Genomic DNA, 42,304 nt, shown 5'->3' with positions numbered 1-42,304 from the left:
ATGGCAGGGGTAGCTGGATTCGAACCAACGGATGCCGAGATCAAAACCCGGTGCCTTACCACTTGGCGATACCCCTATCTACACTTTAAACTGAACTAAAGGTGATTCTTGTAAACTGTTGACCAGGTAAGCTTTACATGGTGCATTTGCAAGAATATCTTCGATATTCAGATTTTCAGTGACTTCAATAAACACACAAGCACCTGTACCTGTAAGCTTTGCTTTTCCGAACTGGTCGAGATATTGCATTGCTTCATCGACTTCAGGATATAAGCTTCTTGCCAGTGGCTCAAAGTTATTTCCAAAATCAGATGGCGTTTCCTGATAGGCGCAAAATTTAGAGCTCTTCGTGTCTCTTGTCAATGCTTTTTGCGAAAAAAGCAGTTGAGTGCTGATAAAACAATCAGGTTTTAACACAATGAATTTTTTTTGATCTAAGTCTATGAATGTTAAGTGTTCACCAATGCCTTCAGCCCAGGCATTTTTACCATGCACAAATATCGGGACATCTGCACCTAGCTTGACCCCAAGCTCTGCCAGTTGTTCAACATTTAAACCGCACTGCCAGAGCTGGTTTATCACAATCAGGGTCGTCGCGGCATTGGAAGACCCTCCACCCAGACCTGCACCCATCGGAATGTTTTTTTCCAGACGGATCTTTAGCCCGCAAGGCGTTTTGGCATAAGGCTTCAACAACTGTATTGCCCGATAGATTAAATTCTGTTCCAGATCGACAGAGGCCAGACCTTCAATCTGAATCGCATCATCGGCACTTGGTTCAAGCTCCAGCCAGTCATACAGGTCAATCAGCTGAAAAATACTTTGTAGTTCATGATAGCCATTTTCACGGCGACCGGTAATATGTAAGAACAAATTCAGTTTAGCAGGCGAAGGAACACGAATTATCATGGGCTGGAATCAGGTCAATTAACGGTTTTCAATGATCATTGTAATACGGTTTTCCGCGCCATTTTCAAGTGACTGCTTTAAAATCAAGCGGTTTGGCATTCTGGCCTGCGCATTATAATTAAGATCGACTGTCCAGCCCTGTTCGATAATCTGGTTAATCCGTTGCGTGTCGTCTTTTTGTAATTTTGCAGAGGGAGTGGCAGGGCGGGCCTGTACCCAGTCCACTAAATAACTGATCGGTGCTTGCCAGCCGGTTGCACGTTGCAGTAATTCTTCGGCACTGGCTGCTTGAATCACACCGGTTTTTGCGCTGTTTAAAGTCACTTGCCCCGGGGTGCCAGAAATCTGGGTTTTACCCACGCCTAAGATACCGCTGAGCTCAATATCAAATTCTTCCTGCTGTTGTACCCAGGTAAAGAATGCACTGCCAGTCTGTTGAGGAGTGCGAACACCAATTTTACCTTGCAGCTGGAATTGATTGTCTGCCTGGACAGAAGGCGTCACTGGCTTTTGTGGATTGATCATCTGCTGACAGCCAGTCAAGAATAAGGCAGTTGCTGCAAAGGCACAGCAACCCAATTGGCTCAAATTGCGCATAAATAAATTAACTCGTTTGGGTTTGTGGTGCTAACAATAGCGAATTAAGTTGTTTCAATTCTGGGTCATTTGGATGATTTTGTTGTAATTGTTGTAACACTTGATGAAATTGTTGTAGATCACCTTTCATGTATAACGAACGAGCATAACGCACGCCAATCTTCACATTCGGGTTCAACTGATAAGCTTTGTATAACACGTCCGCAGCCGTGGCAAAGTCATTCTGTAAATAACAGATATAACCATAGGTATCCAGAATTGATGCCTGTTCGGGTGCATATTCCAATGCCTGTTCGACATAGCGACGTGCTTCTTCCAGACGGCGGTTCTGCATCGCCAGAGTATAGGCATAGGCATTCAGGTAGGTCGGACTGTTCGGTTCAATGCTGAGTAAAGTGGTGAGTAGTTCGTCCAGCTTGACACGATCCTGGTGCGGGTCCAGTAACAGGACTTGCGCGTAAACCAGTTCAGGGTCATCCGGCAGGTTTTTACTGGCTTCTTCCAGCAGGCGAATGGCAGCTTTTTTGTTCTGCATACGCGTCAAGATATCCGCCTGGGCCAGATAGAGAAAGCTGGCATGTTGCGGATAATTTACTCTTTCCTGGGTTAAGAAACGCAGTGCATCATGCAGTTTATCCTGCTGGGCGAAAATTGAGATTATATTGCGACGTGATACAGTATACAGACTGCCATCGACCAGACGGTAATAGGCTTTGGCCGTTTCGTAATGCTGTTTGCGTTCCGCATTGACAGCCAGATAGTAATAGGCTTCGTTCTGATACTGTGCAGAATAACGCAGTTCGACCAGATATTTTTCGGCCTTTTCGTATTCTTCCAGATCAATGCTGGTCAGTCCGGCAATAAACAGGGCTTCTTCAGCAGTCGGCCATTTTTTTAGAATATCCTGCAGTTTTTTCAGCGCCAAACTAGCTTCATTCAGCTTGACCAGATATTTGACTTCAGCCAGACGTACGTCCAGATTATTGCGGTGCTTGCGGCTGGATTTTGCATACCATTCCCGTGTGGCATTGGCGTCGCCTAACGCGCTCAGCAGGTTGGCCTTCATTAGAATATAACCAGTTGCCTTTGGACGTTTCTTCAAGGCACGGTTAATTGTGTTTAATGCCTGTTTCAGCTGGCCATTTTGTGCTTCCAGTCCGGCCACAAGGACGAGAATAGACGGATTGTCCCGAGCCTTGGTGGTGCTTAAAGCCTGAATCAGATAAGTACGATCCTCTGTTCCTTCGGGGGAAATTCCTGCCAGAATTTCTTCCAGATCGGCACTATCATCAATTTGCAGGATTTTTTCCAAGGTCTCTGCAGCCAGTTCATACTCATGCGCTTTTAAAGCAATATGCGATAAATAAAATAGGGCAGGGACATCTTGCGGCTCTTGTACCACCCAGTGTGTGGAAATGTCCAGGGCCGCCTGCAAGTCATTATGTTCTAGTGCGACATTTAACGCACGCTGTTTGACTGAAGTGGAGTTGCTCTTGATCGCCAGCACCGTATAGTTGTGCAAAGCAGTGGGAATGTCATGGGCAGCGATGGCAAACTCGGCCATCATACTTTGTTTTATCGCATCATAATTTTGATTTGCATGGTAAACTGCTTCCACTGCATAGAGATGCGCAGTCGAAGCCATGCTACCCACCAGTAGGAATGTGGTAGAATATTGCTTAATTGTAGGGCCGTTGATACGGCTGATTGTTTGACGCAATTTTTTCTTGATCCAAGTAATGCTTTTTATGACACCGATGTTGCACAATAGCATAAATTTAGTGAAATGATGACCTGATATGTCTTTCTTTGCATTGGGTGTCAACCATCAAACTGCCTCTGTAGAATTGCGGGAACAGGTGGCTTTTAACCCTGAAAAGTTAAGAGACATTCTTGCCGAACAAAGCCAGCACCCTGAACTGAATGACATGGTGGTGGTGTCTACATGTAACAGGACCGAAGTTTATGCCATGTCAGAAAACGCTGACATGGTGCTGAACTGGCTCGCCCAAAAAAATGGGGTGGATGTCAAGCAACTGCAGCAGCATGTCTATCGTTACGAAAATGCGCAGGCAGTAACTCACTTGATGCGTGTCGCCAGTGGTTTGGATTCACTGATGTTGGGTGAACCGCAAATTCTGGGACAGGTCAAAACCGCCCTCTCTTTGGCCAAAGACTCTCATACAGTTTCGCGTGATCTCAACCGGATTTTTGAATATGCCTTTTATGCCGCCAAACGCGTGCGTTCGGAAACGGCTGTCGGCAGCCATGCCGTCTCGATGGGATATGCGGTGGCGCAACTTGCTCTGCAAGTATTTAGTCACCCTGACAAGCTGACCATTATGATCGTGGCAGCCGGGGAAATGAACAGTCTGGTGGCCAAACACCTCGCAGAGATGGGGGTAGGCAAGATCATTATCTGTAACCGTACCCGCGAGCGTGCGGATATTCTGGCACAGGAAATTGCACATCGGGTTGAGGTCGAAATTATAGATTTTGATCAGCTTGCAGAAAATCTGCATCGTGCCGATGTCATTTCCAGTTGTACCGGCAGTTTGCATCAGGTGATCCATTTTGCCGATGTGAAGGCTGCACTGAAAAAACGCCGTTACCAGCAGATGCTGCTGGTCGATCTGGCCGTACCGCGTGATATTGATGCCAAAGTAGAAAGCCTGGACGGGGTTTATCTGTATGGGGTCGATGACCTGCAAAGTCTCATTGAGGAAAATCTGGCACAGCGGCGTCAGGCTGCGGTTGAAGCCGAGATCATGGTCAATCAGCTGGCTACAGAACTGATAACCCAGCAAAAGGTCAAACAGGCCGGGGCGACCATTCATGCTTACCGTGACCACGGGGAAACATTACGTCAGGAAGAATTGACACTGGCAATGCAACGAATTGCCAAGGGCGAAAAGGCGGAAACGGTACTGGCTGATTTTTCACATCGCTTAACCCAAAAACTGTTGCATCCAACTTCTATTGTGCTGCGTGAAGCGGCCAAAGCAGAAGATCCTGCCTATTTTGAGCTGTTGCAGGAAGAACTGGGCAATGTGGTTGCGAAACGTCGTAAATCCAGGCATTCATTTTAATCAGTATGATGAGAGGCTTGGTTCTTTGCTGATTGGCACTTCAACATAAAACCTAGCCTGATTATTTGAAAAAATTATAAATAATACTGTGATCTAGTCTGACTTCATTTGATTCAAAAGAATTAATAATTTGAAAAATCAGTCTTCTAACAGGGTCATCGAGCGTTTCCGATCAATCTCATAAATCTGCATTTTCAGGTTTTTCATTTCAGCAATGCTGCTAAATTTCTTGGATTTAATCTTGTTTTTTAAACACTGATATTGCAGCTTGGTTGAAAAATCAGCCGCGAGCTTATCGGCCTGTTCTGGCGATGAGGTGTAATCGCTGACATTGGCATGCTGCAAAATATGCTGCAGTTCATGATGATGGGCTGCACAGGCACCGAGCACATAATAGATCGACAGTTCTGGGTCATCCGGCAGGTCATCAAAAATCACATTCAGAATATTCAGAATTTTAAACAGCAGCTGATCTTCAGAGACCAGCGCGCGCAACGGTTCAAAATGAATATACAGATAAGGGTGATTCATCAAGATCGCAATTACATATTCTTCGGCATCAATTTTGGTACTAAAGCTTAAGGATGCATCCGTATTGACCTTGGGTTGCCATTTACGGTTAAAGCCCAGTTTTTCCCGGAAAAATTGCTGCAGCAGATAACGGAAGGAACCGTGTTTGGGCAGTAGCTCGGTCAGATTTTTTAGTTCACCCATAACCTGACTCTTGCCTTCAGGTGTGGTGATGTCCTGATTTTGGGTCAGATGGGCAAACACGAAGTCCGACATCAACGGCGCCTGTTCCAGCAAGCGTCTGAAGTTTTCTATCCCTTCACGACGGATCAATGAATCCGGGTCATGGTCAGCGGGCAAAACAAAGAATTTCAGCTCTCGGCCATCATTCAGCAGGGGCAGGGCAATATCCAGAGTACGGCGTGCTGCTTTTTGACCGGCAGCGTCCCCATCAAAGGCAATGGTCAGCCGGTTGCTCTGCTTGAACAGAATATTCAGATGATCCGTATTACTGGCTGTACCTAAAGTGGCTACTGCGCCATGAATGCCATATTGCTGGAGCGCAATGACATCCATATAGCCTTCGACCATCAGCCATTCTTGGGCTTTCTGTTTGCGGCCCTCATAGAGGCCGTACAGCAACTGGTTTTTATGGAAGACTTCAGAATCTGGCGAGTTGATATATTTCGGCTTGATCTCGTCATTCAGGGCACGGCCGCCAAAGCCGACTACGCGCCCCTTAGTATCACGGATCGGGAAAATAACCCGCTCACGCAGCAGGTCAAAATCACGGCCACTGTCGCTGGTGCGAATCAGACCTAAAAGTTTTAAGCCCTCAATATCCTGAGGAAAGGCCTTTTCCAGATGTTGCCAGTCTTCAGGCGCATAGCCTAAGCGCCAATAAGCAATGGTCTCTGCAGTCAGACCACGCTGCTTGAAGTATTGCTGAGCACTTGAGCTATTTGGGAGTTGGCGCTCATAGAACTGCGCGATATTTTCCAGCAGATCATAGAGATTACCATCTTGCTGAACTTCCGCCATGGGCAGATGTTCAAAAGAAGCAAAAGGGTCACCATAAAAATCCTGTTCGGCTGCCTGAAACTCTGCAAATGGGTCAAAACTCGCCGTAGATGCAGCAGTATTATTTTCTGTTGCTGCATTATTTTGTTGCGGCTGAGCTTGTGGAACAGCTTGAGCAGGCGCAATTTTAGGTTTGGCTGCTTCACGTTTATATTTTAATTTATTGGAATCGGTATTGTCTTTAGGCAGTTCGATTCCGGTCTGACTGGACAGGTCTTTCATCACTTCGACGAAATTACGACTGCCTATGTCCATCAAAAAACGGATGGCATTACCATTAGCCTGACAGCCAAAACAGTGAAAATACTGTTTATCGCGATAGACGTGAAAAGACGGTGATTTTTCCTGATGAAACGGACAGCAGCCCGAATAAGTACGGCCAGTTTTTTTTAGTTTCACGTATTGACCAATCACATCGACAATATCGGTGCGATCGAGAATCTGATCAATCGTATGTTGAGGAATGGCCATGGTCTGCTGAGCTTCTCGTGCTGCGTTATTTAGGGGTTAAATCATTGAAAATTAAGAGCCGGATGATTATTCCAATCCTATAAATGAATTACTTGGTATAACCTTTTTGCACAATTTGTTCAAGCATTGCTCAGAAAATGCAAAAGGGCAAGTATGATAACTTGCCCTTTGCAAAAATGCACCTGTAACAGTTGGCTTATTCAGCAGTCGGTTCAGCTTGCTCGGTTGTTGTATTTTTCGGACGGTCGAGTAAACCAAACGTCATACGATTGGTCAGGCTGCGTTTTTCTGCCTGTGATTCTGGAGACTGGGTAGAAGGATCCGTTACAGTCTTGGCTTCTTTACCAAAAATACCCAAGGTTGCGCGGTTAAAGAAGCTGCCTTCACTACGTGCTGCACGCAGGTTCACCGTACCATTGGCATTGACCAGGCCAGGATAGTTCAGTTTGAGTACTTCAATATATTGCTGTGAAGTGGCTTTATCGCCCAGTTTGTCATAGCCATAGGCAACTGTTGCCAAAGCTTCCGGAATCTGCGGAGTTTGAGGATAATGTTCGATTACCCACAAGCCACGCTCAACTGCTGCCAGATAAGCCTTACGCTTGATATTGAAACGTGCTGCATTCATTTCATGCTCAGCCAGTTCCTGACCGATAAACTTCATACGCTGTGCTGCATCCACTGCATACGTGCTAGATGGGTAACGGCGAATGAAATCGACAAAATTCTGGTAAGCCAATTTCAGGTAGCTGACATCACGGTGTGACTGTTTCAGTGAGGTATAACGCATCAGACCGTTATAATTCTGTTCCATGTTGGCGACACCACGTACATAGTAGGCGTAGTCGACATTTGGATGTTGAGGGTTCAGACGGATAAAACGCTCTGCCAGTGTAACTGCAGCTTCATATTCTTTTTGCTGGAATTTTACATACAACAGCTCAAGCTGGGCTTGTGGAGCGTACTGACTGGTCGGGAAATAAGTTTCCAGCGCTTCTAGCTGTTTTGCTGCATCGGTATATTGATTACGATCTAGCGCTTTCTGTGCTTTTTGAATATAAACCTGTTCGCTAGATTCCGGACCTTTATCCACGACGTCTTTTTTTGTTGGATTACTGCTACAGCCTACCATTGCCGATGCAATGCCTAATGTCACAGCAAGCATTGTCATTTTATAATGTGGTAGCGACATAAAAATTCCTCTGTTAATACGGGCAATGAGCTACAATTGCACTATTAAACCACTTTTGTCTGAATGAGCAAATGAGTCAAGCACAATCTTCCAATTCTAATATCCCTGATACTGATTTCAATTTACTTGAAGATTCTGAGGATGCAGATAACCATACTTCAGAAGCAACTGCAACACGTTTATCGTTGCAATTTCAACTGGATGAAACTTATATCGGGCAACGAATCGACCAGATTGCAGCGATGGTCTGGAGCGATTTTTCCCGAGAAAAATTAAAGCAATGGATCAAAGAAGGTAATTTATTGGTGAATGGCCAACCGGTCAAGCCTAAATTTAAAAGTGATGGTTTCGAAATCCTGACCTTAAATGTCGAGCTTGAAGCGCAAACGCGCAGCCTGCCGGAAGACATTCCACTGGATATCATCTATGAAGACGAAGATATTATCGTCATCAACAAACCAGTCGGTATGGTGGTACATCCGGGTGCCGGCAATACCTCGGGCACCTTGGTGAATGCTTTATTACACCACTATCCAAAATCTTCTGAGCTGGCGCGAGCAGGTCTGGTACATCGTATCGATAAAGATACCAGCGGTTTATTGGTGGTTGCTAAAAATCTGGAAGCACAGTTTGCCTTAAGCAAACAGCTTGAGAAGAAATCGGTGTATCGTCTCTATGATCTGGTGGTTTACGGCAACATTATTGCTGGCGGCACCATTGATGAGCCGATCAAACGCCATCCGGTGGATCGTGTAAAAATGGCAGTTCTGCCAGGCGGCAAGGATGCAGTAACCCATTACAATGTTAAAGAGCGGTTCCAGCACTTCACCCGTGTTCAGGCACGTCTGGAAACCGGACGTACCCATCAGATTCGTGTGCATTTTAGCTATATCGGCTATGGCCTGGTGGGTGATCAGGTATATATGCCGCGTGTCCGTATGCCTGCAGGCGCATCGCAATTGCTAGATGATACTTTACGTGGCTTTAAGCGTCAGGCTTTACATGCCGTGCAACTGGGACTGAAACATCCGCGTACCAAAGAAGAAATGACCTTTGAAGCACCGTGGCCGGAAGACTTTGCCAATCTGGTGGAAGTGCTGCGTACCGAAAACAAAGCCTATTAATCTTTTTATTTAGCTCGCGTCAAAGCAAGGAATCGAGATGCAATTTGTACCAGGACTTCCACCAGGTGTGTATGTGGGTCAGACCCGTGTTTATCATGCGAAAGTGCAGCCATCTACACAGCCTGAACTTGCAGGTTTTAATCTGGCCTTGCATGTGCAGGATGATGCGCAACGGGTACAACAGCATCGTATGGCTTTACTGCAGGATTTCGCTGCCTTTGGCGTAGATAAAATTACCTGGATGACCCAGACGCATAGCACCATCTGTCATACGATTAATGAGCAGATGCCTTTTGAGGCACTGGTAGGAGATGGTCTGGTGACGCAGCGTAAACAGCATGCTCTGATGATGATGACTGCAGACTGTTTGCCAGTTGTATTAGGCAATGCGGAAGGTATGGAAGTTGCGAACTTGCATGCCGGCTGGCGGGGACTCGCAGGAGGTATTATCGAAAATACCCTTGCAGCCATGCAGACTCCGCCGACTTGGGCGTGGCTCGGTGCAGCCATTAGTCAACCTTGTTTTGAAATTGGTGCTGAAGTAAAAGCAGCTTTTTGTGAGAAATATCCTGAACTGGACAGTGCGTTTCAGCCCGGTGGACAGGCTGGTAAATATTATGCTGACCTGTATGCGATTGCGCGTTATATCTTGCAGCAACACGGCATAAATACCGTATTGGGTGGGGATCAGTGTTCTTATCGTCAGGCGGATGAATATTTCTCTTATCGCCGCGAAGCTAAAACCGGGCGTATGGCGACATTCGTGTTTATGACATGAAAATGTTAAACTTAACTGAATTTTTTGGCTTTTGAGTGTTATGTCCCTATCTTCCAAATCTGTTGCGATTGTTTATCACAGTCCTTATGGACACACGGCTAAAGTGGCAAATTTTATTGCCGATGGTGCACGGGAAACCGGTGTTCAGGTACATATGATGAATGTCGAACATATAGACTGGGAGGTGCTGGACGCTGCCGATGCGATTATCTTTGGCTGTCCAACCTATATGGGTAGCCTGACAGCTGCCATGAAGCTGTTTATGGAACAGTCTTCCAAGCGCTGGCTGGCACGTAGCTGGCAGGGTAAGCTGGCAGCAGCCTTTACCAATGGTGGCGGACTCAGTGGCGACAAGTTGGCAGTATTGCAGCAGATCAACCTGTTCGCCATGCAGCATGGCATGTTGTGGAGTGGCTTGCCATTAATGCCGACAGGACGTGCCGTCACGGATCTGAACCGGATGTCGAGCTTTTTGGGTTTAATGACCCAGTCGGATAATGCGCCAGTAGAGTTGACCCCGCCTGAAGGTGATTTAAAAACTGCATTCTGGTTTGGTGAGTATATTGCCCTGACGCTTGCGCGACTAAATAGTCATACTTAAAATCATAAAAAAAACCTCCAAATGCGGAGGTTTTTTTATATGCAACTTTTAATCCATTATTTATGGAAAATTCGCGCTTTATCACGTTGCCAGTCACGGTCTTTTTCAGTGGCACGTTTGTCATGGAGCTGCTTACCTTTGACCAGGGCAATTTCCAGCTTGGCATGCGGGCCTTTCCAGTAACAGGCCAGTGGCACGCAGGAATAACCTTTCTGGTTAATCGCGCCCATCAGCTTTTCAATTTCACGGCGATTCAACAACAGTTTTCGGGTACGGGTCGCTTCAGGCACCACGTGTGTTGAAGCACTCAGCAAAGGCTGAACTTGCGCACCAAACAGGAAAGCTTCACCATTTTTAAAGGTAATATAGCTTTCTACAATGGTCATACGACCGGCACGCATTGATTTGACTTCCCAGCCTTTTAATGAAAGCCCCGCTTCAAATTTCTCTTCAATAAAATAATCGTGGCGGGCACGTTTATTCAGTGCAATGGTACCGCCATTATTTTTTTTTACTACAATAGATGCTTTCGCCATAATCTGATACTTCCAAACGTGCTGCTATTGTACCGCAACTAGAAATAAGGTGAAGTTTTTTAAATTAATGAGGATTATTCACCAAAAAAACAAGTTTTTGCTAAAATAAGATTCTACATAACAAACAGAGTACAAATGGATGTCTAAAACTCGTGTGATTTATCCGGGGACTTTTGATCCAATTACCAATGGACATATTGATTTGGTAACCCGCGCAGCGCGAATGTTTGATGAGGTCGTTGTGGCGATTGCCATCGGTCATCATAAAAATCCGGTATTTAGTCTGGAAGAGCGAGTTGAGCTGGCCCAAGAGTCATTGAGTCATTTGGACAATGTTGAATTTGTAGGTTTTGATGGTTTGCTGGTCAATTTCTTTCGTGAACAAAAAGCGACGGCTGTACTGCGTGGTTTGCGTGCAGTGTCCGATTTCGAGTATGAATTTCAGCTGGCCAATATGAACCGTCAGCTTGACTCCCACTTTGAAGCGGTATTTTTAACTCCTTCAGAGCAATATTCTTTTATTTCATCCACTTTGGTGCGTGAAATTGCTCGATTAAGAGGTGATGTGACCAAGTTTGTACCACCAAACGTGGTTGCTGCCTTCGAGCGTAAACTTCAACAAGGTTGGTAGCGTGTCTTTATATATCACCGATGAATGTATTAATTGTGATGTCTGTGAACCTGTATGCCCGAATGAGGCCATTTATATGGGTGAACTCATTTATGAGATTCATCCAGATTTATGTACAGAGTGCGTCGGACATCATGATCAACCGCAGTGTCAGCTGTTCTGTCCGGTGGATTGTATTCCACTGGATCCGAACCATGCGGAAACGCAGGAACAGCTGCAAGCCAAGTATGAAAAACTGACTGCTCAAAAAACATCAAGCAATTAGTTGCGATATTTGGTACTATGCCGCTCGAAGTGAGCCAGACGATCGCTGCTGTGGAGATCTCCGTGATTGAAGCAGGGGAGGAAAGTCCGGGCTTCATAGGGCAAGGTGCCAGGTAACGCCTGGGCGGTGCAAACCGACGGCAAGTGCAGCAGAGAGAAGACCGCCTTCATTATGTTTTCGAGCAATCGGAATCGGAGGTAAGGGTGAAAGGGTGCGGTAAGAGCGCACCGCATGGCTGGTAACAGTTCATGGCGAGGTAAACCCCACCGGAAGCAAGACCAAATAGGAATCCATTAGGCATGGCCCATGCTGGATTCGGGTAGGTCGCTTGAGCGCATGAGTGATTGTGCGCCTAGAGGAATGATCGTTCACGACAGAACCCGGCTTATCGGCTCACTTCAACAAATTTTGATCAAACAGCACAATATGGGGTTGACGCTCTTTAAAGAAAATCCCATAATGCGCGCACAGTTTAAGGCTATGTAGCTCAGTTGGTTAGAGCACCGCACTCATAATGCGGGGGTCACAGGTTCAAGTCCCGTCATAGCCACCATATTCTGAAAAAACCCACTCCGATTGAGTGGGTTTTTTTATGTCTGATATTTGATGATGATGTTGGTGGAAAATCTGAAAAGCACTACAATAGTTAAAATAAAACAAATAACAAGAATATGTATGATGATTAAAAATTTAATACTATCAACTCTGATTTTCTTTATTGCTTTACCTGTTTTTGCTGCAGATTCAATTAAGTCACTTCCTTTTAAAGAAAAAAATATTTCCAAAGCAGAAATAAGATCAATTTGTCAAAAAGTAAAATTTAGTTGTGATGAGAGTGATGCAAAACTTTGGGTAGTTAAAATTGCTGAAGCTGAAAAATATTATTTAATTGATGAAAATTTACAAATTATTCAGCTTTCAAAAAATCTTGGAAAATATCAAATCATTGATTATTGGGATCTAACCACGTATCAACAGGTTTATGCGCTTAAAGAGGATAAGAGTGGTATAGAATTTATATATCCTGCCTTATACCCACTCAATCGGCATAGTTATGCTATTGCCTTAATTCATGGCTGGGTTTCAAATGATGCAGGTGAACAGAATGCACAGTTTATTCAATTACTTCCAAAAGGAAAGACAAAACTGGTCTTCGAGCATTTACCTTTTTACGAATACCAGAATCGACTTTCCTGCTACAAAGATATGAAAGATAAAAAGAATAATTATTGTGATGATCAGAAGGAGACCGTACTTAAGATCAGCTATAGAGATGTAGGATTGGCTTATTATGAATGGCGTTTAAGTTATTTGAATATAAACTGGCTTAAGAATAATAAAATCGACGAATATAAACAGCGGAGTTTGGCGTTAATCCCTTTTATTCAAGCGCAGTAAAGGCATGTAGCAGTGATCTAAAATCATCCGTTTGCAACTGCTCACGCATTTTTAAAAACTGCTTTTCATCTAAGTCATAGAGCTTTATTAATCATAGTGTCAGCCCAAAAGGGAGAATTGTTAGCTATTTTCAAAGTTAACTTTATTTTTCTTTTGACTGATCCGGTTCATTTTTCGAACTGGCTAAAGTACTATTTAAAATTGCACTATAGATAGGCGTTGCACCTAACGTTTGTGCCATAAATGTTGCTGCCAGACAGGTAATAATCAGCGGTAGAATGAGCACAAAACTTCCCGTCATTTCCATAACAACCATGATACCTGTTAGTGGGGCGCGAATTGTGGCAGCAAAAAGACCAGCCATCCCCAGCACTGCACAGTTCAGTAATTCAATATCATATTGAGGAAAAACGGGCTGTGCGATCATGCCAAACAACACCCCTATAATTGCACCTAAAGCAATTGTCGGTGCGAAAATACCGCCAGGCGCACCTGAACCGAAACATAAAATAGTGGCAATAAAACGTAAACACAGAAGAATCAAAAGCGGATAGAACATGGTCATACCATCTACAAGATTTGGCAAAATAGCGAAACCACCCCCTGTCATTTCAGGTTTTAGTAAGCTTAAAACCCCAAAAGTACCTGCAAGCACAGCACCTGTTAAAGGAAAGAAATATTGTTTCTTTTGATAAAACAAACCCAGAATACGACGTAAAGTTAAAATAAGAGAATTGGATAAAGAACCAATCAAGCCAAGAAACAGACCTAAAAAAATATAAATCCAGACAGATTTTAAGGGGGCTGCCAAAAAAGTCCCCATATCTAAAATGGGATTAGACCCCATAATAAACTGATAGACCATGCAAGAAGTAATACAGCCAACAAAAACAGCTTTAATAGAGGCCTTGGTATAAGTAAATTCAGGCCGCATCTCTTCAATAACAAACAAGATGCCACTCAGCGGTGCATTAAATGCAGCAGTAATACCTGCACCTGCACCAGTCGCAATGAGAGTATGGAGAGACTCATTATTTTTAACTTTACATAGGTCGGCAGTCATTTTTCCGAGATTGGCACCTATTTGCACAGTAGGTCCTTCACGTCCTAAGACCATTCCGCTACCTAATGCGCCTAAACCACCAAAAAATTTAACAGGAATGACACGCCACCAGCGTACTGGGCGTAAATTGAGTAGTGCTCCTTCGACTTCGGGAATTCCTGATCCTCCTGTTTCAGGGGCAAACCTTTGTACAAGATAATAGGCAAACGCACCCATAGCAGCAGTGATGCAGAAAATTAAAAAATAGCTTAAATAGGGTGAGGCATGCTCAACATGCTGTGAGAACTGTTCACGGTAGCTAACGGTATAATTAATGCAAATATGAAAAAGGGAGCCAAGTAAACCTGTTGCAGCGCCCACAATGCTGGCGAGTATAAGAATGATAAAAGGTGAGCGTTTTTGCCAGCTTTCTATCTTATGGGTTGCAGTACTGGCGAGTACTTTGGCTGTTTGCATACGCTATCCTGCACTTGGCTTTTCTAATTATAATTGAACACTTTGGCGGTATTTTTACACACTCTGTATCAAAACTTTCTAGTTATCGATATTGGACTGAGCAGTATTTAAGGTCTCTATGTTAAATAAAGTGCCAGTTGCTGAATGTCATCTGTTTGTAATTGTTCACGGATTTTTAAAAACTGCTTTTCATCAATGTCATAGATTTTTAAAGAAAGCAGTTTGTGTATATCTTCCTGTGGAAAGCGGTATTTGATAATCTTTGCAGGTACACCACCCACTACTGCATATGCGGGTACATCTTTGGTCACGACTGCACCCGTAGCTACCACAGCACCCTCACCGAGGGTTACGCCTTGCATAATCATGGCACGCGAACCAATCCAGCAACCATCACCAATGATCGTGTCACCCGCAAGCTCAAAACCCCGTGTATCGAACGGAAATGCTGAAATCCAGTCGGTACGATGCAATTGATTGCCCCCCATCATAATCACACATTCCGCACCAAAGCAGACAAAATTGCCAATAAAGAGCTGATCAATAGGTTTTTCTGCTGTGGCGGGTTTGTCGTGCAAATAGCGCACGACACAACGTTCAAAGCCTTGATCCCAATAAGCTGAATAATAAGAGTAATTGCCTTTGATGTGGATGTTGGGGTTTTTCACAGTTTTGGAGATGAATTCGAACTCACACCAATGATTGACAGGGGAATTGATTAACTTTTCAGACATGGAAAAACGATGTTAATGGGGTAGTGGGATTATACAGCAGTTAAACCCCTCTTTTGTAAAGAGGGGTTTGGGGAGATTGAAAATATAAATATACTGCGATAAAGAGAAGTTAAGTAATTTTTATGTTCTGCGGAGAAATAATAAGAGGCTGAACATTATAAAAAAAGTGTAAGTTAATATTGTTAATTTTTCATCTGTCTGTATTAGAAACTTAGCAATCAATGTTATGGGTATTGATGCGAAGAAGGCAATAATTGCATACCCAATTAATATAAAAATCCAGTGGAGTAGACCATCTTTAGATGTGGGTTTCTCGCTACATTGCTGCCTTTCTTGCCATGAGAGATAAGAGTATATATAAAAAAATAATGATCCAATTACAAAAATAAATCCGATAATTAAATTAATGAAATCATTAGAATCACCTCTGTATCCTCTAGCGAAGACTTGAGTACTGAATAAGATAGTTGAGATGCTGACGAAGATGATTTTGATCATTTTATTTTTTAGTAATATTGCTGATTATATTTTATACTATAAATTGCAAAAAACCCCTCAATCGAGGGGCTTTAAATTAAACAGCTTTAAATTTTAAAGATATTCAACTTTCACAATTTCGTATTCAACTTCACCGTTTGGTGTATTGATTTTCACATCGTCGCCTTCGTTTTTACCTAAAAGACCACGTGCAATCGGCGAGTTTACAGAGATCTTGTTAATCTTAAAGTCTGCTTCGTCATCGCCTACAATTTTGTAGGTTTTCTGTTCTTCAGTATCCAGATTTTCAATCGTGACTGTTACACCAAAAACCACACGACCATTCTGTTCCAGTTCTTTGACATCGATCACCTGAGCTGCACCCAGTTTGCCTTCGATGTCCTGAATACGGCCTTCACAGAAACCTTGCTGTTCACGTGCTGCATGGTATTCTGCATTTTCTTTTAAGTCGCCGTGTTCACGAGCTTCCGCAATCGAAGCGGTGATACGTGGGCGATCAACTGTTTTCAGTTGGTGTAATTCTTTCTCTAAGGCAATTTTGCCTTCAGGTGTCATAGGATAACGTTGCATGTTGTCCCTCAAAAGTCAGTTGAAAGATATAAAATCTATAAATAAAAAAAAGCCCGCCACCAAGAAGGTAGCGGGACTTCTTGGAAGCGAATTAACCTTTAGTTAGGTCTTGCAAACGATATACATCCATTGGCAATTTAATTGCTAAAGCTTGGCATACAGCGTCCGCACCATTCAATGTAGTTGTGTTATACACTTTACCTTGAAGCGCTGAACGACGGATCGAGAATGAGTCTTCTTGTGCCTTTTTGCCTTCAGTCGTGTTAATCACAAGGTGGATTTCGCCGTTTTTGATACGGTCCACAATGTTAGGACGACCTTCAGTTACTTTATTGACACGTTCGCATTCCAGACCAGCTTCGCTAATCACTTTAAATGTACCATCAGTCGCAAGAATCTTGAAGCCTAGGTCAATTAATTGTTTCGCAATGCCAGCAGCACGTGGTTTATCTGAGTCACGTACAGAGATAAATGCGTGTTTTACTTCGCCTTCAGTTGGAAGACCTGGTAAACGCTCGTTTGCACCTAAAACAGCTTTATAGAACGCTTCACCAAATGTTTTACCAACGCCCATCACTTCGCCAGTCGATTTCATCTCAGGGCCAAGGATTGGGTCAACACCAGGGAATTTGTTGAACGGGAACACGGCTTCTTTGACAGAGAAGTGCTCAGGAATAATCTCTGATGTAAAGCCTTGCGACTCAAGAGATTGACCTGCCATACAACGTGCAGCCACTTTTGCAAGCGATTCACCGATACATTTAGATACGAATGGAACTGTACGTGATGCACGTGGGTTCACTTCCAGGATGTAAACGTCATCGCCTTTCACTGCAAACTGTACGTTCATCAAACCGATTACGCCTAGCTCTTTCGCCATAGCAACGGTTTGACGACGCATTTCGTCCTGTACTTCTTTAGATAAAGAGTAAGGAGGAATAGAACATGCTGAGTCACCTGAGTGAATACCCGCTTGTTCGATGTGCTGCATGATACCACCGATCACCACGTCTTTACCGTCAGATACGCAGTCTACGTCAACTTCGATTGCGTCATCCAGGAAGCGGTCAAGAAGAACAGGCGCTTCGTTAGATGCTTGAACCGCATCACGTAAGTAGCGTTTTAATTCTTCATCGTTGTACACGATTTCCATCGCGCGACCACCAAGGACGTAAGAAGGACGTACTACAAGCGGGTAGCCAACTTTAGACGCTTCAGCCATACCTTCTTCAGCAGATTTTACGATGCTGTTGTTTGGTTGACGAAGTTGCAGACGTTGAATCATTTGCTGGAAACGTTCACGGTCTTCTGCGCGGTCAATCGCGTCAGGTGATGTACCAATGATTGGTGCACCAGCTTCTTCTAAAGCACGCGCCAATTTCAATGGTGTTTGACCACCGTACTGTACGATAATGCCTTTAGGCTTCTCGATACGTACGATTTCAAGTACATCTTCCAACGTAATTGGTTCGAAGTACAAACGATCTGAAGTGTCATAATCTGTAGACACCGTTTCAGGGTTACAGTTCACCATAATGGTTTCATAACCATCTTCACGCATTGCAAGCGCCGCGTGTACACAGCAGTAATCGAATTCGATCCCTTGACCAATACGGTTAGGACCGCCACCAATCACCATGATCTTGTCACGGGTTGAAGGGTTGGCTTCACACTCTTCATCGTAAGTTGAATACATGTACGCTGTATCAGATTCGAATTCTGCAGCACATGTATCGACACGTTTGTAAACTGGCGTTACGCCCAGATTCCAACGGTGTTTACGGAATTGTTTTTGTGAAATACCCATTAAGTCCGCAATGCGAAGATCTGATAAACCTTTACGTTTAAAGCTACGGATATTCTCCGCATTTAAATCACCAAAACCTAAAGTTTTGATCTGGTTTTCAGTTTTAATGATGTCTTCGATTTGAATCAAGAACCAGCGGTCAATGTTCGTTGCAGCAAATACTTCGTCTAAAGTAAAGCCGTGACGGAATGCGTCGCCCACATACCAGATACGCTCTGGACCTGGTACTTTAAGTTCTTGCAAGATTTTGTCGCGCGCGCCTTCAGCACCCACTTCAATTTTTTCGTCAAAACCAGAAGCACCCACTTCAAGACCACGAAGGGCTTTTTGTACAGATTCCTGGAAGTTACGACCAATCGCCATGACTTCACCGACAGATTTCATCTGTGTAGTTAAAGTCGCATCAGCTTGTGGGAATTTCTCGAAGTTAAAACGAGGAATCTTGGTTACAACGTAGTCGATTGCAGGTTCGAATGATGCAGGTGTTGTACCGCCAGTGATGTCATTTTTCAGCTCATCAAGCGTGTAACCTACAGCCAGTTTTGCAGCGATTTTCGCAATCGGGAAACCAGTTGCTTTCGATGCAAGCGCAGATGAACGAGAAACACGCGGGTTCATCTCGATCACAACCATACGGCCATCTTTCGGGTTAATACCGAACTGAACGTTCGAACCACCTGTTTCAACACCAATTTCACGAAGTACAGCTAAAGAAGCGTTACGTAGTAACTGGAATTCTTTATCTGTAAGCGTTTGAGCAGGAGCAACAGTGATTGAGTCACCTGTATGCACGCCCATTGGGTCAAAGTTTTCAATGGTACATACAATGATACAGTTGTCGTTTTTGTCACGAACAACTTCCATTTCGTATTCTTTCCAGCCAATTAATGATTCATCGATCAATAACTGTTTGGTTGGAGAAAGATCGAAACCGCGTTCACAGATTTCAATGAATTCTTCTTTGTTGTATGCAATACCGCCGCCTGAACCACCCATGGTGAATGATGGACGGATAATCACAGGGAAGCCGAAGCGTGCTTGAATTTCTAAAGCTTCTTCCATTGACTCGGCAATGTCAGCTTTCGGACATTCAAGACCGATTTTACGCATTGCCTGGTCAAACAGTTTACGGTCTTCAGCTTTTTCGATTGCTTCTTTGGTCGCACCGATCAATTCAACATTATATTTTTCTAAAATGCCGTGCTCATCAAGGGCAAGGGCACAGTTCAATGCTGTTTGACCACCCATAGTAGGAAGAACTGCGTCTGGACGTTCTTTCTCAATGATCGCTGCAACAGTTTGCCAGGTAATCGGTTCGATATACGTTGCATCTGCCATTGCAGGGTCGGTCATAATGGTTGCTGGGTTAGAGTTCACCAAAATAACACGGTAGCCTTCTTCACGAAGAGCTTTACACGCTTGCGCGCCTGAATAGTCAAACTCACACGCCTGACCAATCACAATAGGACCAGCACCAAGAATTAAGATGCTTTTAATGTCTGTACGTTTAGCCATGATGCTTCCTTAATTACTTCTTAGATGCTTCGATAAGTTCGATGAAATGATCGAACAATGGTGCGCAGTCATGTGGACCAGGGCTTGCTTCAGGGTGACCCTGGAAGCTGAACGCAGGCTTGTCTGTACGATGAATCCCTTGAAGGGTTTGGTCGAACAGCGATTTGTGCGTCGCTTTAAGGTTTGCAGGCAATGTATCTGCATCCACTGCAAAGCCATGGTTTTGTGAAGTAATCATCACTGTACCAGTTTCGATGTTCTGTACAGGATGGTTGGCACCGTGGTGACCGTGAGGCATTTTCACAGTCTGAGCACCGCTTGCAAGCGCAAGAATTTGATGACCCAGGCAGATACCAAATACAGGTACGTTGCGGGCATCTTCTACAATTGTTTTTACAGCTTCAATTGCGTAGTCACATGCAGCCGGATCGCCAGGGCCGTTCGATAAGAACACGCCATCTGGATTCAGTGCAAGTACGTCAGCAGCAGGAGTTTGCGCAGGCACAACAGTCAATTTACAACCGCGGTCTGCGAGCATACGTAAGATGTTGGTTTTGACACCGTAATCGTATGCAACAACATGAAATTTAAGTTCAGGTTGGGAGAAGCCTTTTCCAAGAGTCCAAGAACCTTCAGTCCACTCGAAGCCGTCAGGATCACAACATTCTTTTGCAAGGTCTAAACCATTCAAACCACCGAATGCGCGTGCTTTTTCGAGTGCTTCTTCTTCAGTGATGTTTTCGCCTGCAAGGATACAGCCGTTTTGTGCACCTTTATCACGTAAGATACGTGTTAATCGTCGCGTGTCGATGTCAGCAATGGCAACTACATTGTGCTGTACTAAATATTCACCTAGTGATTGTTCAGCACGGAAGTTACTGTGTAATAAAGGAAGGTCACGGATAATTAAACCGTTCGCCCATACTTTATGAATACGACCTGATTCTGTGTCTTCTTCATTGCAACCCGTGTTACCGATATGTGGGTAAGTTAAAGTTACAAGTTGCTGTGCATAACTTGGATCAGTCAAAATTTCTTGATAGCCAGTCATGGCAGTGTTGAAAACGACTTCGCCAGTCGTACTACCCGGTGCGCCAATCGAAGTACCTTTAAAGATAGTTCCGTCGGCTAGGGCTAAAATTGCTGGGGTGCTCAAACCAAAGCTCCTGAAATTTAGGCTGTAAAAAAGCGAGAAGACGAAAAAAAAGGAAGGCTATTTTTTTAACCAACCCTCCTATGTCTGCTCGCTTGAACTTAACACGGCATTATACGCAGAATGACCCTTGAAGTCCAATGGCTTTGCAGCGAAAGTATGAGATAAAGGGCTTGCTTTTTGCATGGAAGTCTGTTTTGTAGACAATGTGAAAAAATGTAAGCAATTAATAATTGTCAGACAAATCAAATCTTAATTTTTATCAGATCTACTAATATAGCTTAAGTCAACATAACAATAGGAATAAGACAAATGACTACAGCCCCGAAATCTACTACATCTAAAAAAGTTACCCCAAGCGTAGTCAGTGAAACTGCCGAAAAGCTTGAAAAAGTGGCGGTTGAGGCTAAAGATCAGGCAATTGAAACCATCGAAGAAAGTAAAGAAAAGCTTGAGGTCGAAGCGAAGCAGTTAACTGATACTGTGCAGGAACAATTGCGTCAATTAAAGCAGGAAGTGTTGCAGCGTATTGATACTTTAAAAGAGCAGATTTTCGGTTCGCAGAAAGAATTAACTGAATTAAAAAGCTTTATCAAGACAGAATTCAGCGCGGTCATTGAAGACCTGTCCAATCTGGGTAAAGAGCTGAAAGAAGATGTCAGTCAGATTTCGACCAAGCATAAAGAGCATTTGACTGGTACGTTTAAACGTTCTAAAGACAGTACCATTGAAGTATTGAAAAAAGTTAAACCCGTCATGAAGACGGAAAGCTCATACAAAAGTCCTGAGCTGAAAAGTTAGGCTGCGCTGAAAGGCCGCTATTTAAAAAGGAGAACAATGATATGTTCTCCTTTGTCTTTATGCAGCAAAACGGACTCACAATAACAATTAGAGGGGGTCACGATGCCACAGCATTATTTTATAGGTGTACTTATTTTACTGATATTGATCATGCTGCTGAATCTGGAAAGCGGATTGAGGCGCATACTTTATCTGGGTGTAATCCTGTTATGTCTTGGAATACTCGGACCAGTGTTTGGGAGCATTCTTCTAATGATCATTACTTTTGCTTTTATACTCTTTGCTGCCGTGAAATCTATTCAGGAACAGCATCATCTGCATCATTAAAACATGTACACGGGAAATGATCTAAACTCCATAATAATGAAATACACGATCAATATGATTTTATTGTTTTAAACAAAAAACGTGAGACTTCAAGTCTCACGTTTTATTCGCCTGTTACCCGTTTAAATAGCTAACATCTGGCATCAACCTGTTTAAAATATGTGCAGCCAGTCGCGTTTATTATGAAAATCTGCCTGAGGGCTACTATGCTGCATGGCATAGAACTGATCACCTTGCGAGGTTTTTAGAACAGCAGATAAACCCAGGAACAAGTTTTCCCATTTCAGTTTATGGGTTGCCATAAAATCAGTCAGATCCAGACTGACATTGAGACCATAATGCGTACGTTTGAGCTGATTCAACTCAATATCATTCGCAGCCTGCGGTGGCATATCTTCAGGATAACGGTATTCTTCAAATTGATAAGCCTGCCAGGCCTGAGAAGGGGAGAGATTAATCTCACGATAAAAATCTTCACCCTGAACCCCAATAAAAATTTCGAAGCAGGTCTGTTCCCACAGGAAATCCTGACGAGGATGAGCCGTCACCATGTCGGGCCACAGGATGTACTGATTGGGATCACGAATCCAGAAGCCCACATTTAAACTGCATGGGCCTTGCTGTTCAATGGCGGCAACCAGAGAGATGGCCTGAAAACGGCGATCAAATGCGCTAAGTTCGTAACTTGCCATAAGTCCTGTACTTAGTTTGAAAGATGAGCGAAACGGACAAGGTTGGACAATTTTTGGTTTTGTTTTGCAGCTTTCTTGTAAAGCAGTGCAATCTTACCAATAGTTTGAACCACCTCAGCGCCAGTTGCTTCTGCAATTTCAGTAATCAGTGCTGAACGTGCTTCGCGATCTTCGGCCACGATTTTTACTTTAATCAGTTCGTGGTCGTTTAAAGCACGCGCCAATTCTTCGATAACATTTTCAGTCAGGCCTTTGTCACCCAGCATAACCACCGGGTTTAAAGCATGTCCGATTTGACGTAAACGCTTACGTTCCTGAATAGATAAAGACGCCATGAGAGATAACCTGAATTTTAAAACGGCTTAGTATAGCAAAATCAAAAAACAAACGCTTTAAATTATCAGGAAATAATCACTGCGCATATCTCCTGATAAGGAGCAAAACTCCTAGATTTAGATACACATGTATACTGCAAAATATGTCTTTTTCACGTACAATTAATAATTAGACGTTTTTTTATTTAGAGAGTTATGGCTACACGCATTACCAACCAAAAGTTATCTAAAAGTAGTCGTGATTGGATGAGAGAGCATTTAGACGATCCTTATGTGAAAAAAGCACAGAAGGAAGGCTATCGTGCGCGTGCAGCATATAAGCTCTTAGAGATGCAAGAAAAGTACAAAATCATCAAACCGGGCATGACTGTGGTTGACTTGGGTGCAGCACCCGGCAGTTGGTCGCAAATTGCCGGTAAGTTAGTCGGTGATAAGGGTTTATTGATTGCATCTGATATTTTACCAATGGATGCATTACCGGATGTAACGTTCTTGCAGGGCGACTTTCGGGAGGAAGAAGTCTTCCAGAAACTGTTAGAAATTTTAGATGGTCGTACTGTAGACGTTGTAATTTCAGATATGGCCCCCAATACATCAGGTAATAAGGCTGTAGATCAACCGCGTCAGATTTACTTGTGTGAACTTGCACTGGATTTTGCCAATAAGGTGTTAGGCCCCAAAGGTCAATTTGTGGTAAAAGTTTTCCAAGGCTCAGGTTTTGACGAATTTCGTAAGCAAGTGGTTGATAGTTTTGATGTTCTTAAAACATCTAAACCTTTGGCATCACGTGCTCGCTCCAAGGAAGTTTTCCTGATCGGGCAGGGACGTAAGAAGGCTTTAAAATAAGTCTACTTGCCAAGTCGTTAAAAATTGTGCATTTTGTACGTTTTCATATAATTGTAAGTTGATTTACAGCTTAAGTATTAAGGTCACCCTGAACAGGGCATGATCAAATTAGATTGGAATGGGAATAAAGCTTTGAGCGATCTTTTTAAGAATGCCGTATTGTGGCTCGTGATACTGGGTGTGCTGGTGTTAATCTTCAGCAACGTCAGTGACCGCAATCAACCGACTACAATGAACTACTCAGAGTTTGTTGCCGCGGTCAATGCTGGCCAAATTAAACAAGTTGTGATTGACGGCGAAAGAATCCGTGGCGAAAAAACAAACGGTTCAGAGTTTGAAAGTATTCGTCCGGCAGTTCAGGATCCTGAGCTGATGCCAAGCCTCATTAAAAATAATGTTGTGGTCGAAGGTGAAGCACCACAGCGTCAAGGCTTGCTCATGCAGTTGCTTATTGCAAGTTTCCCTGTACTTTTAATCATTTTGTTATTCATGTTCTTTATGCGCAACATGGGTGGCGGTGCAGGTGGTAAAAACGGCCCAATGAGTTTTGGTAAATCTAAAGCCAAAATGCTGTCTGAAGACCAGATTAAAGTCACTTTTACCGATGTAGCTGGTTGTGATGAAGCCAAGCAGGAAGTGGTTGAAATCGTAGATTTCCTCAAAGATCCAACCAAATTTAAACGTCTGGGTGCAAGTATTCCACGCGGTGTGTTAATGGTGGGGCCTCCAGGTACAGGTAAGACTCTACTTGCTAAAGCCATTGCAGGTGAAGCTAAAGTTCCATTCTTTAGTATTTCAGGTTCCGACTTCGTTGAAATGTTTGTCGGTGTCGGTGCATCACGTGTACGTGATATGTTCGAACAGGCAAAACGCCATGCACCATGTATCATCTTTATTGATGAGATTGATGCTGTCGGTCGTCATCGTGGTTCAGGTACGGGTGGTGGTCACGATGAACGTGAACAGACCCTCAACCAGATGCTGGTAGAAATGGACGGCTTCGAAGGTAATGAAGGTATTATCGTTATTGCTGCAACCAACCGTGCAGATGTACTGGATAAAGCTTTACTTCGTCCAGGCCGTTTTGACCGTCAGGTTGTTGTTGGCTTGCCAGATATCAAGGGTCGTGAGCAAATTCTGAATGTACATTTGAAAAAATTGCCTTCAGTGACAGGTGTGGATGTTAAAGTGCTTGCACGTGGTACACCAGGCTTCTCCGGCGCCCAATTGGCCAATCTGGTGAACGAAGCTGCTTTGTTTGCTGCACGCCGTAACAAAAACACTGTCGATATGCATGACTTTGAAGATGCAAAAGACAAGTTGTATATGGGTCCTGAACGTAAGTCGATGGTCCTTCGTGAGGAAGAGCGTCGAGCGACGGCTTATCATGAAGCAGGCCATGCAATTGTTGCTGAAAGTTTACCAGGTACAGATCCTGTGCATAAAGTAACGATCATGCCACGTGGTTGGGCTTTAGGTGTTACCTGGCAGCTGCCTGAATTTGACCAAACCAGCCATTACAAAGATAAAATGCTGAATGAAATTTCTATTTTGTTTGGTGGTCGTATTGCTGAAGAAGTCTTTATTAACCAGATGTCAACAGGCGCTTCCAATGACTTTGAACGTGCAACCAAAATGGCACGTGCGATGGTGACCAAATACGGTATGTCTGACAAATTAGGAGTCATGGTCTATGAAGAAGATGCACAGCAATCATTTATGGGCAGTATTGGCAGCCGCAGTATTTCGGAAACCACACAACTAGAAGTTGATCGTGAAATTCGTCGAATTCTGGATGAACAATATAAAGTCGCACGCAATATCCTGGAAAGTAAAAAAGATGTTGCCCATGCGATGGTGAAAGCTTTAATGGAATGGGAAACCATTGATCGGGATCAAATCCGTGACATTATGGAAGGTCGTGAACCTCAACCCCCAAAAGTTTATGTTGCAGAAAATCCTGTGATTGACGTAACACCAAATGATGGCCCGTTGACACCTCCACCATTGCCAGCCAATTAAGCTTAATAAAAAACCACCTTCGGGTGGTTTTTTATTGCAGCCATTTGAGCCACGGGTTAATAAATGATTTTGCTATAAACGATATAACATCAAAATAAACTATGAGAATGAGATTATTCAACTATTTAAGATAGCAAATATCTACAGCATATTAGAAAGTGAATGGCTGCAGATGAAAGAATGACCGTAATGCCAACTTATGCATTATTCAAATAAAACCTGCTTTAAAATTTAAGTATTGGTTATATTCATCTTTGCTTTAATTAACTATCCATAAGACAATATTGGGGTTATTGTGAAATGAGTATTGAATCATGCAGCTGATGCCTTTGTTACCACATGTATGGACATTTGGTGATTTAAAATTGGACTTATCCCAGCCGCATGTAATGGGGATTCTCAATGTCACCCCGGACTCTTTTAGTGATGGTGGCCGGCATAATCAAAAAGAAGATGCAGTCGCCCGCGCACTGGAAATGATGGCCGAAGGCGCGACCGTAATTGATATTGGTGGTGAATCAACCCGTCCAGGTGCAGCAGCAGTGGAAGTGGAGGAAGAAATTCACCGCGTGGTGCCTGTCGTTGAAGCTTTATCCAAACATAAGGTCATTCTTTCGATTGATACGTCGCAACCTGAAGTGATTCGTGCAGCGGTTCAGGCCGGAGCACATATCTGGAATGATGTTCGTGCTTTGACTCGGCCGAATGCATTGCAGACCGCAGCAGAGCTGAATATTCCAGTGATCATCATGCATATGCGCGGTGAACCAACCACAATGAACAATCTGGATCAATATGAGGATGTTACTGTTGATGTGATTCGCGAGTTATCCCAACGCGTTCAGGATGCCTTGGATGTGGGAGTAAAAGCGGAAAATATCATGATTGATCCGGGTTTTGGTTTCGCTAAAAATGCCCAGCAAAATTTACAGCTGCTGAACGAATTTTATAAACTGACAGAAATGGGCTATCCGATTCTGTCTGCTTTATCTCGTAAACGCTTTATCGGGACAGTTCTAGATGGTGCAGTACCGCAAGAGCGGGCAGTAGGCTCTGCAACAGCACATTTACTGAGTATTCAGCAAGGTGCCTGCATGGTACGGGCACATGATGTTAAGGCTACAGCCGATGCGATTAAAGTCTGGCAAGCCATGCAAATGGCTTAGAAAGCGAGGCTGGGAAATCCCTACATTGGCAATGTTGTTTGGCTTTTAAGCAACAATATGCTATATAGGCACGCTTAGATTAGATAGTCATCCTTTAGAGTGCCTGTAATGTTTGCAGATTTACTTCTCCCCATGTTCGATGATGAATATTATCCCGATATTCTGGTTGCTGAAATCAAGCAGCACATCGAACGTTTTGCCCAAAAAGTCGCTAAATCAGGTTTGTCAGATCAAGAAATTTACCAGCTTGCCAATCTGACTGTGGCTGATATTAATGTCATGAAACCTCAGTTTGAAGATCTGGATTCATCTCTGGATGATAGCGCTGCAGATTATATTGCCGAAGCCATGATGATGGTGGTGCAAGAGCATGGTCTGTTCGAGATTGAAATGGAAGAACTGATTACCAATCGTGAATGGTGATTTAAGAAAACCCTGCAGCTGCAGGGTTTTTTATTATCTATTGAAATACTCTTTAAAGCTATTAAAGCGAATCGAGCCTAATAATAGTTGCTCTTCATTCATGCATTGCTGATACAGATTCTGGTAATAAGCTTGCAGATCTGACTGACCTTGAATTGGTTGTGGTGTTTTTGATCTGGATTGTTGATAAGCCCAAAAAGCCAGTTGCCGGAGTTTCTGCAATTTGATCTGATCAATTGCGCTACAGGAGCTTTTAAATAAAGGTTCTAGGATGACCACCCCAAAGGAGGAAATCGCTAAAAAAATCATGCTGATAATGACTAGCACATCCGAATGAACCAGATAAAGGTTAAGCAGCAAACATAGAAAAATTAGAATTTGCAGATAGAGGCAATGTTGCAAACGCTGACCATAGGCTTTGGAGCTGTACTGTGCCTGATATTGCGCATAACAAATATAAGGATACAGTAGTGCCATCAGCATAATTAAGGTGACATTAAAGGCAATCGTGGCATTTTTGAAAAAATAATATTCCAGAAATACAGAGCTGATACTACAGGCTACACAGACCAGAAGGGACAGTAAATTAATCGCGATAACAAACTGGATATTTTGCAGGGCATTAAATTTAAAGCGGCTATAATGCAACTTCAGGAAAAAAGCGTCTGGATGACGTAATTGTAATGTGGCGAGATCGAAGTGTTTTAATTCTGACATGGGGGATTTCGCGCTAAAAAATATAAAATTCAGGCACAAAAAAACCAGCACAATGCTGGGTTTTTTATTGCACCATTTTAATAAAAATTAAAATGGTGCCCGAGGCCAGACTCGAACTGGCACGCTTTGTGGGCGGGGGATTTTAAATCCCCTGTGTCTACCGATTTCACCACTCGGGCATGTGCGCAATAATAGAGGACGAAATAAAGCTTGGCAAGCAAATTTCTAAATGATCGCTTTCTTTTCAAGCAATTCCATCACTTCTTATCTACAAACTAGGTCTATCTACCTGTTCTCTTAATGAAGAGTTGTAGATATTTAATAGAGAGAATTAAGAGTGATTGATATTACTATGAGTTATCTTTCAGATAACTATCGATGTCCAGATACTTGATGGTTTTGCAATATTGATGCTCATATTTCAGCAGTCGCGTATATAACCCGGCATAGTGATTTAATTGCTGTTTTAGTTCGGCATGCCGAGGATCATGGCTTGAATAAAAACGTAATTTTAGTCGGATCAGACAGGTCTGTTTATAAGCCCAGAAGCAGATTTTACGTAATTGTTGCAGCTGGTAATGTTCAGCATTCTGGCTATTTGTTCGGAATAAATTCTCCCGATAAAAGCGTACAAAGCCAAAGCTCACACCAAAGAAGAAGAGAGCCCACATCAGCAAACTGCTTTTCATAAACAGTAAATTTAAGGCTAGCAAAAGAATCACAATAGCCATTTTGATCGGAGTGTGACGCAATGACTGGTACAATGAATAAGAAGAATGTTGAATCTGTTGCAAAATCAAGGTAAGACTCAACATCAGGAACAACAGAATGCCTAAAATGGCATAACTCTGTGCCTGAAATTCGCTGATTTGCATAAAAGCATGCTCTAGCAGATCTCGTGACATCAAACTGAGGGGAATAAAAATCATGGCGGCCAAAGTCCATGGAATAAAAGACTTGGCTTTATCCCAGATTCCTCGAATTTTGATCTGGCTATAGAACAGGTAATTTCCTTTAAATGCAGCCGGATACTGTCGTTTAAGCTGCTGTAACAACAGCGTCACTTGTCTAGTGGGCATCATCCTAAGATTAATTTAATATTTAGATGAAGCACTATAGTCGATTTGGCGCAAAATCGCAGAAGAAATGCAGTTTCAGAACGTAGCGCTGTTTTAATCATGAAGATTTTGATTTTTTAGCGTCGAATTATGCGAAAATAGTCCATTCAAGATTTATTTTTTAAGGACAGTTTATGACTGATCAATCTCCTCAGGCGTTAAGCGACATCGAAATTTTAGACATCCTGCAAAGTATGAAAAAGGATGAGCTAAATACTGAGGCGCAAGCAGCAATTCGTCAGGGTGGTAAAGCTGGTCGTCAGGAAGCACATAAAGCAGCCTTGGTAGCATTGAATCAGTCATTTGAAGACAAATTTGTTGAGGCGGTATCTTTGGCTTTGGGTTTAAATTCGGCACAGATCAAAAAAATCCGTTATAAAAAAGACCGGATCCGTATTTTAAAAGCACACGGTATCGATTATATGGCGATTGATGGTGCTGAAACTGCACAGGTACTGTCACAAATTGCACAAGCAATTGTGCGTGAAGATGCCATTGTTACTCATGACCTGCACAATATTTTTCCGTTCTGGAAAGAAGGCTGGCCTATGGTGCAATTCGATAATGCTTATAAAATTTTAGAAGATGATATCCAGATTCACTATCAAGCTGTTCTAGAGGCTTTATTAGCGAAAGTCTAAATTATAAATAGTTTTAAAAAGCACCTTCGGGTGCTTTTTAATCGCGATAGATCAGTGAAATGAGCCAGCTGATGGGCAAAATAAATAAACGCCACCAAGTGATCAAGGGCCAATAAAAATACTCTCCAAATCTCAAGGTCGAGTCGAAACCTTGTCGGCGACGTTCATGCGGATAGGGAATAATGAAAACGGTTAAAACCATCAGAATGATGGCTGCCAGTAAAAGCAGGGGATTCTGCAGTTTGGCAAAAAAGAAATAAAATAAATATAGGGCGGAATAAAAAAACAGACATGCCAATAATGCAGAAATATTCATCACTCACCTTATGATTTTTTATTAGAATAATTTTGACTATTTCTTAGAAAGAAGAACCAGACTAATCTGATTCTTCTTGAATAACTGAATTGGTTTCGATTAAGCGGGTCACCAGTAACTGGTCAATTTTAAAATGATCGACATCCACCACTTCAAACTTATAAGCCCCAAATATCACTGCATCTGCAGGACGTGGAATCTTGCGTAATTTATACATCATGAAGCCAGCGATGGTTTCATAGTTTTCATCATCAGGCATTTCATCAATTTCAAGCGCATGCTTGATGTCTTCAATCGGGGTGCTGCCTTCAATCAGCCAGGAATTGTTGTCACGTTTAATAATTTGCTGATCGGCTTCAATTGGCGTCACCCAGTCACCCATCACGGTAATCATAATATCGGAAAGGGTAATCACTCCAACGACCAGCGCATATTCATTAATGACGACGGCAAACTTTTCCTTGGTAGAGCGGAAACGGTCCAGAACTTCCGATAAGGTCAAAGTATCCGGAATGGTCAGGACATTACGGATGGTATTTTCATTGAGCTGCAGCAGTGACTGGTTATTCAGAATACGCACCAGAATGTCTTTGGCGTCCACATAGCCAATCACACTGTCAATGTCATTGCTGCATACCAAAAATTTGGAATAGGGATATTCCGCCAGCTTTTGCCGAATACTTTCTTCAGGTTCATTCAAGGTGAAAAACACCACATTTTCACGTGTGGTCATACTCGAAGGCACGTTACGTTCTTCCAGCTCGAATACGTTTTCAATGAAATGGTGTTCCTGCTTCTGGAGTACACCGGCCTGTGCACCGGCATCCATCACTGCAGAAATATCATCAAAAGTAATATTGTCATCACGGATGGTATTCACTTTAAACAGACGGAACAGCATGTTGGCAATCGCGTTAATGAACCAAGCCAAAGGTTTACAGACTTTAATGAAAATCTGAATTGGCTCGATGACTGAGACTGCGATCTTTTCTGGCGCAATCATGGCCAGACGTTTCGGCATCAGGTCCGCAAATAAAATAAATAATGAAGTGACGACAGTAAAGGAAAGCGCAAAGCTGATATTTTCAGCCCAAGGTCCTTGGTAAAAGCGGGAAACAAAATTATAAATATAAGGACGAAAAGCGCCTTCACCTAAAATACCACCGAGAATGGCGACTGCATTTAAACCAATTTGAGAGGCTGCAAAGAAGTCAGCAGAATTTTCTTGTAGATCTAAAACTTTTTGAGCGCGATGTTCACCCGATTCAGCCAGAATTTTCAGTTTGACTTTACGGGCACCTGCGAGGGCGATTTCTGTTAAAGATAAAAAACCGGCCCCCGCGATGAGTATTAAGATAATCACGATATTTTGTAAGAGGCTCACAAATCCACCTGTGGATAAATAATATCTTAGGATATTTTTAGCATAAAAAAAGACTTGAGGTGTAACAATGACAGCTCAAGTCCTCAAAGTATAATCTTCAAAAATAAGAATTTAGAAGATTGTAAGGTTAATAGTTTGAAAATTGAGAATTATTGCTCAGGAATTCACGATTTTCCTCTTCAATCATTTGCCGTGCAACATATAAAATCAGCTGACGTAACCAGCGATGTGCCGGATGATGATGCAATAATGGGCACCACGCCATTTTCAATTCAAATTCCGGAATATAAAACGGCGGATCTTTTAAAATCAGATTGTGATTTTTGGCTTGCAAGCGCGCAATACGTGAAGGCAGTGTTGCAATCAGATCTACATTGGATGCTAATAAGCCTGGCATTTGATAATGACGGGTAAATACCGAAATCTTACGTTTCTGGCCAATACGTTCCAAAGCCTGATCAATCCAGCCTAAACCGGCCTGTTTTTCAGGATTCACCCCGAAACCAACACCCATACCGGTTTTAGAAACCCAGATATGCTGTGCATCCAGGTAACTTTTAAGGTTTAAGTTGCTTGCGGCAGGATGCTTGTTATTTAAAAGACAAGAAAAGCTGTCACGCCAGACCAATACCTGATGAAAACTTTGCGGAATCTCATTAAAGCGGTTGATTGCCAGATCGACCTTGCCCTGCTCCATATCCCGATAAGACACGTCACTTGGCGTCAGGAAGTCGAGAACAACATTTGGAGCTTCTGAACGCAAGGCTTTGACTAAGCGTGGTACTAAAGTGGCTTCGGCATAATCCGAGGTCATGATCCGGAAGACACGATTTGAGGTATATGGACGGAACTCGGTACGCGGTTCCAGAATCATGGACAAGTCAGCCAGGGCATCCCGAATGCGGGGCTGCAATTCCAAAGCACGTTCAGTGGGTGTCATGCCTTCAGAAGAACGAATCAGGAGGGGATCATTAAATAAATTGCGTAATCGGCGTAAAATATTACTCATGGCAGGCTGGGTAACACCCAATTGTTCTGCTGCACGGGTGACATTTTTTTCGCGAAGAAGTACATCAAGATAAATTAATAGATTGAGATCAACTCGCTCCAGATTCATAAAAGAAATACCGAGAATAAATACAAGAAATTATGCTCATTATGCCATAACTGACGGGCTTTGTGTAAAGCACCGATGAAAAAAAAGCCATGATAAAACAACCATAGTCCATGGAATTTGTTTAGGTTGAGGTGGATTATCAAGGGGGTTTGCTAAGGGGAATAGGAGGGATTTCTGAAAGCTGATCTAGTAACTTGCTCTCTAGAGACCAACCCTTAATACACTAGTTTTATAGGTAGATATTATGAGTTTGATATATGAATATTTGCGTGAAAAATAAACCAATAAATTCATGTCTTAAGACTAAGAAATAATCAGAAATCTTTATTTTTGTGAAATAAAATAGTATCTGACCCCGTCCCAGACTTAAGTCTAATGAATTATTTTTAACCTTAATGTCTAAATTTTACTCATTAATATTTTTCAATAAATTTATATAAAACAGTGTTTTAATTTGTTGTGTTGAAACTTTACTAAGACTTTGATCTACTCATTTTTTAAATAAATACTGAAGATTCTTGCAGACTATTGGATTAATTTTCATAAGCCAACTAATCTTTAGTTATCCCAACGGATCGTCGAAAATCTGAACAAGTCACTGAGGGTGTGATTTGAGCGGTTCGTTGCAGAAAAATCCTAATATTATTACAGGAATATATCATGACTACATACCAAACAGCGATTGATGCAATCCGCGAATTAAAAGCGAAATTCGGTAACACTTGGGCAGACATCAGTCCTGAAGATGCTGCGCGTATGCAACTTCAAAACCGTTTCAAAACTGGTTTGGACATTGCGAAATATACAGCGGCAATTATGCGTCGTGATATGGCTGCTTATGATGCCGACTCTAGCAAATACACTCAATCACTAGGTTGCTGGCACGGTTTTATCGCGCAACAAAAAATGATTGCGAACAAAAAATACTTCGGTACAACTGAACGTCGCTACATCTACCTTTCTGGCTGGATGGTTGCTGCACTTCGTTCAGAGTTCGGTCCACTTCCTGACCAATCTATGCACGAAAAAACATCTGTTCCTGCATTGATCGAAGAAATCTACACATTCTTACGTCAAGCGGATGCGAAAGAACTGAATGATCTTTTCCGTGCGCTTAAAAAAGCTCAAGAAGCGGGCGATACTGCTAAAGCAGCTGAAATCACTTCACAAATCGACAACTTCCAAACTCACGTTGTGCCAATCATTGCGGACATCGACGCTGGTTTCGGTAACGAAGAAGCAACTTACTTGCTTGCCAAGAAAATGATCGAAGCGGGTGCTTGTGCACTACAAATCGAAAACCAGGTTTCTGATGCAAAACAATGTGGTCACCAGGCTGGTAAAGTAACTGTTCCACACGAAGATTTCATCGCGAAAATCCACGCTCTTCGCTATGCATTCCTTGAAATGGGTCTTGACGACGGTATCATCGTTGCACGTACTGACTCTGAAGGCGCTGACTTGACTCAAAAAATCCCAGTGGTTAAAGAGCCAGGCGACATCGCTTCTCAATACATCAGCTACTTAGACACTCAAGAAATTGACATCTCTGAAGCACAAGAAGACGAAATCCTGATCAAACGTGATGGCAAACTTCACCGTCCTAAACGTCTTGCTTCTGGCTTGTACCAGTTCCGTGAAGGCACTCAGATCGACCGCGTTGTACTTGACTGTATCACTAGCTTACAAAACGGTGCTGACCTTCTTTGGATCGAAACTGCGACTCCAAACGTGGCTGAAATCGCTCACATGGTTAACCGTGTACGTGAAGTTGTGCCAAATGCGAAACTTGTTTACAACAACTCTCCATCATTCAACTGGACACTGAACTTCCGTCAACAAGCGTATGACCGTTGGGTTGCTGAAGGTAAAGACGTATCTGCATACGACCGTGCTAAATTGATGAGCGCTGAGTACGACGATTCTGAATTGGCTGCTGAAGCTGACGAAAAAGTTCGTACATTCCAGGCTGATGCTGCTCGTGAAGCGGGTGTGTTCCATCACTTGATCACACTTCCGACTTACCACACAGCTGCGCTTTCTACGCATGAGCTTGCTCAAGGTTACTTCGGTACTGAAGGTATGTTGGCTTATGTTGCTGGCGTACAACGTAAAGAAATCCGCGGCGGTATCGCATGTGTTAAACACCAAGCAATGGCTGGTTCTGACATCGGTGATGACCACAAAGAAATCTTCGCTGGTGACAATGCATTGAAAGCTGGTGATGATTCTAAAAACACAATGAACCAGTTCAGCGCTTAATCCGCTTAATTGATTCACCAAAAAACCCTGCAGACGCAGGGTTTTTTGTTTGAAAAAATGCTATTAATTTAGGGATGCGCAACCTCAGGAACGTGTACAGCCAGGATTATCCATAATTTCTCCATGATTGGTTTTTATCGCAGTTTTATGTGTTTAATTCTTGCAATCTGCTGCTATGTCACTGAATATTCAAATATAGACTGCTTGTATTTTGCACGACCTCTATCCCCAATTAATTAAAAGTGACTCGGACTTATGCTGTCTAAATTTTTTATCCACCGCCCGATCTTTGCTGCAGTACTGGCGATTATGGTCATGGCAATTGGCATGTTCGCGGTAATGAACTTGCCAGTGGAACGTTATCCGGATATTGCACCGCCACGGATAACAGTGGCAGCAACCTATAGCGGTGCTTCTGCGGAAACTGTAGAAGAAAGCGTGACCCAGGTGCTGGAACAGCAGATTAAAGGTATCGATCATTTGCTGTATTTTAGTTCGAGTAGTGATTCTTCGGGGCGTAGCCGGGTCAGCATTAGTTTTGAAAATGGTACCGATCCGGATACCGCACAGGTGCAGGTACAAAATGCGATTAATGGCGTTCTGAACCGCTTGCCAGAAGATGTACAACGCCAAGGTGTTAATGTCTTTAAGTCGCTTGGTGATACGCATATGGTGATCAGCCTGTACGATGAATCCGGACGCAGCAACAATATTGAACTTTCTGATTATCTGATGACCCATCTGGAACAGGATATTTCCCGGATCGAGGGAATTGGTGAGGTGGATGTCTTCGGGTCGCAATATGCGATGCGGATCTGGCTGGACCCAAGGAAATTAAAACAATATAACCTGATGCCAAGTGATGTGCGTGCCGCAATCGAATCCCAGAATACCCAGGTCGCTGCAGGTGCAATCGGAGATTTGCCTGCAGTGGAGGAGCAATACCTGAATGCCAAAGTCACTTCGGGTTCGCGACTGAAAACCGTGGACGAATTCCAGAATATTATTGTCAAATCGGATCGTGCCGGCAGCTTTATTTATTTAAAAGATATTGCCCGGGTGGAACTGGGTGCTGAAAATTATCAGTCTTATAGTACCAATAATGGTTATCCATCAGCAGGTCTGGGTATTTCACTGGCCTCAGGGGCGAATGCTATTGAAACCTCTAATCTGATTAAAGCTGAAATTGCCCGGATTTCTCAGCAATTGCCTGATGGCTACAAAATTGCCTACCCACGGGACAATACACCTTTCGTACAGGAATCAATTAAAGAGGTTGTAAAAACCCTGTTTGAAGCAGTGATTCTGGTGATCATTGTGATGTTTATTTTCTTGCAGAACTGGCGTGCGACTTTAATCCCAACTGTGACGGTTCCAGTGGTGATATTGGGGACGATGGCAGTCCTCTATACGCTTGGGATGAGTATCAATACGCTCACATTGTTCGCTCTGGTATTGGCAATTGGCCTGCTGGTCGATGATGCAATTGTGGTAGTAGAAAATGTCGAACGTCTGATGCATGAACAGAATCTGTCTGCGCAGGAGGCAGCTTTAGAGTCCATGCAGGAAATTAGTGGGGCACTGATCGGGATTACTTTGGTGCTGACCGCAGTATTTATTCCCATGGCTTTCTTTGGCGGTTCTACCGGGGTGATTTACCGTCAGTTCTCTATTACCCTGGTTGCAGCCATGTCTCTGTCCCTGATGGTGGCGCTTGTTCTGACTCCCGCACTGTGTGCCCTCATTCTCAAGCCAAATCCTCAACCAGCCAAATGGGCTGCATGGTTTAACCGGAAACTGGATCATCTGAAACAGCGCTATCTTAAACTGGCTCAGATGACGATCCGGCATCAGGCGGTGTGTCTGGTGATATTTGCCGGATTGATCTGTGTATTCGGTCTGTTCTACCGGGCCTTGCCGACCAGTTTCTTGCCGGCTGAAGACCAGGGGATTTTAAGTCTGCAGATTAAATTGCAGGAGGGCGCACCGCTGAAAAATACCATTCAGATCGGAGAGCAAGTCCGCCAATATTTTCTCGATCAGGAACAAGCCAATGTCAATCTGGTGATGATCCGTTATGGGCGAAATTTCTCTGGAACTGGTCAGAATCTGGCGACCGGTTTTGTGGCATTGAAACATTGGGATGAGCGTTCAGGTCAGGACAATACCGCACAAGCGATTCGTGAACGGGCCCTGAAGCATTTTCAAGGCAATCGCAATGCACAAATTAACGTGTCCATGCCACCTTCAGTCAATGGTCTGGGACAAACTGATGGTCTGGATTTCTGGATTCGTGATATTAATGGCAATGGCCGACAATATCTGGAACAGCAGTTTAAAGCACTGGAAGCTCAGACCGGCAATTACACCAGTTTTGAAAACCTAGGCAAACGTTCTAATCCGGACAAAGCAGAGTTGCGCGTCAATATCGACCAAAAACAGGCCATGGCCAATGGTCTGACCCAATCGGCAATTAACAGTACTTTATCCAGTGCCTGGGGCGGCAGTTATATCAATGACTTTATTGATCGTGGCCGGATTAAACGGGTAATTATGCAGGGGGATGCAGAATTCCGTTCCAAGCCGGAAGATCTGGCGCAGTGGCATGTACGCAATGACCAGAATCAGATGGTACCTTTTAGCAACTTCTCGCAAGTGGACTGGAGTGGTGGCCCTGAAGTGGTGAACCGGTTTATGGGCTATACCGCGCTGCAAATGGAAGCAGACCGGGCCAGAGATAGCAGTTCAGGTCAGGCTATGCAGGATGTGGAAGCACTGATTGCCGAACTGGAGGGAGTCGATGTGGTCTGGAGCGGTCTTTCCTTTGAGGAGAAACAGTCGAGTAATCAGGCCATTTGGCTTTATCTGATTTCAATTGGTTTTATTTTTCTTTGTCTGGCGGCATTGTACGAAAGCTGGAGTATTCCTACTGCAGTCATGTCTGCGATTCCATTGGGTATTGGTGGTAATATCATTTTCAGTTATCTGGCTGGTTTCCCAAATGATATCTATTTCCAGATTGCCTTGCTGACTACTATTGGCCTGTCCTGTAAAAATGCCATTCTGATTGTAGAATTTGCTTCGCTGGCACAGCAACAAGGCAAATCTGTAGTGGAAGCGGCTCTTGAAGGTGCATCTTTGCGTTTTCGCCCAATTCTGATGACTTCTTTGGCATTTGGCGCTGGGATTTTACCTTTGGTCTTTGCTACTGGTGCCGGCGCGGTGAGCCGTCAGGAAATCGGGGTAAGTGTACTGGGCGGGGTGATTTTTGGAACTGTGCTGGTTCTAATTTTTATTCCCTTTATGTATGTTCTGATTCGTCGACTGATCATTAAAAAATCGCGTGCTTAATATACACAAAGACTGCAAAGCTAAAAAATCCCCGTATTGACGGGGATTTTTTATGGCCAATCATTTATCCGATGACTGGTTAATTTTGCAGCATGGTTTAAAAATTGCTATAGAAATCATCTATTGATAACAGAATGCATCTGATGGGGATTTCTAGTTTATGTTGTCGCGCTTTTTTATTTACCGTCCCAAATTTGCAGCAGTTATTGCGATTTTCATGATGAGCCTGGGAATATTTGCCCTGCAAAAAATTCCCGTTGAACATATGCCGAATATGGATGCGCCAGCACTAGGAGTTTATGCAGGCTATCGTGGAGCATCGGCAGAAACTGTTGAGCAATCGGTCACCCAGATTCTGGAACAGGCAGTCAAAGGGATTGAAGGCCTGGAAACCTTTCATTCCAGCAGTTCGGTAGGACGTGCTCAACTTGATTTGCAATTTGAACAAGGGGTCGATCTGGATCAAGCCCAGTTACAGGTGCAAAACGCCGTCAATGGTGTACTGGGTCGCTTGCCGGAAGAAACCCAGCAAGGCGGGGTCAATGTCTATAAGTCAGGTTATGATCAGTTTGCACTGTTAAGTTTATATGATGAGAGTGGTCAAAGTACTGTGACCGAACTTTCAGATTATTTGATGGTACATGTAGAACCTCGTCTGTCACGTATTGAGGGTATGGGGGAGATCGAGCTGTATGGTGCTGGCTATGCCATGCGGATCTGGCTCAATCCCCACAAGTTAAATCAATTCAACCTGATGCCCAGCGATATCCGTAATGCCATAGAAACCCAGAATGCACCATTGGCTTCAGGTGCGATAGGCGGTTTGCCAACCCTCGAGGGTCAATATCTCAATGCCAAGGTAAGTGGTGGTTCACGTTTAAGCAGTGTTCAGGAATTTGAAAAGATCATTGTGAAAACGACTGATTCCGGTTCATTGCTGTATTTAAAAGATGTTGCGCGAGTAGAACTTGGTGCAGAAAGTTATAACCACATTAACTATACCAATGGTCAGTTATCTTCAGCTTTATCCATTACTTTGGCCCCTCGTAGTAATGCCCTTGCTGTCTCGGAGCAGATTCAGGCGGTATTAAAAAATGCGCAAGCCAATTTGCCGCCACACTATCAGTTGCGTATGACCATGGACAAAACGCCATTTATTACCGGTTCCATTGAACAGGTGGCCAAAACACTGGTTGAAGCCATTTTTCTGGTGATTATCGTGATGTTTATTTTCCTGCAGAACTGGCGGGCCACCATTATTCCTGCTGTCACCATTCCGATTGTGGTTCTGGCCACATTTGCCGTGTTGTATGTTTTGGGGATGACCCTGAACAGCTTTACCTTATTCGCCCTGATTCTGGCGATTGGCCTATTGGTGGATGATGCCATTGTTGTAGTTGAAAATATTGAACGGCTGATGCATGAAGAAAATCTGGATGCCAAAGCTGCGGCCTTAAAGTCGATGCAGGAAATGAGCGGGGCACTGGTCGGCATTACATTGGTGTTGACTGCAGTATTCATTCCCATGGCATTCTTTGGCAGTATCACCGGCGTGATTTATCGGCAATTTTCCATCACTTTGGTGGTGGCCATGTTGCTGTCATTATTTGTTGCCTTGATTATTACCCCGACATTTGCAGCACAACTGCTTAAACGCAAAACTCATCAAGCACGCTGGGCGCGAAGTTTTAATCGTGGTATGGATCGGCTCAATGCAGGCTACCAGAAAGTGTCTGCAGGAAGTATGCGATTTAAATTCGGCATGTTGGCATTGTTCGGTATCTGTATCCTGGGGTTTGGATGGGTCTATAAAAATTTACCCGAAGGTCTAATGCCTACTGAAGACATGGGCTTTGTGATGGGGAAGATCGTAATGCCAGGTAATGCGCCACGTTCCGAGATTGAGAAAGTGGGACGTGAAGTGCAAGACTATTTAATGGAACATGAATCGGAACGCATCAAGAGTATCGGCGTCTGGTATAGCGGAAATAACGTCGGTGTGGGGCCTTATCGTGGGCAGCTCTTTGTGGTATTGAAGGACTGGGCAGCACGTAAAAATCCCGAAGATTCGGTTTTTGCCATGGTAGATCGCGCCCAGAAACACTTTGCCAATCATGCCAATGCCCAGATTTTCTTTATGGCACCGTCCATGTCGAGTAATGGGCGAGTCGTAGATTTCTGGTTACAAGATTTGGATTATAAAGGAGCCGGGTTTTTACAGGAGGCATTTGGCCAGATTGAGTCACGCGCCCAAGGACAAGCATCCATTGAATTTTTACAGTTGGACCAGCCCAAAGAGAGTGCTGAGCTAAATATGCAACTCGATATTGAGCGCGTATTGAAGCATGCTATTCCTCAGCAAAATGTCAACACTACTTTGGCTGCAGCGTGGGGTGGTACCTATATCAATGACTTTATTGATCGTGGGCAGATTAAGCGTGTCATTATGCAGGGAGAGGCTGAATACCGTTCCAAACCTGAAGACCTGGCCCATTGGCATGTCAGAAATAACCAAGGTGAAATGTTGTCTTTTAACCAGTTTAGCAGCCTTAACTGGCAGGGTGGTCCAAACAGTATTAACCGCTATATGGGCTATAATGCCGTTCCGGTCTATGCCGGCATTCCAAAAGACAAATTCTCCAGTCAGACCATGCAGGATGTTGAAACATTGGTCGATGAACAGGAAGGTGTGAACCTGGCCTGGAGCGGAGCCGCACTGGAAGAAAAGCGCAGCAGTGGTCAGGCCATTTTCCTTTACATTATTTCTATCGCATTTATTTTCCTGTGCTTAACGGCTTTATATGAAAGTTGGACTATTCCTGCAGCAGTCATCAGTGCCATTCCATTAGGGGTAGGTGGCAGTATCTTATTTTGCTGGGCTTTTGGTTTCGCCAATGACATCTTTTTCCACATTGCTTTACTGACGACCATCGGCCTGTCCTGTAAAAATGCCATTTTGATTGTGGAGTTTGCCGCACAGGCAGAGCAGGCAGGCAAAACCACCTTAGCTGCAGCTTTGGAGGGCGCAAGTTTGCGCTTACGTCCTATTTTGATGACCTCTATAGCCTTTGCTGCCGGTGTACTTCCTCTAATTTTTGCGACAGGGGTGAGTGCGATTAGCCGTCAGGAAATTGGTGCCAGTGTTTTTGGAGGGGTTATTTTTGCGACCATTCTGGTACTGTTCTTTATTCCATTTATGTTTGTCTTGATTCGAACTCTGTTTCGTGTCAAAGCAACAAATAAAATTATACAAATCAATCAAGAAAATCAGGAATACTCACTCTAGGGCGGGTAGCTTTCATACCTGCAGCAAATAATGGTATGGGAATGCAGCATCAAGAAAAAATACAGCAGTTACATGAGAGTCTGCTTACTGGGAACAATAATATTCACCAACTTCTACAGCAGTTAAACATTGCCGATCAGGCCAGAATTTTGTCGGAACTTGGACCTGCGGAACGCTATCTGCAATTTCAGCAGCTAGAGCGGCAGGCCGAGGTACTGGAGTTCTTGCCACTGGCCATGCAAATCCAGTTGGCTTACCAGTTTCCTCCAGATCAGCTGGCCAGTCTGATGGATGCCATGCATTCAGATGATTTTATTGATTTATATAAGCAGATGCCTTATGAAATACAGCAGCAATTACTGGGCAAGCTGTCTACCCAGTCGCTGCAGGTGCTGCGAGAGCTGCATGCCTATCCGGAGGAAACGGCTGGTGCCTTAATGAGTTCGGACTTTATCACACTGGCGCCGGAACTTAATATGCGTCAGGCGATCGAAGTACTACGTGATATTGCCGGAAATCATGA

Annotated in this window: 36 protein-coding genes, 3 tRNA genes, 1 other RNA gene and 2 pseudogenes (1 of these 42 running past the window's edge); 20 read left to right on the top strand and 22 right to left on the bottom strand. The window is 43.5% G+C overall.

The genetic code is table 11. From position 1 onward, the window contains the following. Position 1: 1 nt before the first annotated feature. The 4 genes from VXP95_RS07655 to VXP95_RS07640 form a co-directional block, all read right to left on the bottom strand. A tRNA-Gln gene (locus tag VXP95_RS07655) sits at positions 2-76 on the bottom strand. A gap of 2 nt (positions 77-78) precedes the next feature. Continuing rightward, a complete protein-coding gene (gene ispE / locus VXP95_RS07650) occupies positions 79-906 on the bottom strand; it encodes a 4-(cytidine 5'-diphospho)-2-C-methyl-D-erythritol kinase (RefSeq protein WP_171255304.1) in 828 nt (275 codons plus the stop codon). Positions 907-927: 21 nt separating this feature from the next. Beyond that, positions 928-1,506 carry a lipoprotein insertase outer membrane protein LolB gene (gene lolB, locus VXP95_RS07645; RefSeq protein WP_312586910.1) on the bottom strand — a complete coding sequence of 193 codons (579 nt, stop codon included), beginning with the start codon at positions 1,504-1,506 and terminating at the stop codon, positions 928-930. 7 nt (positions 1,507-1,513) lie between these two features. Then, on the bottom strand, positions 1,514-3,226 hold the full coding sequence (locus VXP95_RS07640) for a tetratricopeptide repeat protein (protein ID WP_416711790.1): 1,713 nt from the start codon (positions 3,224-3,226) through the stop codon (positions 1,514-1,516). Between the two features lie 79 nt (positions 3,227-3,305). Between VXP95_RS07640 and hemA the strand changes: the two genes are divergently transcribed. Further along, positions 3,306-4,595 (top strand): glutamyl-tRNA reductase, encoded by a 1,290-nt coding sequence (gene hemA, locus VXP95_RS07635; protein WP_416711789.1) that lies wholly within the window; start codon positions 3,306-3,308, stop codon positions 4,593-4,595. Positions 4,596-4,733: 138 nt separating this feature from the next. On the opposite strand, the gene VXP95_RS07630 is transcribed toward hemA, so the two are convergent. Together VXP95_RS07630 and VXP95_RS07625 are read right to left on the bottom strand one after the other, a co-directional pair. After that, a complete protein-coding gene (locus tag VXP95_RS07630; protein ID WP_144724360.1) occupies positions 4,734-6,656 on the bottom strand; it encodes a DNA primase in 1,923 nt (640 codons plus the stop codon). 196 nt (positions 6,657-6,852) lie between these two features. Further along, positions 6,853-7,848, bottom strand: a complete 996-nt coding sequence (locus VXP95_RS07625; RefSeq protein WP_144724361.1) for an outer membrane protein assembly factor BamD — start codon at positions 7,846-7,848, stop codon at positions 6,853-6,855. A gap of 71 nt (positions 7,849-7,919) precedes the next feature. Here VXP95_RS07625 and rluD point away from each other — a divergent pair, with 71 nt between their 5' ends. From rluD to VXP95_RS07610, 3 genes are read left to right on the top strand one after another with little or no spacing between them, the layout of a single operon-like run. Beyond that, on the top strand, positions 7,920-8,972 hold the full coding sequence (gene rluD, locus VXP95_RS07620; protein ID WP_064102432.1) for a 23S rRNA pseudouridine(1911/1915/1917) synthase RluD: 1,053 nt from the start codon (positions 7,920-7,922) through the stop codon (positions 8,970-8,972). Positions 8,973-9,009: 37 nt separating this feature from the next. Next, positions 9,010-9,750, top strand: a complete 741-nt coding sequence (gene pgeF, locus VXP95_RS07615; protein ID WP_191730541.1) for a peptidoglycan editing factor PgeF — start codon at positions 9,010-9,012, stop codon at positions 9,748-9,750. A 40-nt stretch (positions 9,751-9,790) separates the two neighbouring features. Continuing rightward, entirely contained in the window at positions 9,791-10,351 is a 561-nt protein-coding gene (locus VXP95_RS07610; RefSeq protein ID WP_064096342.1) for a flavodoxin family protein, read from the top strand. A gap of 56 nt (positions 10,352-10,407) precedes the next feature. On the opposite strand, the gene smpB is transcribed toward VXP95_RS07610, so the two are convergent. Beyond that, complete coding sequence (smpB, locus tag VXP95_RS07605) at positions 10,408-10,887, bottom strand: SsrA-binding protein SmpB (protein WP_004280586.1); 480 nt, start codon at positions 10,885-10,887, stop codon at positions 10,408-10,410. 139 nt (positions 10,888-11,026) lie between these two features. Here smpB and coaD point away from each other — a divergent pair, with 139 nt between their 5' ends. The 5 genes from coaD to VXP95_RS07580 all read left to right on the top strand — a co-directional run bounded on the left by coaD (position 11,027) and on the right by VXP95_RS07580 (position 13,181). Next, complete coding sequence (gene coaD / locus VXP95_RS07600) at positions 11,027-11,518, top strand: pantetheine-phosphate adenylyltransferase (RefSeq protein ID WP_416705879.1); 492 nt, start codon at positions 11,027-11,029, stop codon at positions 11,516-11,518. 1 nt (position 11,519) lies between these two features. Further along, positions 11,520-11,783, top strand: a complete 264-nt coding sequence (locus tag VXP95_RS07595; RefSeq protein ID WP_005097729.1) for a YfhL family 4Fe-4S dicluster ferredoxin — start codon at positions 11,520-11,522, stop codon at positions 11,781-11,783. Positions 11,784-11,809: 26 nt separating this feature from the next. Beyond that, positions 11,810-12,187, top strand: an RNA gene (gene rnpB / locus VXP95_RS07590) — RNase P RNA component class A. A gap of 72 nt (positions 12,188-12,259) precedes the next feature. Then, positions 12,260-12,336: transfer RNA gene (locus VXP95_RS07585), tRNA-Met, on the top strand. 53 nt (positions 12,337-12,389) lie between these two features. After that, positions 12,390-13,181, top strand: coding sequence for a hypothetical protein (locus VXP95_RS07580; protein ID WP_252146097.1), 792 nt, complete (start codon positions 12,390-12,392; stop codon positions 13,179-13,181). Here VXP95_RS07580 and VXP95_RS07575 read toward each other — a convergent pair. From VXP95_RS07575 to carA, 7 genes and pseudogenes are all read right to left on the bottom strand, one after another. Then, positions 13,165-13,269: pseudogene (locus VXP95_RS07575) on the bottom strand (antibiotic acetyltransferase); the annotation flags it as partial. The gene VXP95_RS07580 and the pseudogene VXP95_RS07575 sit on opposite strands and share 17 nt — an antisense overlap. A gap of 54 nt (positions 13,270-13,323) precedes the next feature. Further along, positions 13,324-14,700, bottom strand: coding sequence for a H(+)/Cl(-) exchange transporter ClcA (clcA, locus tag VXP95_RS07570; RefSeq protein ID WP_064102862.1), 1,377 nt, complete (start codon positions 14,698-14,700; stop codon positions 13,324-13,326). A 116-nt stretch (positions 14,701-14,816) separates the two neighbouring features. Beyond that, positions 14,817-15,434, bottom strand: a complete 618-nt coding sequence (locus tag VXP95_RS07565; RefSeq protein WP_416705876.1) for a CatB-related O-acetyltransferase — start codon at positions 15,432-15,434, stop codon at positions 14,817-14,819. Positions 15,435-15,554: 120 nt separating this feature from the next. Continuing rightward, positions 15,555-15,932, bottom strand: coding sequence for a putative four-helix membrane protein (locus VXP95_RS07560; RefSeq protein ID WP_404793543.1), 378 nt, complete (start codon positions 15,930-15,932; stop codon positions 15,555-15,557). 93 nt (positions 15,933-16,025) lie between these two features. Next, complete coding sequence (gene greA / locus VXP95_RS07555; RefSeq protein WP_004645764.1) at positions 16,026-16,502, bottom strand: transcription elongation factor GreA; 477 nt, start codon at positions 16,500-16,502, stop codon at positions 16,026-16,028. A gap of 91 nt (positions 16,503-16,593) precedes the next feature. Further along, a complete protein-coding gene (gene carB / locus VXP95_RS07550; protein WP_064102859.1) occupies positions 16,594-19,824 on the bottom strand; it encodes a carbamoyl-phosphate synthase large subunit in 3,231 nt (1,076 codons plus the stop codon). Between the two features lie 13 nt (positions 19,825-19,837). Then, the gene (carA, locus tag VXP95_RS07545; protein ID WP_064096332.1) at positions 19,838-20,980 is read right to left on the bottom strand and encodes a glutamine-hydrolyzing carbamoyl-phosphate synthase small subunit; all 1,143 of its coding nucleotides are present in this window, start codon (positions 20,978-20,980) and stop codon (positions 19,838-19,840) included. A 309-nt stretch (positions 20,981-21,289) separates the two neighbouring features. Here carA and VXP95_RS07540 point away from each other — a divergent pair, with 309 nt between their 5' ends. Beyond that, on the top strand, positions 21,290-21,778 hold the full coding sequence (locus VXP95_RS07540; RefSeq protein WP_416705870.1) for a hypothetical protein: 489 nt from the start codon (positions 21,290-21,292) through the stop codon (positions 21,776-21,778). Between the two features lie 102 nt (positions 21,779-21,880). Next, on the top strand, positions 21,881-22,105 hold the full coding sequence (locus VXP95_RS07535; protein ID WP_064096330.1) for a hypothetical protein: 225 nt from the start codon (positions 21,881-21,883) through the stop codon (positions 22,103-22,105). A gap of 152 nt (positions 22,106-22,257) precedes the next feature. On the opposite strand, the gene VXP95_RS07530 is transcribed toward VXP95_RS07535, so the two are convergent. Both VXP95_RS07530 and yhbY read right to left on the bottom strand, forming a co-directional pair. Beyond that, on the bottom strand, positions 22,258-22,797 hold the full coding sequence (locus tag VXP95_RS07530; protein ID WP_064096329.1) for a DOMON-like domain-containing protein: 540 nt from the start codon (positions 22,795-22,797) through the stop codon (positions 22,258-22,260). A gap of 11 nt (positions 22,798-22,808) precedes the next feature. Further along, positions 22,809-23,132, bottom strand: a complete 324-nt coding sequence (yhbY, locus tag VXP95_RS07525) for a ribosome assembly RNA-binding protein YhbY (protein ID WP_064096328.1) — start codon at positions 23,130-23,132, stop codon at positions 22,809-22,811. A 195-nt stretch (positions 23,133-23,327) separates the two neighbouring features. Between yhbY and rlmE the strand changes: the two genes are divergently transcribed. The 4 genes from rlmE (at position 23,328) to VXP95_RS07505 (ending at position 27,589) form a co-directional block, all read left to right on the top strand. Then, entirely contained in the window at positions 23,328-23,978 is a 651-nt protein-coding gene (rlmE, locus tag VXP95_RS07520) for a 23S rRNA (uridine(2552)-2'-O)-methyltransferase RlmE (protein ID WP_064096327.1), read from the top strand. A gap of 132 nt (positions 23,979-24,110) precedes the next feature. Beyond that, positions 24,111-26,000: an ATP-dependent zinc metalloprotease FtsH gene (gene ftsH, locus VXP95_RS07515; protein WP_064096474.1), complete on the top strand. Its 1,890-nt coding sequence runs from the start codon at positions 24,111-24,113 to the stop codon at positions 25,998-26,000. A 314-nt stretch (positions 26,001-26,314) separates the two neighbouring features. Continuing rightward, positions 26,315-27,166 (top strand): dihydropteroate synthase, encoded by an 852-nt coding sequence (folP, locus tag VXP95_RS07510; protein ID WP_416680764.1) that lies wholly within the window; start codon positions 26,315-26,317, stop codon positions 27,164-27,166. A gap of 108 nt (positions 27,167-27,274) precedes the next feature. After that, positions 27,275-27,589: a DUF5713 family protein gene (locus tag VXP95_RS07505; protein ID WP_064096325.1), complete on the top strand. Its 315-nt coding sequence runs from the start codon at positions 27,275-27,277 to the stop codon at positions 27,587-27,589. A gap of 33 nt (positions 27,590-27,622) precedes the next feature. On the opposite strand, the gene VXP95_RS07500 is transcribed toward VXP95_RS07505, so the two are convergent. The 3 genes from VXP95_RS07500 to VXP95_RS07490 all read right to left on the bottom strand — a co-directional run bounded on the left by VXP95_RS07500 (position 27,623) and on the right by VXP95_RS07490 (position 29,385). After that, on the bottom strand, positions 27,623-28,306 hold the full coding sequence (locus VXP95_RS07500) for a hypothetical protein (RefSeq protein ID WP_416711788.1): 684 nt from the start codon (positions 28,304-28,306) through the stop codon (positions 27,623-27,625). Between the two features lie 93 nt (positions 28,307-28,399). Beyond that, a tRNA-Leu gene (locus VXP95_RS07495) sits at positions 28,400-28,485 on the bottom strand. Between the two features lie 171 nt (positions 28,486-28,656). Beyond that, positions 28,657-29,385 carry a hypothetical protein gene (locus VXP95_RS07490; protein WP_416680766.1) on the bottom strand — a complete coding sequence of 243 codons (729 nt, stop codon included), beginning with the start codon at positions 29,383-29,385 and terminating at the stop codon, positions 28,657-28,659. Between the two features lie 173 nt (positions 29,386-29,558). Between VXP95_RS07490 and VXP95_RS07485 the strand changes: the two genes are divergently transcribed. Beyond that, on the top strand, positions 29,559-30,065 hold the full coding sequence (locus tag VXP95_RS07485; RefSeq protein WP_064096322.1) for a hypothetical protein: 507 nt from the start codon (positions 29,559-29,561) through the stop codon (positions 30,063-30,065). A gap of 37 nt (positions 30,066-30,102) precedes the next feature. Here the strand turns inward: VXP95_RS07485 and VXP95_RS07480 are convergent, their stop codons facing one another. The 3 genes from VXP95_RS07480 to VXP95_RS07470 form a co-directional block, all read right to left on the bottom strand. Further along, positions 30,103-30,381, bottom strand: a complete 279-nt coding sequence (locus VXP95_RS07480) for a hypothetical protein (protein ID WP_416680768.1) — start codon at positions 30,379-30,381, stop codon at positions 30,103-30,105. 61 nt (positions 30,382-30,442) lie between these two features. After that, a complete protein-coding gene (locus VXP95_RS07475) occupies positions 30,443-31,765 on the bottom strand; it encodes a hemolysin family protein (protein WP_064096320.1) in 1,323 nt (440 codons plus the stop codon). Between the two features lie 127 nt (positions 31,766-31,892). Continuing rightward, a complete protein-coding gene (locus VXP95_RS07470; protein ID WP_064096319.1) occupies positions 31,893-32,882 on the bottom strand; it encodes a LysR family transcriptional regulator in 990 nt (329 codons plus the stop codon). Positions 32,883-33,542: 660 nt separating this feature from the next. Here VXP95_RS07470 and VXP95_RS07465 point away from each other — a divergent pair. The 4 genes and pseudogenes from VXP95_RS07465 to mgtE form a co-directional block, all read left to right on the top strand. Then, positions 33,543-35,144 carry an isocitrate lyase gene (locus tag VXP95_RS07465; protein WP_416680770.1) on the top strand — a complete coding sequence of 534 codons (1,602 nt, stop codon included), beginning with the start codon at positions 33,543-33,545 and terminating at the stop codon, positions 35,142-35,144. A 255-nt stretch (positions 35,145-35,399) separates the two neighbouring features. Beyond that, a complete protein-coding gene (locus tag VXP95_RS07460) occupies positions 35,400-38,495 on the top strand; it encodes a multidrug efflux RND transporter permease subunit (protein WP_416711787.1) in 3,096 nt (1,031 codons plus the stop codon). Positions 38,496-38,655: 160 nt separating this feature from the next. Continuing rightward, positions 38,656-41,781 carry an efflux RND transporter permease subunit gene (locus VXP95_RS07455; RefSeq protein ID WP_416711786.1) on the top strand — a complete coding sequence of 1,042 codons (3,126 nt, stop codon included), beginning with the start codon at positions 38,656-38,658 and terminating at the stop codon, positions 41,779-41,781. A gap of 41 nt (positions 41,782-41,822) precedes the next feature. Then, a pseudogene (gene mgtE / locus VXP95_RS07450) lies at positions 41,823-42,304 on the top strand (magnesium transporter); it runs 854 nt beyond the window's last position.

This window comes from Acinetobacter sp. 226 (assembly GCF_048147925.1).
GTDB lineage: Bacteria > Pseudomonadota > Gammaproteobacteria > Pseudomonadales > Moraxellaceae > Acinetobacter > Acinetobacter pecorum.
This window is presented reverse-complemented; position numbering and strand designations above follow the sequence as displayed.

What these genes read in the sequence shown, in the direction of transcription:
- hemA (WP_416711789.1), top strand. Translation starts at nt 3,306, where the DNA reads ATGTCTTTCTTTGCATTGGGTGTCAACCATCAAACTGCCTCTGTAGAA.
- rlmE (WP_064096327.1), top strand. Translation starts at nt 23,328, where the DNA reads ATGGCTACACGCATTACCAACCAAAAGTTATCTAAAAGTAGTCGTGAT.
- VXP95_RS07560 (WP_404793543.1), bottom strand. Translation starts at nt 15,932, where the DNA reads ATGATCAAAATCATCTTCGTCAGCATCTCAACTATCTTATTCAGTACT.
- coaD (WP_416705879.1), top strand. Translation starts at nt 11,027, where the DNA reads ATGTCTAAAACTCGTGTGATTTATCCGGGGACTTTTGATCCAATTACC.
- greA (WP_004645764.1), bottom strand. Translation starts at nt 16,502, where the DNA reads ATGCAACGTTATCCTATGACACCTGAAGGCAAAATTGCCTTAGAGAAA.
- VXP95_RS07455 (WP_416711786.1), top strand. Translation starts at nt 38,656, where the DNA reads ATGTTGTCGCGCTTTTTTATTTACCGTCCCAAATTTGCAGCAGTTATT.
- VXP95_RS07565 (WP_416705876.1), bottom strand. Translation starts at nt 15,434, where the DNA reads ATGTCTGAAAAGTTAATCAATTCCCCTGTCAATCATTGGTGTGAGTTC.
- lolB (WP_312586910.1), bottom strand. Translation starts at nt 1,506, where the DNA reads ATGCGCAATTTGAGCCAATTGGGTTGCTGTGCCTTTGCAGCAACTGCC.
- VXP95_RS07630 (WP_144724360.1), bottom strand. Translation starts at nt 6,656, where the DNA reads ATGGCCATTCCTCAACATACGATTGATCAGATTCTCGATCGCACCGAT.
- VXP95_RS07490 (WP_416680766.1), bottom strand. Translation starts at nt 29,385, where the DNA reads ATGCCCACTAGACAAGTGACGCTGTTGTTACAGCAGCTTAAACGACAG.
- VXP95_RS07625 (WP_144724361.1), bottom strand. Translation starts at nt 7,848, where the DNA reads ATGTCGCTACCACATTATAAAATGACAATGCTTGCTGTGACATTAGGC.
- VXP95_RS07470 (WP_064096319.1), bottom strand. Translation starts at nt 32,882, where the DNA reads ATGAATCTGGAGCGAGTTGATCTCAATCTATTAATTTATCTTGATGTA.
- smpB (WP_004280586.1), bottom strand. Translation starts at nt 10,887, where the DNA reads ATGGCGAAAGCATCTATTGTAGTAAAAAAAAATAATGGCGGTACCATT.
- rluD (WP_064102432.1), top strand. Translation starts at nt 7,920, where the DNA reads ATGAGTCAAGCACAATCTTCCAATTCTAATATCCCTGATACTGATTTC.
- VXP95_RS07535 (WP_064096330.1), top strand. Translation starts at nt 21,881, where the DNA reads ATGCCACAGCATTATTTTATAGGTGTACTTATTTTACTGATATTGATC.
- VXP95_RS07540 (WP_416705870.1), top strand. Translation starts at nt 21,290, where the DNA reads ATGACTACAGCCCCGAAATCTACTACATCTAAAAAAGTTACCCCAAGC.
- VXP95_RS07580 (WP_252146097.1), top strand. Translation starts at nt 12,390, where the DNA reads ATGATGATGTTGGTGGAAAATCTGAAAAGCACTACAATAGTTAAAATA.
- carB (WP_064102859.1), bottom strand. Translation starts at nt 19,824, where the DNA reads ATGGCTAAACGTACAGACATTAAAAGCATCTTAATTCTTGGTGCTGGT.
- VXP95_RS07485 (WP_064096322.1), top strand. Translation starts at nt 29,559, where the DNA reads ATGACTGATCAATCTCCTCAGGCGTTAAGCGACATCGAAATTTTAGAC.
- folP (WP_416680764.1), top strand. Translation starts at nt 26,315, where the DNA reads ATGCAGCTGATGCCTTTGTTACCACATGTATGGACATTTGGTGATTTA.
- yhbY (WP_064096328.1), bottom strand. Translation starts at nt 23,132, where the DNA reads ATGGCGTCTTTATCTATTCAGGAACGTAAGCGTTTACGTCAAATCGGA.
- VXP95_RS07505 (WP_064096325.1), top strand. Translation starts at nt 27,275, where the DNA reads ATGTTTGCAGATTTACTTCTCCCCATGTTCGATGATGAATATTATCCC.
- VXP95_RS07465 (WP_416680770.1), top strand. Translation starts at nt 33,543, where the DNA reads ATGACTACATACCAAACAGCGATTGATGCAATCCGCGAATTAAAAGCG.
- VXP95_RS07530 (WP_064096329.1), bottom strand. Translation starts at nt 22,797, where the DNA reads ATGGCAAGTTACGAACTTAGCGCATTTGATCGCCGTTTTCAGGCCATC.
- VXP95_RS07460 (WP_416711787.1), top strand. Translation starts at nt 35,400, where the DNA reads ATGCTGTCTAAATTTTTTATCCACCGCCCGATCTTTGCTGCAGTACTG.
- pgeF (WP_191730541.1), top strand. Translation starts at nt 9,010, where the DNA reads ATGCAATTTGTACCAGGACTTCCACCAGGTGTGTATGTGGGTCAGACC.
- clcA (WP_064102862.1), bottom strand. Translation starts at nt 14,700, where the DNA reads ATGCAAACAGCCAAAGTACTCGCCAGTACTGCAACCCATAAGATAGAA.
- VXP95_RS07500 (WP_416711788.1), bottom strand. Translation starts at nt 28,306, where the DNA reads ATGTCAGAATTAAAACACTTCGATCTCGCCACATTACAATTACGTCAT.
- VXP95_RS07610 (WP_064096342.1), top strand. Translation starts at nt 9,791, where the DNA reads ATGTCCCTATCTTCCAAATCTGTTGCGATTGTTTATCACAGTCCTTAT.
- VXP95_RS07480 (WP_416680768.1), bottom strand. Translation starts at nt 30,381, where the DNA reads ATGAATATTTCTGCATTATTGGCATGTCTGTTTTTTTATTCCGCCCTA.